The following is a 45,666-nucleotide window of genomic DNA, read 5'->3' as shown; positions in this document are numbered from 1 at the left end:
TCAAGTGCACAATGAAAAAAGCCAGTAGAAAATCTACTGGCCTTTGAAAAACCGTCAACCTATTTCAGGACGACACAGGCACGACTAAGTAACTGCGCCATTGCCTTATTAAATATTTTCATCCATTTGTCACAAAACTGACCTTTTGCGACTTTATTTATTTCTATGACGGCATGCTTTTTAGGACGACTTAGGTGAGTTTGATAGGCTCGTTTATGGGTTAATGCATCAAAGGTGTCAACAATCGCTAATAACTTAGCACCTTCGCAAATTTCTTCACTTTTCAGGCCCATTGGATAGCCGCTACCATCTATGCGTTCATGATGCTGTATAATGATTTTGCGTGCTTCGTTCCAGTGCTCCAGATGTTCAAGCAACTTAGCACTTTTAAACACGTGTGAACGCAACAGATTGAATTGGGATTGATCGAGAGTTTCTTCCTGATGTAATAACGCCAGCGGCATAAATGCCATGCCAAAGTCATGCACATAACAGGCAACAACTAATTGTTTTTCATCAATTGGATTACCCGCTTGTTTATTTAAGAATAACGCCAGTTTAGCTATGCGATCACAACGCCCCTGCCAGTATCTGGAGCGCTTTTCGACTGGAACCATTAACTCACGGAAAAACTGAATTTCATCCTGTTGTTCATCGTCAAATCCGTCGGTCATGTCCAACTCTTTGAGTGCCTGATCCTGTGGTTGATTCTTCACCTTTTTACCTTCAGGCACCACATCCAGCGACGGGTCAAGCAACAAAACAGATTCCGCCAGGAGTTGTTCATGTTGTGCATTATTCTGCGGGGTGATTCTACCTATATGGGTACAAAGTTGATTGTATAAATTTTCATCGTAAACAGCCTGACCATCTTTGATACAGGACTGCACAAACATTTTTACCCGATCCATGGTTAATAACACCAAATCGCTCATAGTACTGGTGTAATGTATTTGTCCTTTACGCAAAAAATCGAGTAAATCCTCCACACGTTGCAACAAAGGCAGCATTGGTGTGAAGTTAACTAACCCTAAATCACCTTTAATGGTATGAATAGAGCGGAAAAGGGCGCGCTGCAATTCGTTGTCTTCGGGTTCGACTTCCAGGTCAATCAGAGTTTGTTCGCTTGCTTCATAGAGTTCATTAATCTCTTCAAGCAACTCGTCCAGTACATCTTCATCCAGTTCATCATGTCGAAATGTTTGCATTTACTTCATTACCCGTTTCAGTCTTGAAAAAATAATCAGCATCCTCAAATCTATTGTAAAAAATACTGTTTGCCATGTTATGACAGATCAGACATGTAATAGATTCAAAAAAACGTATAATCACCCGCGAATTTAATTATAGAGTTTAGTTGTGGTTGCCTTAATAAGAATCCCTGTTATTGCCGTTTATTTTATTTTGATTAACATCTTTTTAATTTTCATGTGCCTGGTCAGACCATTTCATCGCAACAATGTTTGCACTGCTGGTCGCTTATATAGCACAACGGCACGCCTGTTTGGTTTAAAACTTGAATTTCGCATCCCGGATGACGTTAAACAGCAGGGCCCATTTGTATTTATCGGCAACCATCAGAATTCATTCGATATTTTTACTGTTTGTGGTGCGGCACAACCCGGAACGGTAACTATAGGCAAAAAAAGTTTAAAATGGATCCCCATCTTTGGCTGGGTTTACTGGCTATCAGGCAATATTCTGATTGATCGTAAAAACTCAAATAAAGCCCGCGGAACCATTGATATTGCCGCCCAAAAAATCAAACAGAAAAAGCTGTCAGTATGGATGTTTCCCGAAGGTACGCGCAGTTATGGCCGAGGTTTACTGCCATTTAAAACTGGCGCATTTAAATTAGCTAAATTAACTAATGCGCCCGTAGTGAGTATTTGTGCCAGCAATCTTCATAATAAAGTAAAATTAAATCGCTGGGATAATGGTACGCTGATTATTGATATGGCCAAACCCGTCATAATGGATGATTCCAAATCTTTAAAGGAATGGAGTCAGTATTTTCACGATACGATGCAACAGAAAATAGAGCAGCTTGATCGGGAAGTGACCACAAAAAAACAGGCTTAAAAACACATCACGCTTAGGACATCACTATGAGCTCAGAACTGGCCGAATGGCAGGTATTTAATCAGGAAACCATTGATGCATTGCTGGAAGATGGCAGTCAACCAGACGCGATTTATCAAATTGAATATCACTTTGCCTGTGACGATTTTGATCGTTTGGAAAAAGCAGCTGTAGACGCTTTTAAAGCAGGCTACGAAGTGGGTGATGCGGAAGAGCTTATATTAGATGATGGCGGTACAATCTTGTGTTTTGATGCTACTGTTGACCGCCCTCTGGACGTTAACAAAATAAACGAAGATACCGAAAAACTGTTAACCATCGCCACCAAACACAAGGTATTTTACGATGGTTGGGGTACGCATTTTATCGAATAATACTTAATTCGATTAAATAAGAAGGCATGGTATTCCATGCCTTTTTATTATCTAAAGCAAATGCTGTGGCTGACCTCTCAGCTTATATACCACGCCATTTTTCATCACAAAGTCCACCTTAGATAGTTGTTTAATATCATTGAGTGGGTTGCCTTTAACTGCAACTAAATCAGCCAACATCGTTGCCTTAATTTGACCAACTTTATTATCGATTTTAAATGCTTTGGCATTCCCCATAGTTAATGCATGCAACACAGATTTTTCGTTCATTCCATATTCGACCAACAATTGCGGCTCGATTGCATTGTCGCCATGAGTAAATACGCCAACATCACTGCCATTACAGATAATTACACCTGTATTAAGCGCCAGTTTAAAAGATGAATGTTGGTGCTGGATTTCCTCAGGTATGGGATCCTGACCTTTTTTCCAGCCACGATAGGCATTAATTGACTCTGTCGCAGCAAGCGTGGGACATAATGCGATTTGCTGCTTTACCATCATTTTATAAAGTTTTTCATTTCCGCCGTGCAGGCCATGCTCAATTGTATCAACACCCGCCACAATAGCCCGGCGCATACCTTCTGTACTGTGCGCATGAGCGGCGACAATTCGGCCACTGGTATGTGCGGTTTCCACCAACATATTTAACTCCTGTTGAGTAAAGGTTGGTTGCAAGCTGTGCTCTGGCCCCCAACTCGCATCGACATACACTTTAATTACGTCAGCACCATGTTTAATTTGATCGCGTACCACGTGAATAATATTATCGCCATCCGCTTCCTGCGCCCCCAGTGGCACATCAAAATTGGGATCAAAGCCTTTAGGTCCGTAACTGCCGGTTGCCACAATTGCCCGTCCGGCAACCTGCAATCCGGGGCCCACAATAATGCCTTGGTCAACAGCCTGTTTAATCCCTGCATCAGCATAAGCTGCTCCCTCACTTCCCAAATCCCGCATAAAAGTAAAACCAGCTAACAGCGTTCTGCGCAGATTTACGGTGGCTCTGGCAACACGTAAAGAACGAGCTTCATTTAACACTTGCTGATTCCAGTCTGCCTCATCATAAGGATGCAGAAAAATATGTGAATGACCTTCTATCATGCCAGGCATAAGTGTGTGCTCGGGCAAATCAATGCGCGTAGCATCTTTTGGAATTGACACTTTTTTCACATTACCTGCACTTATAATCTTGTTGTCGTTAACCACAACCCGCCAGTTTTGGTGCATCTCATAGCCATCAAACAAGTATTTAGGCGTTAAAACAAACTGTTCTGCTCTTAGGTGCAGACTGACTGCCAAAAGCGTGAAAACAGACCACATAGTCCGTTTAAAAACGTGATTATTCATATGATTCCTTTGTTATTATTTTTCGATAATTTTCAATCTAAAGGTTTGTTGTATATTGTTTTTTTACAGGACAGGATGCAAGCCGGGTTACAAAATATTCAGTACGGAGAAGTTTACATGTACCAACTTATTGAAGAGTGCGTTGATGTCGATACCTTCTTATTTTTGCGCCAGGTATCAGGGTTATCCCCCAGACCTCGCGCTGGAGCAGAGATCGGGTTGGCAAATTCGCTCTACGCTGTGCATATTTGTTACGAAGGCACACCCGTTGGTATGGGGCGTATCGTTGGGGATGGTGGTTTGAATTTTGACATTGTCGATATTGCAGTGCATCCCGACCATCAGGGAAAAGGCCTTGGGCGTAAAATAATGCAGGCCATTATGGATTATCTTGAGAAAAATACGTTAAAAGGGGCCTATATTACCTTAATGGCTGACGTTCCGGCGTTATATGAAAAATTCGGTTTCACTTATACTCGACCTGAAAGTGAGGGCATGGTGTTGGTCCGTTAATTCGCCTCACCAGAAATAACGGTTAAACCCGTTTTAATTCAAAACTAAAACAAGTGCCTTCGCCTAACTCACTTTGCACTTTTAAATCTGAATCCAGCAACAACATTAATTTACGACTAATCGCTAAACCCAGGCCCGCATGTAAGTTTTTATCTGTTTTAGATGTGGATGCCTGATAACGTGCGTCAAAAATAAATGCTAACTCAGATTCACTGATGCCAACGCCCGTGTCTCTTAAATCGATCCGTAATTTCTGCTCGTCGGTTTCCGACACCCGGATATCAATCGCCCCACCTTCTGGTGTATGGCGAATAGCGTTATCAATCAGATTACTGAGTACACGTTCAAGCTTGCCGATATCAGCAAATACCAGATATTCAAACTGGCTTGGATTAAGACTCAATGTAATAGACTTATCATCGGCTTTTAACGCAAATTTAGCCAAAACGTCATGCAATAACTCACCTAATGGGAACGATTCCTGGTTTAACGTGACTTGTCCCCCTTCCAGATAAGCCAACTCAAAAATCTGGTCAATTAAGTGTTTGAGATTTTGTGCATTTTTCAGTGAAATCTGGGTAAAGCGTTGTCTATCCTGTTCACTCAAAGAGTCAGGGTTAAGCGCTAATGTTTCAATATACCCCTGTAAACTGGCTAACGGTGTACGCAAATCGTGAGATAAGTCGGCTAACAATACTCGACGCTGCTGATCAATTTGTTGCAACTGTTCATATTGTTGCTGCAAACGCATTAACATTTGTGAAAAGGCACTTGAAAGCTGCTCAATTTCGTTTGAACTATCTGAGTTTGCCGTCGATAACACACCCAATGAGCCCTGATATCCGGCCTGCTGAATACTCTTAATCCCCGAGGTTAACTTATAGAGTGGCGCGGTAAAATACCGGAACAGAATCAGCAAACAGATCATCAGAAATAACATACTGGCTGTAACCAGCAAAGCCATGTTTTTAATCGTTTGATTCTGCTGAATGTTAGCCAGAATATTATCGTAAATTTGACTGCCAATTATCATGTACAAGTAACCCTGTAACTCTTGTTCTTTATAAACAGGGGCGACAGAGAATATTTTTTGTAATCCTAAATTACGCGGGTCATCACCAACCACTGGCAAATCCAGGTCAGATTGCAGCAAATGTTTTACCGGTGTTAAATCAATACGTGTTCTTTTTACTTCGCCAGGCTTTGCTGAATAAGACAGGATATTGCCATTTGGATCGATATAGTAAAATTCAAAGCTTGGACCCAGTAGCATGAGGGTATGGAACAGATTTTCCAGTGCATCGTGATCATAGCTACCTTCTGCTAATAAAGGGTTGTCTTGCACTAAATGCTCAGCTAAACCAAGATGTAAACGTTGCTCCGCAGCCAATCGAGTCGTTCGATGCAAGTATTCACTGCCCCATAACATCAGACTCAGTAAGATTAGAAAGACCAGTACCAGACTGATTGCTAAACGTTGATATAAACTCATCGCCATAACAACCTCCTTACAATACGCCTGATGGATTAAATTTGTATCCAACACCCCAAACGGTTTGCACAATCTGCGGTTCCGTAACATTTTTCTCTATTTTGGCGCGTAAGCGATTAATATGAGAATTGACTGTGTGCTCATACCCACTGTGATGATATCCCCAAACGGATTCAAGCAACTGGGCACGTGAAAACACCTGATTGGGATGGCGAGCAAGAAAGTGAAGTAAATCAAACTCAGTTGATGTTAAGTCCAAAGGCTTTAACCGCAAACTTGCCTGATGAGTCGAACCATCAATGATGAGCTGATTTACTTCTGTGCGGTTGTGTTGTTCAACGGTTGCTTCATGAGTGAGTTGTTTCATCATACGTGCACGACGTAAATGAGAACGCACTCTGGCTTGCAACTCTCTAACACTAAAGGGTTTGGTCATATAATCATCAGCGCCTAATTCCAACCCCAACACACGGTCAGTCTCAGAATTTTTGGCAGTGAGCATTAATATTGCCTGCTCAGGCTTGGTTTCCCGCACCTTGCGGCAGATGTCCAGCCCACTCATACCCGGTAACATCACGTCAAGCAGTAACAAATCCCATGGCTGAGTGAGTGCTTGTTCACACGCTTTATCACCACGAGCAAGATGGGTAATGGCTAATCCCAGTTCAGCTAAATTAACCCGGATCAAATCAGCAATATCTGCATCATCTTCAACCACCATTACCTTTTCTTGCATGTGATTTTTCCTAAATTACATCTGTTTATTGCATTCTGGTGACTATAATTTTAGCCACTGGGTTATCGAAACGATGATGAGAAGTCAGTACTGATTCCATTAATCCATCATCTTTAGTCACAACCCCGGGATGCATAGCAACAAAGTCAACATCATCGCGCGCAGCATCAAAACCGTTACCACCCGCGGCCGGCCCAGGTATGGTCGACTGAAGTTCGCTATTTGCTTCGGTACCCGCATCATAAGCCATTGACATGGTCGACCAGCTTGCGCCTACTTCAAGCTCAGCCAAATCCACACTATCCAGACCGGTGAACGCATCATTTGTATTCACTAACATAGTAGCAACAGATAAATTAGCGTCAGCAACATCCTCAATTGATACTGTGATAGTATCCGAATGTCCCGGCCCCACTGGCGCTTCTCCCGAAGCAGACGCCATCACATTTTCCATTGCCAGTATTTCGCTGTTATCACCACCTTCGGCCATAAGCTCCAGAGCTTCAGACGCAGACTCACCAACAGTCCATAGATGACCTTCCTGATGTAATACCACAGCAACTGGAGACAGTGGCTGCCCGTTGGTTAAATTCACCACTGTAACTTCATAACTATAAGTTACAGGGGCTGGCGGCGGGGGCGGTTGTACTACAGGAGTGTGATCATTATTACTGCTTCCCCCACAGGCTGCTAAAACAAACGCAGCTAGAGCAGGTAAAACAAATCGACAGGATTTATGCATAACCATAATCATTGTCCCCTTAGTTTACTGTTACAGTCACTTTAGCTACCGGATTTAACCAGCGATGCACGCGGCTATCGACATCAGATTTACCACCATCAATCATGTCATCACCGATATTACCTGGATGAATGTGAATCACTTCAGAGCCATTCATATCTGTTACACCAGTACCATTGGTGCCACCATTACCACCGGGAGCGGCTGGAATGCCAGGTACGCCAGGTGCACCACCGCCGGTAATTAATTCGTCATTTGCTTCAGTACCTGCGTCATAACCATTTAAATAAATCGTGTAGGTACCGGCTTCGCTTGGAATGTGCCAACTATCCAATCCAACAAATCCATCGTTAGTAGGCAACAACATACCGACAATTGATAGTCGTGTATTATCAGCAGAGGTTGACAACATCGTCATGGTTGATGCGCCGGGAGCTAACAAACCACCAGCGGGATTAGCACTACTATTTGCGGAAACACCATCAGCAATCGACTCCAGACCTGAAATATCAGCGCCTTCAGCCATTGCCTGTAATTCACCAGAGGCAGCTTCACCCACGTGGAACAATGCCGCTTCATCTGAATGAGCTGTAACTAATAACGGGGTAAAGTAGATTCCCTGAGTCAGGTTTTGAATATGGATGTCGATATCAGCAGCCTGAGTTGACATCGTCGTTGTTGCAAGTGCACTTAGAATTAATGCAGAAGTTTTTTTCATTTTCCTTGTCCTATTAAAGTATTCGGGTCAGGAAAATGATGGAAGGGATTTATCGCAAAAGTATCACAGACAAATCACAAATTTATATCAATTTAACACTAAAAAAATGCCACCGACAGGTGGCATTTATAATACTGAGTATGGTGTTAAGTTAGTACAATAATGAGTATATTTTGCGACGATACGCACCTGCCAGAGGGTCACCTGCCGGTAAACCATTAATAATATCCAGGGCAAATTTCCTGGCCTCACCAAAATTAAGATCTTGCTTTAAAACATCAAATAACAAACTTAACGCTTCTTCATTGCGTTTGGCTTGCTGCAACTGAACCGCCAGTTGTATTTTAATTTCATTGTTATCCGGCGAAGACTGTAATTGCTGTTGTAATGCCTGAATTTCAGGTGTATCAGCCGCTTGCTCGGCCAACTCGATGAGTCCCAGCAACCGTTGATAATTATGGTCCTGATCGACCATTGTAATGGTACTCAATAAAGCTTTAGCCGGTTCGATATGACCCAACTGAATATAAATATCAGCTAATAACAGTTTAATCGGTGCATGCTCACTATTAATATCATAGGCCTGTTTCGCTAACTGAGCAGCTTGTTCCAAATCTCCCTGTTCCATCGTTGCTGAAGCCTGTTCTAATAAAAGCTCTTCGGGTTTAGGCAGATGTTTACACAATAATTCGCGCAAATCGGCTTCTGACTGCGGACCAACCGCACCATCAATCGGCTGACCATTTTTAACCAACATCACTGTCGGTAAACTGCGTACACCAAATTGCATCACAACTTGCTGTTGCTCATCACAATTGACTCTGGCCAGAATCACACTTTGTGCATATTCAGCAGCAAGATTTGCTAACAGCGGAGCCATTTGCTCACAAGGCTCAACGCCTGCCTGCCAGAACTCAACCAGAATCAGTTTATGTTGTGAATCTTCCAGCATAACTTGCTGAAAGTTATCTAAGGTAATATCAACAATATTGTTTTGCATAAGTTTTCTAAGTATGAAATTTTCCAAATAACTGGGGGCATAATATCGAAATACAAGCTTTAGTTGTTAAATTGCACAGGAATCAAGCAACAGCTAAAAAATTTATCATTTTTTTTAACTTAGGGCTTTTCAATTCTTATTGAAGCATATATTATCGCGCCCTCTTGCAGATGTGGTGGAATTGGTAGACACGCTAGCTTCAGGTGCTAGTGGCCTCACGGCCGTGGGAGTTCAAGTCTCCCCATCTGCACCAATTTCTTGGTTCCTTATTTTCCCCAGCTTTCTTTTATTACTTTGGTAACGGTCTTCGCCATATCCAAATCGCTACTATCAACATTAATAACACTAATAGCACTTTTTTATAGGTCTCATGATCAGTTAAGGCAAAAATAACCGCACTAACGCTCATCATGCCGGATGATAAATATTTGGCTTTTAACGGAATGGCTCCCTGCTCACGCCATTGACGAATAGTAGAGCCATACTTAGGGTGATTTATCAGAAAAGACTCCAACCTGGGCCAACCTTTACTCGCCGCCCAGGCCGACAATAATAAAAAAGGAACGGTTGGCAAACCTGGCAATGGAATACCGATAAATCCCAGTATCAGTGCGATTATCGCTATCCCTCGCCAAAACCAGATTACAACAAATTTCATTCAATCCTGATCGTTAATACACAACATTTGTTTCAGATATGGTGTAGTAGATATCAGTCACTGCGGCAGGTGTCACCGTACCAATAGTTTCAACATATTCAGCTTTTATAAATCCCAACCCCGGATATAACCAGAAAGTTCCTATTTGGGAGTCTGTCTGAGAATTGGGATCACTTTCTGAATATTCATATTGCATTCGAAAGGCTTCAAAATTACCAAAAGGCGTTTTGATTACTTCAATTCGATCAATATTCATTATCTGATGAACGCTAAAGGTCGCCGAGTTATCACCTGCTTGATCGGGGTCGTCATACAAGTGATTTTCAAAATTCACGTCACTATTAAACCCAACGGCAGGCTCTCCAGGGATAAGCAACATTCCTTTGCTACTGTTGTTTTGGAAGTTTAAGCCAAAAATATCACCGGTACGACGTTCTAAAAACCCAATCTCACTAGTTGAAGTATTAGAACTTTCAGAAAACTGAATAACCTCCTGATTAAGCGACGAAATAACTTTGTTTGCAACTATGACCTGATACGTTTTTTTTAAGGTTTTATTACCGTCGGAAAAGGTAACTGGGTCATCAGAAGTGACATAACTTACATTGTATTGTCCACGCTGATGGCTGGCAGGTGCATTTGAATTGCCCCGGAAATCGAGATCCAGTTTGTAATTCAAATAGTCTCCGTCAGCAAAGCGCACTAAAGTTGGATCATTTGTATCAATAAAATAGTCGGCAACAAGCAATGCAAGACTGACATTAACTTCATCAGTAGCTGTCGCACCTTCCAGATCGGTTACCGTCACTTTAAAGGTTAAGGTTTCTGTCGTTTCAATATTCGGTGCAGTGAACTCCAGCTTAGCCTGATCTGTTGTATACAATCTTACAGACGTACCTGAGATCTGTTCCCACTGATAGGACGCAATAGAACCATCCGAATCCTCAGCCACTGCCGTTAACGTTATGTCACTTTGTTCTTCTACATTAATATCATCGCCAGCTGATACGGTAGGTAAGACATTTGGGAATCTTTTCAGTGAAATAGTCACCGAATCGCTTGTTTCGGCACCTTTATCATCTTGCACCGTTAAACTAAAAACCAGTATTTCATCCTGAATTATGTCTGGTGCAGTAAATGTTGCAATTGCCGAGGTTGCGTCATTTAGCGTAACCGGAATGCCTGATGTTTGAGTCCACTGGTAACTGACAATTTGACCATCTGAATCCTCAGCGCTGCCTGTCAACGTGACAACAGATTGCTCATCAAGGGTTTGGTCATCACCTGCATCCACGGTAGGAGCTATATTAGGATCAAGGATCTGAACGGTAACATTAACACTCGCTCTGGCGCTGGCACCATCGTTATCTGTGACGGTTATGGTAAACGAATAGGTTGTTTCAACGTCAACCTCAGGCGCAGTGAAACTTAAACTTACGCTATCAGCTCCATTCAATGAAATAGCAGCACCAGTAGTTTGAGTCCAGCTATAGGAAGAAATAGACCCATCCGGATCGGATGCACTTGCGGTAAGTGTGACAACATCGCCTTCTGTCACAATTTGATTAGTACCTGCAATGACAATAGGAGCTTTATTGGCAGGAGGAGGATTTCCACCTCCAGAAGAACCACCTCCTCCGGATGAACCGCCCCCACAAGCAGCCAAACCTAGAAGAAATAGCTGAATTAATGCTAAACGAAAAAAAGGCATTAGAAACTCTCCATGTTAAGACACGTTATGAAGGCTTGGTGTCTTCATAAATTGAGTTTCCATTATGCGCGTTTTGTATTAAAAGTCTTCAAACTTAGCAGGCCGATTACAAATAATAACAAGATGGAAGATTCTGGAACCGGATTAGGGTTAGGTTCAGTATTAATATCACCATCAATTCTCACACCTGGCAAAAATGCATTATTGTAGGGCACTAAACTAGGCGACCAACCGTCTTCATAACCAACAATATATTCATCCATGGTACCGCGTGCCGAGGTTGGTAACAGGCCGTGCACAGACTGGTTTGCACCAGCGTCCATCAACTTAGGTACAAAAGATACCCAGTAGTCGCCGGCAGTTAACAACCAATCTAACCCAGTAATGCCATACCACCCCATCGATGCATTAGCAGCCAATGACACTACGCCGGAAAACAAGGTTTCCCCGGGATAGAAAAAATCATCACTTAAAATCGATACAACAACATCACCAGTAAAACCGGAATTATTTGAGAAAAAACCCTCAATTGAATTCAGTAAATAATCTTCTTCAATGCCAAACATACCGGCAAAGTACTGGCCATAATAAAAGTTGTAAGAGTCATTGTTATAGGTAGGTTGCGACGCACCAACGTCATCAGGCACTGGTTCGCCTGTATCTACAATTAAGGTCGCATTGGCATTTATTGCCAAAAACAGGCACACAACTGGCAATAACTTCTTTAACATCTTTATTCATCCTGTTAAAAATTTAAAAGCTAGCAGCCAAGTACAACCATAAATGGCAAAAATATTTTTACAACAACAGGTTATACTGCATCGCTTGGTACTTCGCATCTAACAATGAGATGCACTTATGTATGTTATTTTACACCCAGTTATATCAGTTGATAAGTATTTCTGATTATTTTTTAACTAGTTTAATCTTTGGTAGGCATGTTTATGGACAATCTTGACAAACAAATTCTGCAAACGCTGCAAACCGACGCAAGTCTGTCGGTAGCTGAAGTCGCTGAGAAAGTAGGCTTGTCCAAAACGGCTTGCTGGCGTCGTATGCAAAAACTGGAAGAAGATGGTTATGTGCTTGGTACCGTTACATTACTCAATAAAGATAAACTCAATTTAGGTTTACCGGTTTTTATCTCAATTAAAACAAATCAACACAATAATGACTGGTATGAGAAATTTTGTTCCATTGTCACCGACATTGCTGAAGTGATCGGTGTGTACCGAATGAGTGGCGAGCTGGATTACTTATTACATGCTGTTGTGCCTGATATGCAGGGTTATGATGCGCTTTATAAAAAACTGATCGAAGCTGATTTAAATGATGTAAGCGCCAGCTTCGTCATGGAAACCATTAAGTCAACCACCCAACTTCCTCTAACTCATATGTAGCATAAAAACACAAAAATCAGGAATTTAATTCCACAACAATATACATATTAGAAATATTATTTTATCATATCGCCGTTTTAATGAACGAGGCGGCGTTATGAGTATATATGAGTATTTTTTACCTTTCAGACAACACATAGTAGGCGATCAACTTACACATAAGCTTCAAACTCATAAGCAAAAAATTATTTATGCGGACTGGACCGCCAGTGGTCGCCTGTATCAACCAATAGAAGAATTCATCAGTCAGCAGCTCGGGCCTTATGTTGCCAATACACATACAGAAACCAACCTGACCGGCACCACCATGACTCAGGCGTATCATGATGCGCAAAAAATAATTAAGCAGCATGTAAATGCGAATGCCAATGATGTATTGATTTGTGCGGGATCAGGCATGACAACCGTTATCAATAAGCTGCAACGCATGTTGGGATTACGCTCCAGTGAAAAATGGCAGGATAGAATTCAACTGAACGAACAGGAAAAGCCGGTTGTTTTTATTACCCATATGGAGCATCACTCCAATCAGACAACCTGGAATACCTGTGATGTGACGGTTGAGGTGGTCCGCCCAAACGAACAAGGATTGCCTTGCACCCATCACTTGCAGTCGTTATTAAAACAATACGAACAGCGCCCGTTAAAAATTGGATCTTTTACTGCTTGTAGTAACGTTACCGGAATAAAAACCGATTACCATCAACTTGCTGCGATTATGCATCAGCATAACGGCTTATGTTTTGTCGATTTTGCCTGTTCCGCGCCTTATGTTGACATCGATATGCATCCACAGGATCCACTTCAACACCTGGACGCCATATTCTTCTCACCACACAAGTTTTTAGGTGGGCCAGGTAGCAGTGGTGTGATGTTGTTTAACCGCAACCTGTATACCAATAAAATTCCGGATCAACCGGGTGGCGGCACAGTTAGCTGGACTAACCCATGGGGTGGCCAGGGATTTATTGATGATATTGAGGTACGAGAAGACGGCGGCACGCCGCCGTTTTTACAAACCATTAAGGCCGCGTTAGCTATCAAGCTAAAAGAGCAGATGGGAACTGAGAAAATTGCTGCGCGTGAACAACAGTTAGTGAAAATACTGATGTCGGGTCTGGATACAATCCCCCAGGTGGTTATGCTTGAACCAACTAAACGTGAGCGCCTGTGTGTAGTGTCATTTTATATCCCCAACGTACACTACAATCTGATTGTGCGTTTACTGAACGACAAATTTGGCATTCAAAGTCGTGGCGGCTGTTCCTGTGCCGGCACCTATGGTCATATTCTGCTGAATGTGGATCAAAATAAATCCCAATCCATAACCAGTAAAATCGACTCTGGTGATTTAACAGAAAAACCCGGCTGGGTAAGATTATCTCTCCACCCCACCAGCAGTGATGAAGAGGCGCATTACATAGTCAATGCGGTACGCCAGATTGCCGGTAATATTGGGCAGTGGCAGCAGGATTATCGTTTTGATCCCTGTTGTGGAGACTTTGTATCCGAGATTTGCCAAACAGATCTCACAACCTTAAGCCAGTTTAATCCGTTGCCAGTGAAAAAACGCAAAGGATTGAGTGCTTTATTTGCTAGCATCAGGCGATGAACTTTGCTTGAATACTCCCCTGTTTGACGCATTTTGCATTGCAGGGGAATTGTCATCATGCAAAAAACCATTGCGCTGGTCGCACATGATCATAAAAAACAAGAACTAATCGACTGGGCAACCACACATAAAGCCTTACTTGAACCGCATAAACTGGTTGCTACGGGCACAACAGGTGGTTTAGTGGAGAATGCGCTAAACCAACCCGTGCATAAATTTAAAAGTGGTCCGCTAGGTGGTGATCAGCAAATCGGTGCGCTGATTTCTGAAGGCAAATTAGATGCGCTGGTATTTTTCTGGGATCCGCTTAATCCAGCCCCACATGATCCCGACGTCAAAGCTTTATTGCGATTATGCTCGGTATGGAATATTCCGGTAGCCTGTAATCGTGCCAGTGCCGATTTAATGTTTGGCATTCAGTCTCTTGAGCATATGCATTACAAACGGGAAATACCTACTTATTAAGCAGGTATTTCCATTACCTCGCTACAGCGCTTTATTATACTGCTGCTTACCTGCGACCCAGGTTTGCAATACTTGTACTTTCCATAAATCCTGTTCAGGAATGGCAAAAATATCACGATCAATTACCACAAAATCAGCCCACTGATTTTTGGACAATCCGCCGATGACTTTTTCCTGATAGCCCGCATAAGCCGCGTCAATGGTAAAAGCGCGTAGTGCTTGTTCCAACGTCATCTTTTCTTGCGGTCGCCAGCCCCCTGGCGGCTGATTATCACGATCCTGGCGGGTTACCGCAGCGTGAATGCCATAAAACGGATTAGCTAACTCAACTGGAAAATCCGACCCTGCAGCTATCAAAGTGCCTTGCTTTAACAAGGTCTGCCACGCATACGCGCCAGCTAAACGTTGTTCGCCAATACGATCACCTGCCATGTTTTTATCGCTGGTGGCGTGGGTGGGTTGCATAGACGCTATGATATCCAGTGATTTAAAACGCGGAATATCCTCCAGTGCAATAATTTGCGCATGCTCAATACGATGCCGTAAGTGCCTGGCTTTTGATACGTCGCGCACCGCAGCAAACTGATTTAACGCCACATGGTTAGCCTTGTCACCAATCGCATGAATATTGACCTGGTAGTCACGTTTAACCAATTCAGGTAACAATTCACTTAGTTGCTTTTCACTGGTAACCATTAATCCATTATTGTGTGGATCATCGTCATAGGGTTTAAGCAATGCTGCGCCACGACTACCCAACGCGCCATCCGCAACCAGTTTGACACTACGAATAGATAACATATCTTCGGGATCAGTAATAAACCCCTTGTCCAGCATACTTTTAAACTGAGCATCCCAGCCTGCCAGCATGGCATAAATTCGCATTTTAAATTTGCGCTGCTCAAGTGCATCAAGATAGAAGTCATAGGCTGCCTTTTCAGTACCCGCATCATGCATTGAGGTAATGCCCAACTCAAGAAGGTGTTGCTGTGCAGCGTCAAACTGCTGCTGCAACTGTTGCGGCGTGTCGGCCGGCATATGCTCGCGTAATATATCCATGGCATTATCGATGAGTACCCCGGTGGGCTCACCACTGGCATCACGCAGTAATTGCCCACCGGGAGGGTCGAGCGTATCTTTGCTGATTCCTGCCTTTTTCAAGGCCAGACTATTTGCCCAAACTGCATGCCCGTCGATACGCTCCAGTACCACAGGACGGTTACTAATAAACTCATCCAGACTGGTTTTGCTGGGAAACTGTTTATCCGGCCACAGAACCTGATTCCAGCCCCGGCCTGTCACCCATTCCAATTCAGGATGTACCTCTGCAAATTGAAGGGTTTTGGCCACTGTTTGTTGTTCTGATCTAATATCCCGCACATCAACCGCCAGTAAACTTTGCCCCAGCCCCATAAAATGGCCATGAGCATCAATTAATCCCGGCAGAATTGTTTTACCCTGCATGTCTTGACGGCTGGCATCCGGATATTTTTTGAGTAAGTCTGCGTTGCCCCGGTCCAGCACTTTGCCGTTTTCCACCAGCATAGTGTTAAACGAAACCAGCGAACGGTCAGGTTCAAATCCATAGCCTTTAAAGTTATATATTAAGTCTGCGGCCATTGCTTGAGGCGCTGCCGACAGTAACGCCGCCCCAATCGCCAAAACAGTGTTAAATTTTTTCATTATTAGTCCTAGTGTTTTGCAGATTTCATGTAATCAAGGGTTAAGTTTGTCAGTAATTCCACACCTAACTGCATACCCGACTCATCGATAACAAAATAAGGCGTGTGGTGATCAGGCGCTTTTTCTCGTGGCATATCCAAGGCTTTACCGCCCACAAATAAATATAAGCCTGGAACTTGTTGTTGGAAAAAAGAAAAGTCTTCAGCACCGGTTACAGCCTGCGTATACAAAGTATGTTCCTCACCAGCTGTGCGTTTTAATGTAGGTAACATTTTTGACATCAAAGCAGGATCGTTATACGTGATGGGATAGCTCTGCTCTAACGGCAAAGTTACTTCAGCCTCAGCGCCCATACTGGCAGCAATATGCTCAACTTTATTTGGCAGGCTTTGATAAACCTTGTTACGTGCTACAGGATTTAAAGTACGAATGGTACCCAGCATTTCGACCTTATCCGGAATAATGTTGCTGCGTACGCCACCATGGATGGAACCGACAGTTACAACCGCGGCGTTGTCTAACAACTTGATTTCGCGACTAACAATAGTTTGCAACCCCATAATCACCTGCGCAGACGTCACGATAGGGTCGACACTTTGCCAGGGATAAGCACCGTGTGATTGTTTGCCTTTAATCACAATTTTAAAAGGGTCAACACCGGCCATAATGCCGCCATCTCGGTATTCAACCGACCCTACATCTAAATCAGAGCTAATGTGCAAACCAAACACCACATCTACCCCCTGCATCACGCCCTGCTCCACCATCAATTCGGCACCGCCACGTTCACCGGCTGGCACGCCCTCTTCGGCGGGTTGGAACACAAATTTAACCTTACCCTGCAAACTGCTTTTGTTTTCACTCAATATAGTGGCCGCGCCCATTAACATTGCGATATGCGTATCGTGACCACAAGCGTGCATCACAGGCACGCTTTTTCCGTTGTATCCACCCATAGCTTGCGAACGAAATGGCAGCTCGTTCATTTCTTTAACTGGCAGTGCATCCATATCGGCACGCAACGCCACAGTGGGCCCAGGATTTCCAGAATCCAGCACAGCGACCACACCTGTATGGGCGACACCGGTTTTGACCTCTAAACCAAGCTTTTTAAGATAATTCGCCACGTATTTAGCTGTGGCAAATTCACGATTGGATAATTCGGGGTGTTGATGAAAATGACGTCGCCATTTCACCACTTGATCTTGCAATTTTGCTGCTGCATCACGAACGTCTTGCGCACTTGCAGTCATGCAGCAAAGCAATAAAGGGTAAGCCAGCCACTTTTTCATTTATCAGTCCTTTTGTTTTTATTGGGCAACTTCATTCGTTTATACAATAGCTTAGGGCAATACAACAGGGTAAGCTCTAATAATCTTTTCTATCACAGCAGGATTTTAGTGTGAAAAAACTAACCTTAACTCTTACCACCAGTTGTTTGCTGACTCTGGCTAGCTTGTCTCAGGCGTTTGCCACCACTCACATTACCATGACCACCAATATGGGGGCGGTTGAACTGAACCTATATGAAGATAAAGCCCCTAAAACCGTGGCAAATTTTATTAAATATATTGAAGCCGGGGCATTTAATCAGGGACAAATATATCGTGTTGTACGTAAAGATAATGACAATGGCTCCCCGAAAATAGAAGTGATCCAAGGTGGCGCCAACCCTGAATTTAAAGACTTTGAACCGGTAGAACTGGAAACCACGCAACAAACAGGCCTTAGACACTTAGACGGCACCATTTCTATGGCACGCGATACCCCCAACACCGCAACCTCTGCATTTTTTATCTGTATAGGTAATCAACCATCGTTAGATTTCGCGGGGCAACGTAACAAAGACGGTCAGGGATTTGCAGCCTTTGGCCAGGTAACAAAAGGCATGAGCGTGATTAAAAAGATTCATCAAATTACTGCAACTGAAAAAAGTGAAGACGCCTATACGGCGGGTCAGATTTTAGCTGAGCCAGTAGTAATTGAGTCCATCACTATCAGTCAGTAAAGCACCTGCTTTACTAAATTAAAAAGCCGGAACTGAGTCCGGCTTTTTAAGTTCTGTTTTGATATTAGTCTTTCAATTTACTACCCGAAAATCCGTACCAGGCAATGTAAATATAACAAAGTACCGGCAAAATGAAGCTGAATTGAATACCGTGAAGGTCTGCTATCAACCCCTGAATTGGTGGAATAACCGCACCACCAAAAATTGCCACACATAACAAACCTGACCCCACACTCGCCAACGGACCTAAACGCTCAATCGCCAAACTAAAAATGGTTGGGAACATAATAGAATTAAATAAACCCACAGCCAAAATTGCCCACATAGCAGTAGAACCAGATGTATTCATCGCGGTTAGTACTAAAACTACAACTGCCAATGCATTGAAGGTTAAAACTGCGCGGGGAGATACTTTGGTCATTACTGCCGCGCCAACAAAACGGCCAACCATAGCGCCGCCCCAGTAATAACTTACCAATGCAGATGCCTCTTTTTCCGCTAATCCGGCAATGCTTGGCTCAGCAAAGAAATTTACTAATAGACTCCCAATGGTAACTTCACCACCAACATAAACAAAAATACCAATCACCCCAAATAATAAATGTGAGTGTTTAAGTGCGGCTTTAAAGCCACCTTTCGCTAATTCAGGATCATGTTGTTCTTCTTCAATAACGGGCAAATTTAAACGTGAAAATATAATCGCCAGCACAAATAAAGCCGTCGCTAAAATAATGTAAGGTAATTGCACAGATGCTGCTTGTGACGCTTTATAAGCTTCCACACTTTCTGCCGACATCGTTGCTAACTCAGCGGATGCAACAGTTGCTACTGAAAAAATAAACGCTGCACCAAAAAATGGCGCCAATGTGGTGCCCAAAGAATTAAAAGCCTGGGTTAAGGTTAAACGGCTTGATGCGGTACGCACAGGGCCTAAGCGCGTAACGTATGGGTTAGCCGATACCTGTAAAACAGTGATACCAGCTGCCAAAACAAACAACGATAATAAAAACAATCCAAAGACTTGAGTCGAAGCGGCAGGATAGAACATCAGACAACCAACACCAGCAATGGTTAAGCCTGTTACAATACCGCGCTGATAACCGACCTTTTTAACATAGGCACCTGCAGGGTAAGAGACAATGGCATAGGCACCAAAAAATGCCGTATTTACAGTCATCGCCTGAAAGTAACTAAGTTCAAAAACCGCTTTTAAATGTGGGATCAGAATATCGTTTAAACAGGTAATGAAACCCCACATAAAAAACAAACTGGTTAAAATAGCCAATGGCAGTTGATACTGTTTTTGATCAGTATGAGCTGCGGTGTTAGCGACATTTTCCATAATCAACTCTTCTTGTTGTCATTAAAATAAATGTAACCGCTTACATTGCGGTAGTTATCTTCAGGCCGCGAGTAGCCTGCTAAGCCACCGCGATACAATCTGTTCAGCGGATAGCAATATTTGCTTTGGGGACAGCGCAATATCAATTTGTTTTACATCACCCTCATCATCAGGCTGTTGCAAACTCTGGTACTGACTATCTAATAAAGCGGATGGCATAAAATGCCCGTTACGCTGCTGCATGCGCGGTAAAATAACGTCTGCGGCACCATGTAAAAATAAAAAGATTGTTGCAAAGGGTAATTGCCGGAACGCCTCTCTGTGCGCTTTACGTAAACCTGAATAAGCCAGAACACAATGCTGACGTTGCGCAGCTTTTTCCCGCAAAAAGTCACACATATGATCTATCCAGGGCTGGCGGTCAGCATCTGTTAACGCAATACCTGCTGCCATTTTTTGCTTATTTTGCTCCGAATGAAAATCATCCGCTTCCACAAAACTAAGTTCGTAATGATCAGCGAGTTGTTGCGCCAGAGTCGATTTACCACATCCGGACACACCCATTACGATAATTAACACAGGCCTGTCCAACCGGCGCAACGACGATAGCAAATTCATGCACGAGTTCCAATGTTAAATTTGTTAAAAAAGTGTCACCACATTATAACTATGCTAACCTCGCTGCAACCGTTTACAGCCTTGCTGTGCTTGATTTTTAGTGGAATTAACTAAGCGCTGACGATTAATTTATAAAAGTTAAGGAAAATATAATGAAAGGCCTCTCCCCTGTTGTTTGTTCAGTATTTATGCTGTTGTTAAGTGTTAATAGCCAACCAATATTTGCACAAGAACAAGCTGCCACTACTATCGAACAAAAAGTCGAATTATTGCTGGCAAAAATGACCTTGCAGGAAAAAATTGGTCAAACCAACCTGCGTGGTCGTTCCAGTCGCGCCAAAGGGCCTTTACCAGACAATCTGAAAGCCACAGTGCGTGACGGTAATGTTGGCGCTTTTTTAAATGTCATGAAACCCGAAGAACGTGATGAGTTACAACGTATCGCGGTGGAGGAATCTCGCTTAGGTATTCCGCTGTTATTCGGACGCGATGTCATCCACGGCTTTAAAACCATATTCCCGATTCCCCTTGGTTTAGCGGCCAGCTGGGATCCCGAGCAGGCAAAAACCGCAGCACGCGTATCGGCCGTGGAAGCCAGCGAATACGGTGTAAACTGGACCTTTGCCCCTATGATGGATATCGCCCGCGATCCTCGTTGGGGTCGTATTGCAGAATCCTTTGGTGAAGATACCCTGATGGCAGAACGCTTTGCAGTTGCTATGGTAAAGGGTTTTCAGACCGACGATTTATCCGCACCAACAGCTATGGCAGCAACCGCCAAGCATTTGGTAGGGTATGGCGCAGCCGAAGGTGGACGTGATTACAACACAACCCTTATTCCACAAAACGAATTGCGCGATGTGTATTTGCCGCCATTTAAGGCAGCGGCTGATGCAGGTGTAGCTTCAATGATGACCTCATTTAACGATATCAATGGTGTACCGGCTACAGGTAACCGCTTTATTTTAAAAGATATTTTACGGGATGAATGGCATTACACTGGCATGGTAGTCAGTGACTGGAATTCAGTAACAGAGATGATTGCACACGGTTATGCTGCCGATAAAAAACAGGCTGCACAGAGAGCCGCCAATGCCGGACTGGATATGGAAATGACCAGCGATGCCTACGAACAACACTTAGCGGAATTAATCGAACAAGGGCAAGTCGACCAACAGCAACTGGACGATATGGTACGTCATATTTTGACCATGAAATTTCGCCTGAATTTATTTGAACATCCGGGGCGTTATCAAAATATTCGCAGCAGCATATTATCGGCAGAACATAAACAGCAAGCCAGACAAGCAGCTATCGACTCCGCTATTTTACTTAAAAATCAACAAGCTTTGCCCTTTGATACCAATACCTCAATCGCCCTAATAGGTCCGTTAGCCGATGCAGGACACGAACAAATGGGTACCTGGGTATTTGATGGTCGTGGTGAGAACAGCATTACGGTTAAACAAGCCATGCAAGCCACATTGGGTGCTGATAAGGTACATTTTGCCTCTGGGTTAACATACAGCCGCATGAAAACCACCGAAGGGTTTACCGCCGCCATCAACGCTGCTAAACAGGCAGATAAAATCGTTTTTGTAGGTGGTGAAGAATCGATTTTGTCGGGTGAAGCCCACAGTCGCGCCAGTCTGCGTTTGCCCGGAGCACAGGAACAACTTATCACTGAACTGGCAAAATTAGATAAACCGCTCATTTTAGTGGTTATGGCCGGACGCCCGATTAATCTATTACCCATTATTGATAAGGTGGATGCCGTATTATTTAACTTCCATCCCGGTACCATGGGCGGCCCTGCAATTACCGATTTGCTTACCGGCGTGGTATCGCCATCTGGTCGATTACCCGTTACCTGGCCAAAAGCCGGCGCGCAAGCTCCGATTTATTACAATCACCGCAATACCGGCCGTCCGGCCAGCGATGAAAATTTTGTCGCAATTGATGATATTCCAGTACAGGCCTGGCAGAGCTCCCTGGGTAACAACTCTCATTATTTAGATTTAGGATTCCGTCCAGCTTTCCCATTTGGTTATGGCTTAACCTATAGCCGCTTTAGTTACAGCAATATTCAACTAAGTTCACCTACAATGACTCGCGATGGCAGTATTGCAGTCAGTGCTGATATCCAAAATATTGGTAGTCGACAAGCGGCCGAAGTGGTGCAACTTTATGTTCGGGATAAAGTCGCGGATGTCGTGCGTCCGATTCGGGAGCTTAAAGACTGGCAAAAAATCACCTTAAAACCCGGTGAGTCACAACGTGTCAGCTTCACTCTAACGCCTGCACAGTTGGCTTTTTACAATCAGCAAATGCAACAGGTTACCGAAGCGGGTGAATTTGATGTGTGGATTGCGCCAGACGCGGCTGGTGGATTACATGCCAGTTTTTCACTAACAGAACAGCATTAAGACATGTTCATCACTGGCAGAATACCAGCTGTCAGTGATGACAATCTCCTCACATCTGTCAAACCCAATAAAAAGAAAAATATCCCAAATTGAGTTCAACGAGAGTGTGTTGTTTTTGCCATTTTAAAATGACCAGTTAGTGGTCACCCACTGCAGTCTTGCTACTGTTTTTTACTGATTTATTTAACGTCAGTAACTCTTGTTCAGTGACGTTACGCCACTGCCCCGGCTTCAGTGGCCCTAATTCAAAATGCATAATGCGAATGCGTTTTAATTTAGTCACCTCATACCCTAAAAATTCACACATACGACGAATTTGACGGTTTAAGCCCTGAGTCAGGATAATAGTAAACTGATACTTACCACGTGCTTTGACTTTGCAGGGTTTGGTGACAGTCCCAAGAATCGGTACACCTTTGGCCATTTTTTGCAAAAAACGTTCGCTGATTGGCTGATTCACCGTGACCTGATATTCCTTGTCGTGTGCATTCTCAGCACGAAGGATCTTGTTCACAATGTCGCCATCACTGGTTAAAAGGATCAGACCTTCCGATGGTTTATCTAAGCGACCAATGGGGAAGATACGTTGTTTGTGGCCAATCGCATCAATGATATTGCCTTTTACATGACGCTCAGTGGTACAAGTGATACCAACCGGTTTGTTGTACACCAGATACACGCGATCGGACTTATCGTCAGCCACAGGTTTTACAGGTTTACCATCTAAGGTCACCACGTCTCCTTCTGTCACTTTGGTGCCTAATTCAGGTAATTTTCCGTTAATTTTTATACGCTGTTGCTCAATGAATTTATCGGCTTCACGTCTGGAACACAGCCCGGTATCGCTAAGATATTTATTCAGGCGTTTGCTCAATTCTGTGCTCATAAATGCGACCTTAAATTATTGTGACTGGACGGCGGTGGATAAGGGTCGCTATTTTAAAGAAAGTTAGCGCAATAAGCCAAATCAACTAAATTTCGTTTTAAGTTATTGAGATTTTTTTGCCAGTTGCTCACGTTTACGCTGCTTGTAAACCTGTAAAACGCAGTAACAGGCAACGAATAAATGGGTAAAAAAGCTAAGATAAAATAGAGTCGGTTGATCTTTTTGTGACAAGTCAGCGCCGCGCGCACCATTTATTTCACCCACATACAAAGCGTAAATAGCGGCCGACAAAAAAATCACAGCCATCAGGCTCAAAAAGATCTGCGCACCTAAACCTAATTCCTTGCTTTTGGGTTTTGTGACTGGTGGAGTGCGAGTCTCAACAGGTGTATTCGCTGCGCGTTGTTGTATTTCAGATTTAATGTTTTCGGTTCTTTGCGGATAAGCATGTTGATCAATAGAGCCCAAGGCTTCGTATAACTCATCAACCGTGTATTTGCTGTAATCAGGTTGCATATATTGGCATCTGCTAAACGAGGGTATTCACTTGATATTGTTAAATATTCTATAGTTTTACCTTGGCATTTAAAATAAAAAAGGGGAGCTTGTGCCCCCTTTGACTCTCCAGTTTTTACTTCAGATTGAGATTAACAATCTTTATCTTTGGCATCCACGCCTTCTTTTACTTCTTCACAGGCATCTTCAACGGCATTGCCAGCATCGGTTACCATCTCATCCACTTTTTCACCTGCTTTTTCTGCTTCACCATCACCACAAGCGGTTAACGCCGTAGCAGAAACTGTAATAAACATCATAGCAATAAATTTTTTAAACATAGTCATATCCATTCTCCTGTTTGTTGATTTTTAAGTCGGTTTGGTTATCAAATGACGCTTAAGCACGAGGCGGACGACCACGCAGAGCGTTTGCCAGTAATGAAATCAATAATAAAACAGCAAATACCACAAAAATAATTTTAGCAATTCCGGCAGCTGCACCGGCAATACCACCGAAACCTAATACAGCAGCAACTAGCGCAATAATTAAAAAAGTCAGTGCCCAACCTAACATAGTTATCTCCTTGTCTTTTTTTACCCAGTTAAAGGAATTTCAGTTTGAAACTGTTAAAAGCATCAATGTGAAATTCTGTTTTGTTTCAGTTTCACTAATGCTCAATGTGTGCCAACTACGGATAATATTTTTAACTATTTGTTTTTAAACAATTAAAATAATGTGTGATGCAAATCGGAGACAGTAATCAATTTGTTAGGATGTGCAATTTTTACAGGAAAAAAACGGCCTAAATGTAAAAGCTACCCATAAAACTGACCATGATTTTATTTAAAAATATCGCTTAAGATCAAAATGAGTGGGTTGATTAAAAAATTGACAAACTGACAAGTATCACTATAAAAAAGGAGCCTGTTTTTGTTTTGGCTGTATACGGCCAGGGATCGTCAAAATGCAAGTAGATCAAATAGTTGAACTGATCTTTAGTTACCAGTTCGCCATCATAATTCTCGCCATTGTTTTACTTAAAACTTCGGTTAAGTTTGTGTCGCAAAACCGCGCACTAATTATTGAGCGGTTTGGCAAGTACAATCGCACTTTGGAAGCCGGTTTAAATTTTATTATGCCGATTATCGATCAGGTTGCTTATGACCGTTCGTTAAAAGAACAGGCAATTGATGTTCCTAGTCAGGGAGCCATTACCAAAGACAATATTTCACTGACAGTTGATGGCGTACTCTACTTAAAAGTGCTGGATCCCTATAAAGCGTCTTACGGCGTTGACGATTATCGTTTTGCCGTAACCCAATTGGCACAAACCACCATGCGTAGCGAAATAGGTAAAATGGAGCTGGATAAAACCTTTGAAGAACGCGACAGCCTCAACGTAAATATTGTAAACGCAATTAATGAAGCTGCTATGCCCTGGGGTGTACAGGTTTTGCGTTACGAAATTAAAGATATAGTGCCGCCCCAATCTGTGATGGAAGCCATGGAACGTCAAATGAAGGCGGAACGTGAAAAGCGGGCGAAAATTCTGGAATCAGAAGGTGACCGTCAGGCTGCAGTGAACGTCGCTGAAGGACAAAAACAAGCAATCGTGTTAGCAGCCCAGGCTGATAAAGAACAACAGATTTTAAATGCCGAAGGTGAGGCTTCAGCCATTATTCGGGTTGCAGAAGCCAAGGCCAACGCGCTGGAGCAAGTCGGCCAGGTGGCGCGCACTGCACACGGGCAAAAAGCAATAGAGCTGGATTTAGCAACACTGGCCATTCAGGCTAAACAAGCCATCGCAAAAGAATCTTCTGTGGTGTTACTGCCCGATTCTGCCACAGACGTAAGTTCGGTGGTGGCGCAGGCCACCACCATTTTACAAGCGCTCAAAAGCAAAGAACAATTATAAAGGCATATCTATGGATTTCTTTAGCCAGCATCTGCCCGAAAGCTTAATTGCATTGGGCATCATTTTAGTTGCAATAGAGGTGGGTATTCTTGGGTTTGCCACTTTGTTTTTAATTTTTATTGGCGGAGCCAGTTTATTAACAGGCCTGGCAATGAAAGCTGAGTGGATAGAAGTTACGATTAATAATGCACTCATTTTTACCGGATTATTATCAGTGATGCTGGCGATAATAGCCTGGCAACCCATGAAAAAACTTCAGAGCCAGAGCAGCAAACAGGGTCAGACATCTGATTTTGTTGGTATGTGTTTTGAGTTAACCAGCGAATTATCTTCGACACAGCTTTCCAGCTATCGTTTTAGCGGCATTCTATGGACGGTAAAACCCGGTGAAAAACTTGACGGACCACTCGCTCCCGGAACACAAGTTACGGTAACCGCTGTAGAAGTGGGTACATTATATGTTGCTCCGGTTCAGGATAACCCCAGTTAACTGATCCGATCTGCCACTATAATTAGAAAAATCTGTGATTTTCAGCAAGATAGTGCTGCCAGTCGATATAGAAACTGGCAGAATAGCGCTTGTGCCACTTTATGAACTTCTGTGCCCTACAGCACCTGCAAAAACGGATCAATCTAATGACAGACAAACAGACCAAGCGCCCTCTTTATATTCATCATGCTGGTCCTGCCCTACTCGAAACTCCCCTGCTGAACAAAGGTACTGCTTTTAGCAAGCAGGAACGTTCGTCTTTTAACCTGACCGGGTTAATTCCGCCACGTTACGAAAATATCGACGAGCAGGTTGAACGTGCTTATATGCAATATTCCAGTTTCCGCGCCCCCATTAATAAACATATTTATCTGCGCAATATCCAGGACAGCAACGAAACCCTGTTCCATCGTTTAGTACAGGAAAATCTCGAAGAAATGATGCCAATCATCTACACCCCAACAGTAGGTGATGCCTGTGAGCAATTCTCTGATATTTACCGCAGCAACCGTGGTTTATTTATTTCCTGGTCTGACCGCGACCAAATCGATGACATATTGCACAATGCCACCAAACAAAAAGTAAAAGTCATCGTAGTAACTGATGGTGAACGTATTTTGGGCTTAGGTGACCAGGGTATTGGTGGCATGGGTATTCCCATCGGAAAACTAAGCCTGTACACCGCTTGTGGAGGCATTAGCCCGGCTTACACCATGCCAATTATGTTGGATGTGGGTACCAACAATGAAAAACTGCTCAATGACCCAATGTATATGGGGGCACGTCACAAACGTATTGGTCAGCAGGATTATGATGAATTTATCGAAAAGTTCATTAATGCAGTAAAACGCCGCTGGCCACAAGCCATGCTGCAATTTGAAGATTTTGCCCAACCGAACGCAATGCCGATTCTGGAAAAATACCGCGATCAAATTTGCTGCTTTAATGATGATATTCAGGGCACCGCGTCAGTAACGGTTGGAACATTATTAGCGGCATGTTTGCATAAAAAACAAAAATTATCCGAGCAAAACGTGGTATTTGTTGGAGCAGGTTCGGCGGGCTGTGGTATTGCTGAACAAATTATTTGTCAGATGATGGCCGAAGGTTTAAGCGAAAACGAAGCGCGTTCACGTTTGTTTATGATCGACCGCTACGGATTGTTATCGGAAGATATGGAAGGTTTACGCGACTTCCAGCAAAAATTAACCCAACCAAACAGTGTGACCAGCAACTGGCAGTTTTCAGGTGATTACCCAAGCTTGCTGGATGTAATGCATAACGCGAAGCCCGGTATTCTGATTGGTGTTTCCGGACAGTATGGTTTATTTACTGAAGACGCCATCAAAGCCATGCATCAGCACTGCGCTCAGCCGATTATTTTTCCACTGAGTAACCCGATTAAACAAATCGAAGCTCACCCGGAAGATGTGATTAACTGGACTGATGGTGAAGCCATTGTGGCTACCGGCAGTCCATTTAAACCGATTGAGTATAAAGGTAAAACTTACCCTATTGCTCAGTGCAACAACGCTTATATATTCCCGGGTATTGGATTAGGCGTTCTAGCAGGTGGCATCCGCCGTATTACCAATGAAATGCTAATGGTAGCCAGCGAGACATTGGCAGAATCATCCCCCATTTCAACATCTGGCGAATTACTGCCTCCGTTGACGCAGGTTGCAGAATTGAGCAAGAAAATTGCGTTTGCGATTAACAAGGTGGCCCAGGCTCAAAATCTGGCGTTGGAAATTACCGACGAGGTATTACTTAGCAAAATCGAGAAGAACTTCTGGAAACCAGCTTATCGTGAATACCGTCGCGTAAGCTGGTAATTAACAGGTAGTCCCGGACACGTTAGGCCGTTTTGTTTTTAGCAAAGCGGCCTAATAATGCGGGTAACAGAGTTAAATCAGTTACCAACGCCACCACCATTGCCAGCCCCGTCAATAATCCAAACATCACACTGGGTATAAAATCTGAAAAGCCCAACATGCCAAAGCCTAAGGCGATAATCAGCGATGTAAACAACATGGCAAAACCAACACTCTGATAGGCTTTATGCAATGCTTTTTGATGATCCTGTTGTTGGTTATCCGACAAATAGTGATGCACAAAGTGAATGGTATCGTCCACTGCAATCCCCATAGCTATCGCCGCTATGGTAATGGTCATTAAATCCAGTGAAATACCAGCCAGCCCCATAACACCCAATATTACCAGTGTGGATAATATGTTGGGGAGCACCGCAATCATTGCGACTTTAACTGAACGGAATATTGCAAATAGCACTAATGTTAACGCAACATAAACCAAGCCCAGTGTGCTGATTTGAGAGTCAAACAATCGCTGTAAAATATCCTGATACAACACAAATAAATTGGTCAGCTGAATATCTTGTTTAGCCACTCCTTGTTGTTGCAAATCTGATTGCAGCTGCTGAATAAATTCAGCACGATTAAAACCATCGGTCGCATCTTTGATTCTGGTATTAATACGTAACTCATGATGCTCCTTGTCAAAATACGCCCCCAGTAAACGCTCTGTCAGGTTTTTATCCAGCATATGATAAACCGCGGTTAGCTCATATTCGGTTAACGGTTTATTGTTATTAATTTTGCTGGCCAATTCAGTGAAGTTAACCACCGACATTTCTTTACCCACAACCGGGTATTGTCTTAACACCTGCTGTAATTTTTGTAATGTTTGTACTGTTTGCGCGCTTAATACCAGATCCTGCAGTTTTTGTGTGTCCGGCACTTTAAACACCACATCCAGCGCAGTGGTACCACCAAACTTCTGGTCAATAAATTCAAGTTCAGTACGAACTTTGGTATCTTCACTAAAATAGTGAATAAAACTGTTTTCAACATTTAAACGCAGAATACCCAAGACACTGACCATCAAGACCAGTAAACCAGCAACAAAAACTTTGCCTTTATTCGCCAGCACAGTATTTGCCAGCGCTTCCATCGTAGCTTCAACCCGACGGCTAACATGAGACTGTGGCTTTTTAGATAACAGGCTAAGCACTGCCGGGAATAGTAGTAGTGCAACAAGGGTAGACACCAGCATAGCTACAATCATCATCCAGCCAAAACTGATGACCGGTTGAATGTTGCTGAATATCAGCGATGCAAAACCAACCGAGGTGGTTAACGCAGCATAAAAACAAGGTTTTGCTTTGGCTTTGATGGTATCGGTCACCAACTGATACTGAGAATGTTCAGGATTGGCTTGTGCACTTTGCCGAAACTGCACGATAAGGTGTATCACGATCGCCAGGGTTAAAATAAGTTGCAACGCAATAAAGTTGGATGAAATCACAGTAGTGCGTAAATCCAGCATACCAAATAATCCCACTGTCATTATCACGCTTACACCACAACATAATAACGGCAGTACCACCCAACGCAGCTGACGGAACAATATAAATAGCAGGATACAAATCACAGCTGCAATTGCACTTCCAAACAACATTAAATCGCTCTGGATAATTTTAATTAGCTGGTACGCCAAAACGTGACCGCCACCTAAATAAACATGTGCATGGTCTTTAACCTCTTTGGCTATTGCGTAAATTTGGTCAATTTCTTTACGACGCTGTTTATCCAGCTGTTGTTTAATCGGGTCAATTAATTGATTCAGCTGCTCTATACGCTGCTGTTGTTGCTCAGATAGCTCACCATTAAGCAGAGTTTGCTGAATATCTGTTTTTTCATCTTCAAATTTTTTTAACTGAGGATCAGGTTTGAAAACAATTTGAATAGCGGTTGCTGTTTGCTGTTTATTAACCAATAAGTCGGAATAAATAGGGTGATCAGTAAACACCTTCTGCATTTGAGCAGAACTGTAGTGCTGTTTTTCCCATGTCCAACTATCCGCATCTACATCAGTATTCAAACCCTGCATAAACGACAACAAAGGTACGTTTAACATTGAGGTAACCGACTGTACCCGGGGCATGGCGCTAAATTTTTTACTTAGCGCCTGAATATCATCAAATGTTTGCTGACTAAAAAGCTCACCTTTTGTTGGCTGATAGGCTACTAAAATAAACTCTTGTGGCGAAAAACGTTTATTCATCACCTGGGTTTGAATAAACAATTTATTGTCTTTTACCAGCAAAGTGTCGGCCGATGCATCAATACGAAATTGCTGGGTAAAATATCCCAGCACCACAACCATAACGGCAAATACCAGTAAAATAATTTTATTAAGTTTCACTAGTTTACTGCTCATCTAATTGCTCCGGCTTATCCATCGCTGCATCAGGCACGGGATTTGGCGTGTCCTGATATTGTTGGTCGCGGAGTAACCCTTCTAAATACAGGTTACGGAAAAATAGATAATCGTCTTCAGCCTTTTCCGACAACTTTTCATAGGTCTCAGCACGAGGTGTAAAGCTATGGAATCCGCTATATACCTTAAAATAGGTTGTCTGGGGGTCGTCGGTTACGTAATTGATTGGATGAACAAAGCTTTCCACAATACTGGAAAAACCACTGCGCGTATCAGTTGGTCCAAGCACTGGCATCACCAAAAACGCACCATAATCGACACCATAAAAGCGTAACGTGTCACCCAGGGTTGATTTGTGTTTTTCAATATCAAACCAGGCTTTGGCAGGATCAAATAGTCCCAAAATCCCAATGGTTGAGTTAATTAAAAAGCGTAAAATACTTGAGCCCATTTTATTGCCTTCGCCTTGTGCTAAATGGTTGATCGCATTTAGCGGTTCACGAAGGTTAGAAAAAAAACGGCTCACTGCCTCTTCCGCGGGATCAGGCATAATGGCTTTATAGCCTTTAGCAGCCGGGATCAGTGCATAGGTATAGAGAAAATCATTAAAGGCAAAAACAGGACGGTTAAAAGACTCCAGCGGATCATCAAATTGTTTTGGCTGATAACCGACAACGGTGGGCTGGATAACCTCGGTACCTTTGGAGCTTTCTACAACAAGAGGTTTGGCCTGGGGAGATTGAAATTGTTGTTGGTCTGCCTGTTGTGTCGCGCTATTTTTGCTCGCACAAGCGGATAAAGCGAAAGTCAGAAAGATGAAAATTAAACGACTCCATGTGGAAATAACACTCTGGCTGACGTCTGGCATAATATTCCTTTTAAAGCGGGATCGCAGTCATCCTAACATAGTCCGATTCGGTTTAAAGCTAAAGACATAAAGTTCAACAAATCGTAACCCACTGTCTTAACTAAATTTTTCATAAAAAAAGGGGCTCAAAGCCCCTTTCGTAGAAATGCAATCACTCGTTTTACAATACGTCTTCCGACACTGGCTCAGCATCATCTTTAACAGTTTTTGCTAATAGCAGTTTCTCACGCAGTTTTTTCTCAATATCCTGCGCCATCTCCACATTTTCCTGCAGGTATTTAACAGAGTTTGCTTTACCTTGTCCAATACGCTCACCATTGCAGCTGTACCAGGCTCCGGCTTTTTCAACAAATTTGTGTGCCACACCCAAATCAATCAATTCGGCTTCTTTACAAATACCACTGCCATACATAATCTGGAATTCAGCTTGTTTAAACGGCGGTGCGACTTTGTTTTTAACCACCTTCACCCGGGTTTCGTTGCCCACAACTTCATCGCCTTCTTTAACGGCACCAATGCGGCGGATATCCAAACGTACAGATGCGTAGAATTTAAGTGCGTTACCACCGGTTGTGGTTTCAGGTGAACCAAACATCACACCAATCTTCATACGAATTTGGTTGATGAAAATACACAAAGTATTAGAGCGTTTAATATTGGCAGTTAGCTTACGTAGTGCTTGTGACATCAAACGCGCCTGTAAGCCAACGTGAGAATCCCCCATGTCGCCTTCGATTTCCGCTTTAGGCGTTAAGGCTGCCACCGAGTCAACAATCACCACATCGACCGCACCTGAACGAACTAACATGTCGCAAATTTCCAGTGCTTGTTCACCAGTATCAGGTTGTGATACCAGCAAGTCGTCAACATTCACCCCTAATTTTTCCGCGTATACGGGGTCAAGTGCGTGTTCGGCATCGATGAAAGCGCAGGTTTTGCCTTTTTTCTGAGCTTCTGCAATAACTTGCAATGTTAGCGTGGTTTTACCAGAAGATTCCGGACCATAAATTTCAACAATACGGCCACAAGGTAAACCACCTATACCTAAAGCAATATCAATACTTAACGAGCCAGTAGAGACAGATTCAATATCCAACGCCTGGCTGTCACCAAGGCGCATAATTGTGCCTTTACCAAATTGTTTTTCGATTTGACCTAATGCAGCAGACAGTGCGCGGTTTTTATTCTCATCCATTTTACTGCTCCTTAAAGTTGAGCGTTATACAGTAGTTATAGGCAAGTATACTGTACAACCATACAGTTACAACCCTCACCTACAATTTATTTTATATCCACTTGTTTTTAATAAAATTTTTATTATTTAACCGTTCTTTTAGCAAAAATTTAAGATTGTTTAATTTATAGACTGCAACATTTTTATACAGTAGTTTAGGGCAAAATGAACAGCCTGTTCACGCACCTGATGCCGATTCCCCTGAAACAATTGTTTTTCACTTTGAGTATGTGAGTTTAATGTCAAACCAAACCATACTGTGCCAACCGGTTTTTCTTCACTTCCGCCATCAGGCCCAGCAATACCACTGATCGAAATCGCTAACTCAGCGTTGGCTTGTTTGGCGGCGCCTTGTGCCATTTGTTCGACAACTTGCTGGGAAACCGCACCATATTGTTTAAGTGTGGCAGGATCCACCCCTACTAAGTCGGTTTTAGCCTGATTGGAATAGGTGATAAATCCACGTTCAAACCATTGTGAACTGCCCGCAATACTGGTTATTGCCACAGCTACGCCACCACCAGTACAGGATTCTGCGCAAGTAATGGTCCAGTCATTAGCGACTAATAATTTCGCCAGTTCTTCTGCCAGAATGACACTCAATTCCGGTAAGATCATCATCCGTCTCCATGAAAAAAGTCACTTAAGGATAGCCACCTCATATGACAGTGCTGCGCTTTTTTATCATAAAATCCAGAAGACTTTGTAAGTAAATTGGTCTAATGCTCAATTGCTATGGTGAATGGCAATTTGATACTCTTACCCCTTCATAAATTGGCCGAAAGTATTTGTCGGTAAAATTCCCCGTTTAACCATCACAAAAAGAATTATTAATGAGCTCAGCAACGTCACAACATACCCCAATGATGCAGCAATATCTTGGCATTAAGGCAGAACATCCGGATATTTTATTGTTCTACCGCATGGGTGATTTTTACGAACTGTTTTATGACGATGCCAAACGCGCTGCTGAGTTGTTAGATATATCCTTAACTGCACGCGGAAAATCCGGCGGTAATGCGATTCCGATGGCTGGCGTGCCTTATCACGCCGTAGATAACTATTTAGCTAAATTAGTAAAACTGGGGCAGTCGGTTGCGATTTGCGAACAAATTGGCGATCCGGCGACCAGCAAAGGCCCGGTAGAACGTAAAGTCGTGCGCATAGTCACCCCCGGCACCATTACCGAAGAATCCTTATTAGACGATAAACAAGATAACGTACTGGCCGCAGTGGTGAGTCACAAAGGCCAGTTTGGATTTGCCACGCTGGATATCAGCAGTGGCCGGTTTGCCATAAGTGAACCAAAAGACAGCGAAGCACTACAGGCAGAAATTCAGCGCACCCAACCGGCTGAATTACTTTACCCCGATGATTTTGATGCCTTGCATTTAATTGATAACCGCAACGGCCTGCGCCGCCGTCCAGAATGGGAATTTGAACAAGACACTGCCATTAGCCAGTTAAATCAGCAATTTGGCACACTGGAATTAAACGGTTTTGGTGTGGAAAAAGCTGTGCTCGGCTTACGTGCCGCTGGCTGCATTATTCAGTACGTAAAAGATACCCAGCGCGCGGCGCTACCTCATATCAAACGGATCCAGCTGGAAAACATTAACGACAGTGTATTAATGGATGCAGCCACCCGTCGTAACTTAGAGCTCACCCAAAACCTCAGCGGTGGCACCGACAACACCTTATTATCGGTATTAGATAAAACGGCCACGCCTATGGGTAGCCGTTTATTGCAACGCTGGTTACATCGCCCACTGACCAATACCGATATATTAACCACGCGCCAGCAGGCAATTGGCGCCTTACAGGACAGCGACTTTACCGAACTTGCGCAATACCTAAAACCCATTGGTGATATGGAGCGCATTTTAGGCCGTTTGGCGCTGCGCTCTGCCCGGCCGCGTGATTTTGCGCGTCTGCGTCAGGCCTTTGGCCAGCTATCCAGCATTCAGGCATTTTTAGCCACTATCGATGCCGGTTTGTTATCGTCTTTGGCGGGCGAAGTGTCGGAATTCCCGGAATTTCTTGAATTGCTCGAGCGCGCGATTATCGACAACCCTCCAGTGCTTATTCGTGACGGTGGTGTGATTGCCGAAGGTTATAGTGCGGAACTGGATGAACTGCGTGACTTAGCCCAGGGCGCAACCCAGTATGTTGAACAACTGGAAGCGCGCGAGCGTGAACGTACCGGCATTCCAACCCTTAAAGTGGGTTACAACAAGGTGCACGGCTTTTTTATCGATATTAGTCGCAGCTATTCTGATCAGGTTCCGGCTGAATACATCCGCCGCCAAACCCTTAAAAATAACGAGCGTTACATCATTGCTGAATTAAAAGAGCATGAAGATAAAGTGCTTACCAGTCAAAGCCGTGCACTGGCATTGGAAAAACGTTTATACGAAGGTTTGTTTGATACTTTGCTGCAAAAGCTGGCGGAACTTTTCAGCAGTGCCAATGCACTGGCCGAACTGGATGTGCTGTGCAATCTGGCCGAGCGTGCCGAAACGCTCAATTATCACAAACCGGAATTTAACCAGCAAAGCGGTATCCGTTACGACAGAGGTCGCCATCCGGTAGTTGAGCAGGTGATGCAATCGCCCTTTATTGCCAATCCACTTAATATCGATACCAGCACCCGCATGCTGATCATTACCGGACCCAATATGGGCGGTAAATCGACTTATATGCGCCAGACGGCGCTGATTGTATTGCTGGCTTATATTGGCAGTTATGTACCGGCGGAAAATACTCAGGTCGGGCAGATTGATCGCATCTTCACCCGTATTGGTGCGTCCGATGATCTGGCCTCTGGCCGCTCAACCTTTATGGTGGAAATGACTGAAACTGCCAATATTTTAAATAACGCCACCGCCAACAGTCTGGTATTAATGGACGAAATTGGCCGCGGCACCAGTACTTACGATGGTCTGTCACTGGCCTGGTCATGCGCAGAATATCTGGCACGCAATATCAGCGCTTATACCTTATTTGCCACTCACTATTTTGAGCTGACTCAGCTAGCCGATAATATGAACGAGCTGGCCAATGTGCATTTAGATGCAGTGGAACACGGCGATACCATCAGCTTTATGCATGCAGTACAAAGCGGCGCGGCAAACCGCAGTTTTGGTTTACAGGTTGCGCAATTAGCCGGGGTGCCCAAAGCGGTAATCCAGGCCGCCAAAGTTAAATTACACGAACTGGAAAGCGGTGAAACCAGCGCGGTCCCTGTCAGTGAGCGCACTGAAACGCAACTGGATTTACTGGGTATGCCAAACCCTGTGACTGATGCATTGCATAATATTGATCCCGATAACCTCACGCCCAAACAAGCGCTGGAAGCCTTGTATCAGCTAAAAAAACTGGCGGATAAATAGGGTAGTTACATGGCAAAAGGTAAAAAACTCAATAAAGGCTCAGCGGGTCAAAACCGTAAAGCCAGTGAGGCGTATCTGGAAAAATACCAGCGTAAAGAAGGTGTAATGACTACCGACAGCGGCCTGATGTATCGGGTGATTGAACAAACCGATGGCATGCTACCGACCATTGATGGCACTGTGGTAGTCAACCAACGCATTTTAAATGTGGATGGCAGCGTAATTGCTGATACTTACAAAACCGGATTTGCCTGAGAGAAGCCCTGCCCGGTTTACGCGAAGGTTTGTTGATGATGCCTGTAGGCTCACGCTTTGAGTTTGTGATCCCACCGGAACTAGCATGGGGCAAAAAGGGTGTCGGCAATAAAATTGGGCCCAATGCCGTGTTGTTTTTTGATGTAAGGTTGATTGAAGTAGAGTTTTAGATATCAATTAACTCTCTAATTTAAATGGAATTAAATTAATGAGATGCAACATTCTGCGTAACCTTTACATCAAATCAAATGGCGATATCAGATGTGATGACGACTACGGCGAACGAGTATTACTTGGTCGGCTAAATGAAGACTCCACCTTTTCTCCTTCCTTGTTTTTCAACAATGGTAAGTTTCAGAAAATCCGCCATGACTTTGAAAACAACCAATTGCCATGGGGAAATACCTGTCAAAACTGTGCTTTCTTAACTAACGGAGAAATAGAAGATAGTTTTGCACAAAAAAATATTAACAAAATCCAGTTAGAAACCAGCTTACTGTGTGCCTTAAAATGTCCAGCTTGCTCCAGAGAAAAACAAATTAAGCTTGGTCGCAAACCACTCATTCTGTCATTAACTAAATTGGAGAATTTACTCAAAGGTTTGGTGAGTGAAAAATTTAGTGTGAAGCAGTTCGAATTTTGTGGGCAGGGAGAGCCACTTAATCATCCAGAATTTTCAACACTGTTTCATCTCATAAAAAAATACTATCCCAATGCAAACACATCTCTGGTCACCAATGGCAATTTTGACTATCTACAAAAACTATCCGGGTGTTCATTGACTGAAATTATTGTTTCGGTAGATGGCTCTAACCAAAGCAATTACCAGACATATCGGGTTGGCGGTACTTTTGAAAAATGCGTTCAATTTATGCGGGATATTAAAAAGTTTGCTCCTGCATGTAGCCTAGTTTGGAAGTATATCCTGTTTAATCACAATGACAGTGATAACGATATTTTAGCTGCACAGGCGATTGCCAACGAATTAGAAGTTGATGAGCTGAGGTTTGTTGGCACCAACTATGGCCCTGCATCAAATCGTTTATCAACTAACTTATCATTCCCTATCACATACCAAGCTACCAGCATTGCATTTCATCCCTACATCAAAGGAACGTTAGCCACCTTAAAACTCGAACAGACTAAATTAGCTACGCTCAAAAAATTTATTCCTTGGCGCTCAGAAAATATCATGCACCACTTGGATAGAGCGGTATTAGCACAACAAAATGGTGAGCTTTTACTTTTTATCGATGGCTGGTTAGTGGCAAATGACCAATCAAATAATGCTTATCTTTGCCTAGGGAAAAGCAAGAAAAAGATCGTACCTATCTTCGCAAGACCAGATGTAGCAAAAATACATCAATGCAAAAAAACAACGGGCTTTAGAGTCGCGTTACAAGTTACTCGGGATCACATTGGCCAGGAAATAGAACTGCGTTTTATTGCGCAAGGTTATCTACAACAATATGTACAAGCTTATCAAATCAAAGTGCCATCATTAGAAACTTTGAATGTCCTGCCTGACTCTGCTTAACTGATTTCGCCACCACGATGGACAAATAGAAAACTCCGGTGACAATTCATTATCACTAATTATCTCCCCTCTCACTAAGGCGAGACCCAGCTTTCCCGTTCGCACAAGTTTCACCTGCACAAGGCAAATTGGAGTCGCAGTTAGCCAGACGAAGCAGGGATGCTGAGTCAGTAGCGACAGATGGGATCTGGACTTGCAACGTTGGCAGTTTGCTTGAAAGCTGTTATTAATAAGGTTAGGAATGAAGTTTACACTGACCCCAGTTATTGAAAAACAGCGCGGGTTCTATATCGCCTCCCGCCATTAGGTCGCTGTCTGAGGTACAAAAAAATCACGCACATGATCAAGCGCCATATTAACATTAGCAAGCCCGTGGATAATATCGATAGAGTCCAGTCGGTAAGCGCGTAAGTCTTTGGCGTTTTGTCCTGCAGCATCCATGTTTGCATCCCTTTTAATTAGGTCGTCAACACTACAGAGACGAATTGAGTATATTTTTCGTACAACCAATCTACCGAATTACTTCTCCTATGTCTCTAAAAAATTAATGTAAAGCACGAACGCTTCTCATACTCTCAATACACCAGCACTTTGCCCATGGCCACAGATTTTGTGCTTTTCATTAAACATGAAAATCACCGGCACTAAAGCCATAGGACGTTGATTGAGTAACCAATAAGGATAGATTAACTGACGTTATCTCTGTATTTATCAGTTTGATTCAACAATAACCAAGCATAAATCGTTCTATTCCTGAAAAAACCAATAGATAACAAAAATATCAGATATAAAACTGAAAGAGCTCCACCTGAAGATGAGCTTTCTGTTTTACCACTCACAATGACGCGCAATGTAGCTGGAATTTTATAATTTTTTGCTACGTCACCTTCACGTTTGCTCGTATAAAGCGACGTATTTGGATGGTCTACCACAATTAACTTTATGTCAGCAGTTTTATCTAAGGTCCCCTTAATATAATTCCCCTCCAACACTAACGAATCTGGCATTTTATCTACAATATATGTTAATACTGCATCTTCAGGATCATAAAAGAAATCATTCAAGTCTATCGAAACACTTTCGCCTTCAGTGATATTTATACTAGTAGATTTACCCTCTTTAACCGAAGGTGGATCATCCACATCTTCAACATTGATATCTATTTTACTAATACTAAACTTGAAAAAATCATTTTCTGCCAAGTAATAATTTAATGGTATTGGAAATTCATCTTTTGTGTATTCATTTTTAATCAAAATATCTAACGTGCCTTCTTCGTTTATTTTAAATTCTTTAAAATAAGGGCGATGATATTCACGTGGCGAATCTGAGTATTTTTCAATCCCGCCAAAAAGAGATTTAAATTCAAAATGAAAATTATCGCCCTGCCATACATCATTGACTTTTGTGAAATTTCCATCTTTGGCATAAGGATAAATTACATCTTCATTTTCTGAATACAATAGATAACTTCCATTATCTAAACCCTCTCTCACTAAATAATCTGTTCCAGCAACATTAAACCCACTTATGGAAACTATAGACGGCGGGGATTTTGGCTCCACATATAAAGCATTTTTCCCATTAAATGAATAGCAACTCTCAAAATCCATATTGCAAACCATATTTCCATGATCAAGAGTAAATCCTTGCTTTCCTATAGAATAAAAACCAGGTGAATTAACTACATTAAAAACATCAAATCCAATTACATCACCATCATTTTCAATATTTAATATTCCTGTTTTTTTGTATCCATGAGCAACTTATTTTCTAATCTAGTTAGAACAGCATAAATGTATTCTTTAGGAACAGTGTATGTCCAAGGTCTCCAAATATTTTTGCTATCAAAAAATAGGCCTATAGTACTGTGTGAATAATTGCTAAATAAGGCATAAAGATAATTATTAAAAGAAGTGAATGTGAAGTAATCGCTTGCGCCTTCTGGCACTGGCGGTGTATTATCATAGCAAGCTGTTAAATCAATATCACATAGCCAAACACTTTGTCCCCCATAAACCAACACCATATCTCGAAATTTTTCAATATGACTTTGTTCTAAATGCGGATAGCTTATTAAGTTTTGAGATTCGAGATGACCATTAATATTAAATTTTTTAATAGTCCCATCTTCTTGTAGAAGATATATATCACTATCAATTTTAGTTCCTGTAACAATTCCTTTATTATCTAATTGCATTTGCGCAACCACATTCCATGCATAATTATCAACGTCTGATAATTTAAGTAACTCGATAGATTGATTTATCCTAACTGCATACAAATCACCTTTAAACGTCTCATCACCATTTGATAAAAATATAAATTGTTGATCAAATCCTAGTCCCAAGTAATTAATAGATTTAATTCTCCATGCATCATCAACCAATTCGAAACTATCATATAGATCAATTATATTACCATTAGTTGTGACTCTATAAACGTTACCCCAGCTTTTGTCACCAATTATTTCTTTAATTAACACTTCACCATCAACCAATGTTAACTTAAAAACATTAATTATTCCGCCATCGCCAGTAAGCTCCAGAATCCCATCATCATATATCCGATAAGAGTTACTATTATTTATCCCTAGGGATTCTGGCTTAACAGAATCTAGAATTTCAAATGAGAATGAATCATCTAATGAAGAAAATTTATTTAAAATTGAATTACCACTATAGTCCTTTGTTATAAAAGTATCATTAGACAAAAAAACAGGCTCGATGGAATTCAGATCTCCAAAATCATTCCAAATAAATTCCGCCTGATCATTTGCAACAATGCCACCGATTTCATACATGCCTGCACCGGGAGTACTATATAAAAATAGGAATTTTGCATCTGGGGATAATGCTGCTTCAAATTTTGCTGATGGAAATGTAATAGATTTAGTAATATTGAAATTTTTATTTTCATCTAACTCAACAAGTTTACCCTCCTCCTCTGGCTTACCCAGAATCACATAAATCTTTGAATTGAATATTCCAATTACATTATTTACTTTATCCTTGCCAAAGGCAGGACTACTCTTTAAATGCAAAATTTTTCCGTCTATTAATTTGTATTTATCAAACGTCCTAAAAGTGTCATTTTCTTGATAATCAATATTAACAATCCATATTTCATCGGTGCTTCTATCATAGAAAACATCAATATCATCAACTCCATCATGTTGAACCAATGAAGCAACAATCTCATTCTGCATACCGAACTCATCATATGTCCGAATAGCCACTTGGGATTTGTTATACTCAACGTATTGACCTAGTAAATTTGTTTTTAGCGAAGGTCTAGTTTGGAAGCTTTTAAGAGTATATTCATTTCTGTATTTAATAATGTCGCCACCATACGAGACATTAATTACGATAAAGAATAGAAAAAAAGAGAATATTAACTTTTTCACAATCACACCTTCCTTGGTTATGCCAATAGATATAAAAAATACAGCCCAACAAATGAATTATAGGAAAATATAATAAAATAAAAAGATATTTTATATGTTAGTTTAAGTCTGATCTATGCCCAAGATAAATTAGGTAAATCAGTAAGATATTAAAAAGAAGGCAACATTCATAGCATTTGGTGATTAGATCTATCACCAAACAAATCAAAGCAAGAAACGCCATAAATGCCCGCAATTGACGGCACTGTGGTAGTCAATCAACGCATTTTAAATGTGGATGGCAGCGTAATTACTGATACTTACAAAACCGGATTTGCTGATCGTTTTAGTATGAGAGAAGCCCTGCCCGGTTTACGCGAAGGTTTGTTGATGATGCCTGTAGACTCACGCTTTGAGTTTGTGATCCCACCGGAACTAGCATGGGGCAAAAAGGGTGTCGGCAATAAAATGGGTCCCAATGCCTTGTTGTTTTTTGATGTAAGGTTGATTGAAGTAGAGTTTTGAATATCACAAAGCGGTGATGCGCTTATTTAGCTATCCATGGCTCTATTCTCCCCGCATCCTTGTGGGGCGAGCGCCTTAATATAATGAGAGACTGCTACATGGTGCAAAGTACATTATTTTACGCAGAGTCTGAGAAATAGTTTTCACACCCCTGCGGGGCGCGAGCCTATTTGGACAGACCCAAATAGGCGAAAGGTCTTTCACTCCGCCGACTTTCTTTACGCCAAAACCAAACTGCCTTTATTTCGAATCGACCAAAGGCAGCAATCCCTGCAAAGCGTTGGCCTCGGCTAAACTTCCTGTTTAGCCATTCGAAAGCCAGCTTGGTTTTGTCTAAAAGTCAGAGTCGCAGTTAGCCAAACTCCGTTTGGCCGCTGTCGCGGTGAAGTCTGATATTTTGGTTTTACCTAGTCAGCCAGCGGCTGACTTATTTCCCCATTTACTGTGGCCAATTTTCAATTCAGATTAGCGCACTGCCAGACGAAGCATGGATACTGAGGCATGAGTATATAATTATCCTCGACAAAGATTTATACCAATGTTAGCCGTGAAAAGCTCATCAAGGTATACCAACAGTCGCACCCATCTTCTTTTTCAGGAAGCAGCTTATTTATCCAGAAATAACAGTACCCTACTTTTTTGAGTATTTTCCAGAAAATCATGTATTTCGAATATTTTGTTTGTTTCGATTATTTCGATTACTATACTTAACAAGTCATCAATGTGACCTTTTTAGAAGGGTCACCTTAGTGATTCTATTTATTAAGGAGAAAACCATGGTTGCCACAGCACGTTATGACAGTATTTATAGTCCATCGGAGCACGATGTCGACTTAGCTCGTACAAGTGCGCCAGTTTTATCACAAATTTTAGGTCGCCATAGAAAAGAAGCTTCTTTTGATGAGCGAGTTCAATTTCTGGATGAGAAAGGTGAGCAAGTTGTTTTACCGGCTGCTGCTCTGGAATTGTTAAAAAACATCTTAGTACAGATGGCACAAGGTAATGCTATTACTTTAGTGCCTGTACATGCAGAGCTTACAACACAACAAGCAGCAGAAATGCTTAATATGTCTCGCCCATTTTTCGTTAAGCTGCTTGAAAGTGGTGAAATACCTTTCAGCAAAAAAGGGACACATAGACGAGTATTATTCAGTGATGTTCAAACATATAAACAACGCATTGATGAAGAACGGATGAAAGCATTGGATGCTTTAGCAGCCCAAGCTCAAGAGTTAGATATGGGGTACTAATGAGATTTATAGCTGTATTGGATGCCAACGTACTATATCCAGCCCCTCTCAGAGACTTGTTAATGCGTTTGGCTGTCGCGGATGTGTTTGCTGCTCGTTGGAGTGAGCGCATCCACGACGAATGGATTCGAAATGTTTTGAAGAAAAGAGAAGATTTAACTCTGGAGCAACTAACTAAAACTAAAAAGCTAATGGATAGCCATGTTCGTGACTGCTTAGTGTATGGCTATGAGCAGTTAGAACAAGGGATTGAGCTACCTGATGAAGATGATAGACATGTACTAGCCGCAGCAATTAAGTCTAATGCTCAGGCTATCGTTACTTTTAACTTAAAAGACTTTCCTGAAAAAGAGTTAGATAAATATGGTGTTGAAGCCATACATCCAGATCTATTCATTCAACATCAAATTGACTTAAATCCAGGTTTGGTTTGCCATGTTGTCAAATTACACCGAGCTGCGCTCAAAAATCCACCGAAAACAATAGCAGATTATTTAAGCACATTAGAGTCATGTGGTTTGGTCGTCACCGCTGACATTCTAAGAGGATTTGCTGAAAATTTATAACGGTAACGAATCGTCAGAGACATAATGACTACATTACTTTTAATCAGGCAATTATTGAAATTTAGACCTTCATAAAATAAGTTTTTTTCAGAGTGAAGCAGGCTTTCCCTGCTGTTTGATTCATTGATTATCTGCCCAAAAAGGAATTTTCTATATGGCTGATGTAATGCCAAAAATAAGTGATATTAAAAATTTAAAAGATCTTAGTAAGGTTATTGTATTACCACTACTTTGTGCTTGTTATCTTTTGCAGTCAGATTTCAATATTCATGTTGGTGATTTTTTGTTTATGGTGTCTAAAAATGCAACTCTAAATATTCAAATCACTCAGGTAGTAATTGTTTTTACATGCAAAGCATTGTGGGCAGCAATCATTAGTATATCAGCTTACCTTGCTGTTATTTATGCCAACATTTTCATTCATCGTTTAATTTTGCCAACAATTGTATTGTTGTTATTAACATTAGGATTTTCTGGTATTTTTTCACCGGAGAAAATACCTTTATTATTAAATTTAGGCTCTGTTTGGTTTTACGCTTCCTTTGTAGTTGCTTTTTTCCTTCTAGCGATGCAGGACGAAATAGATAATGTGGGCTTAATATAAGACTCTTCAGGTTGATATTATCCAACAGTTTTATAGAAAAGGAACTTTTGTGAATACTCCCGTTGTTATTCAATTACAAGAATTAGCATCAGATAGTCAAAATCATCTTCCTGATGTATTACGGAAAGCGTTGCTTATTGCATCAAAACTTGGGCTAAATGATTTTAAAGCATGGGTTCTTTCTGAATTGAATGGCTACAATACTGAAGTTGAACTCCCAGAATATCGGATTATTAGCTCCGAGCTAAAGGTTTTTAATCCTTACCGCGGTTACCAACCACTCATAATTGAAGATGGTGACATGGCAAGGATGGTTAGCGAGGTGAAAATTTGTGAATCAATAGAATCTCTTCAACATTTGTTATCTAAATCAAATAGCAAAGAGAGATTAACGTTTCCTTTCCCTGCTGAGCAGAAAGCTTTCTTGATGAGAATGATAAGAGGATCTGCTCAGTTAGAACCAACTCGTTTTATTGGAAGTAATCAAGTTAAGAGTGTAATGGAACAAGTTAGGACTCGATTGCTTAATTGGGCGTTAGATTTGGAGTCTCAAGGCGTTCTTGGAGATGGATTATCTTTTTCGCAGAAAGAAAAATCTATTGCTAACGAAAATAAGTCAGCTATTAACATTCAACATTTCCAGGGTGTAATGGGGAATGTTTCTGGGGGAAATGTTAGCCAAACTATGTCAATGACAATAACGCCAGGTAACTTTGAGTCGTTAGCTAATTATTTTAAGCAGCAAGATATAAATGACGAGGATATAGGTTCACTTCAAAAAGCGATATCTAGTGACCCTGAAGCCAGCGAAAAGGGAACATTTGGACCTAAGGTTAGTAGTTGGATTGGAAAAATGACTGAGAAAGCTGCTGAAGGAAGCTGGGGGATTGGCATAGGCGCAGCAGGTAATCTTTTAGCTACAGCAATAGCTAAATTTTACGGTTTGTAAAGTTAGTTAAAGTCGTTGTCTAAGTTACCGATACTGGACACTAAATAACAACCGTTTACTCCCTAATGCCGATCAGTTAAGAAGTTGACATTCGGCATAAGAGGATCAAAATCCGATGATCGTAAGGTCATCGGATTTTT

Annotated in this window: 45 protein-coding genes and 1 tRNA gene; 21 read left to right on the top strand and 25 right to left on the bottom strand. The window is 42.2% G+C overall.

Translation table 11 applies throughout. The annotated features are described in order from the left end of the window. Positions 1-59: 59 nt before the first annotated feature. Positions 60-1,208 (bottom strand): HD-GYP domain-containing protein, encoded by a 1,149-nt coding sequence (locus H8B19_RS17715; protein WP_186508355.1) that lies wholly within the window; start codon positions 1,206-1,208, stop codon positions 60-62. 151 nt (positions 1,209-1,359) lie between these two features. Between H8B19_RS17715 and H8B19_RS17710 the strand changes: the two genes are divergently transcribed. Both H8B19_RS17710 and rraB read left to right on the top strand, forming a co-directional pair. After that, positions 1,360-2,082, top strand: coding sequence for a 1-acylglycerol-3-phosphate O-acyltransferase (locus H8B19_RS17710; protein ID WP_186508354.1), 723 nt, complete (start codon positions 1,360-1,362; stop codon positions 2,080-2,082). Positions 2,083-2,108: 26 nt separating this feature from the next. Continuing rightward, positions 2,109-2,456: a ribonuclease E inhibitor RraB gene (gene rraB, locus H8B19_RS17705; protein ID WP_186508353.1), complete on the top strand. Its 348-nt coding sequence runs from the start codon at positions 2,109-2,111 to the stop codon at positions 2,454-2,456. A 51-nt stretch (positions 2,457-2,507) separates the two neighbouring features. Here the strand turns inward: rraB and H8B19_RS17700 are convergent, their stop codons facing one another. Then, positions 2,508-3,806 (bottom strand): metal-dependent hydrolase family protein, encoded by a 1,299-nt coding sequence (locus tag H8B19_RS17700; protein ID WP_206683209.1) that lies wholly within the window; start codon positions 3,804-3,806, stop codon positions 2,508-2,510. Positions 3,807-3,923: 117 nt separating this feature from the next. Here H8B19_RS17700 and H8B19_RS17695 point away from each other — a divergent pair, with 117 nt between their 5' ends. After that, entirely contained in the window at positions 3,924-4,319 is a 396-nt protein-coding gene (locus H8B19_RS17695) for a GNAT family N-acetyltransferase (RefSeq protein ID WP_186508352.1), read from the top strand. Positions 4,320-4,341: 22 nt separating this feature from the next. Here the strand turns inward: H8B19_RS17695 and H8B19_RS17690 are convergent, their stop codons facing one another. From H8B19_RS17690 to H8B19_RS17670, 5 genes are all read right to left on the bottom strand, one after another. Then, entirely contained in the window at positions 4,342-5,817 is a 1,476-nt protein-coding gene (locus tag H8B19_RS17690; RefSeq protein ID WP_186508351.1) for a sensor histidine kinase, read from the bottom strand. Between the two features lie 10 nt (positions 5,818-5,827). Further along, positions 5,828-6,547 carry a response regulator transcription factor gene (locus H8B19_RS17685; protein ID WP_186508350.1) on the bottom strand — a complete coding sequence of 240 codons (720 nt, stop codon included), beginning with the start codon at positions 6,545-6,547 and terminating at the stop codon, positions 5,828-5,830. A gap of 25 nt (positions 6,548-6,572) precedes the next feature. Then, the gene (locus H8B19_RS17680; RefSeq protein ID WP_186508349.1) at positions 6,573-7,289 is read right to left on the bottom strand and encodes a spondin domain-containing protein; all 717 of its coding nucleotides are present in this window, start codon (positions 7,287-7,289) and stop codon (positions 6,573-6,575) included. A 19-nt stretch (positions 7,290-7,308) separates the two neighbouring features. Continuing rightward, entirely contained in the window at positions 7,309-8,007 is a 699-nt protein-coding gene (locus H8B19_RS17675) for a spondin domain-containing protein (RefSeq protein ID WP_186508348.1), read from the bottom strand. A 151-nt stretch (positions 8,008-8,158) separates the two neighbouring features. Further along, entirely contained in the window at positions 8,159-9,007 is an 849-nt protein-coding gene (locus H8B19_RS17670) for a thioredoxin family protein (protein WP_186508347.1), read from the bottom strand. A gap of 166 nt (positions 9,008-9,173) precedes the next feature. Between H8B19_RS17670 and H8B19_RS17665 the strand changes: the two genes are divergently transcribed. Beyond that, a tRNA-Leu gene (locus tag H8B19_RS17665) sits at positions 9,174-9,260 on the top strand. Positions 9,261-9,296: 36 nt separating this feature from the next. On the opposite strand, the gene H8B19_RS17660 is transcribed toward H8B19_RS17665, so the two are convergent. The 3 genes from H8B19_RS17660 to H8B19_RS17650 form a co-directional block, all read right to left on the bottom strand. After that, the gene (locus H8B19_RS17660; RefSeq protein ID WP_186508346.1) at positions 9,297-9,665 is read right to left on the bottom strand and encodes a YbaN family protein; all 369 of its coding nucleotides are present in this window, start codon (positions 9,663-9,665) and stop codon (positions 9,297-9,299) included. 13 nt (positions 9,666-9,678) lie between these two features. After that, complete coding sequence (locus H8B19_RS17655; RefSeq protein WP_186508345.1) at positions 9,679-11,376, bottom strand: PKD domain-containing protein; 1,698 nt, start codon at positions 11,374-11,376, stop codon at positions 9,679-9,681. Between the two features lie 62 nt (positions 11,377-11,438). Further along, the gene (locus H8B19_RS17650; protein ID WP_186508344.1) at positions 11,439-12,107 is read right to left on the bottom strand and encodes a hypothetical protein; all 669 of its coding nucleotides are present in this window, start codon (positions 12,105-12,107) and stop codon (positions 11,439-11,441) included. Positions 12,108-12,320: 213 nt separating this feature from the next. On the opposite strand from H8B19_RS17650, the gene H8B19_RS17645 reads away from it, so the two are divergent. From H8B19_RS17645 to H8B19_RS17635, 3 genes are all read left to right on the top strand, one after another. Then, the gene (locus H8B19_RS17645; RefSeq protein WP_186508343.1) at positions 12,321-12,776 is read left to right on the top strand and encodes an Lrp/AsnC family transcriptional regulator; all 456 of its coding nucleotides are present in this window, start codon (positions 12,321-12,323) and stop codon (positions 12,774-12,776) included. Positions 12,777-12,873: 97 nt separating this feature from the next. After that, on the top strand, positions 12,874-14,388 hold the full coding sequence (locus tag H8B19_RS17640) for an aminotransferase class V-fold PLP-dependent enzyme (protein ID WP_186508342.1): 1,515 nt from the start codon (positions 12,874-12,876) through the stop codon (positions 14,386-14,388). 57 nt (positions 14,389-14,445) lie between these two features. Next, a complete protein-coding gene (locus H8B19_RS17635) occupies positions 14,446-14,853 on the top strand; it encodes a methylglyoxal synthase (RefSeq protein WP_186508341.1) in 408 nt (135 codons plus the stop codon). Positions 14,854-14,874: 21 nt separating this feature from the next. On the opposite strand, the gene H8B19_RS17630 is transcribed toward H8B19_RS17635, so the two are convergent. Next, a complete protein-coding gene (locus H8B19_RS17630) occupies positions 14,875-16,536 on the bottom strand; it encodes an amidohydrolase (protein WP_186508340.1) in 1,662 nt (553 codons plus the stop codon). A gap of 8 nt (positions 16,537-16,544) precedes the next feature. After that, positions 16,545-17,789, bottom strand: a complete 1,245-nt coding sequence (locus tag H8B19_RS17625; RefSeq protein ID WP_241737668.1) for an amidohydrolase — start codon at positions 17,787-17,789, stop codon at positions 16,545-16,547. Between the two features lie 149 nt (positions 17,790-17,938). Here H8B19_RS17625 and H8B19_RS17620 point away from each other — a divergent pair, with 149 nt between their 5' ends. Further along, complete coding sequence (locus H8B19_RS17620) at positions 17,939-18,544, top strand: peptidylprolyl isomerase (protein ID WP_338401547.1); 606 nt, start codon at positions 17,939-17,941, stop codon at positions 18,542-18,544. A gap of 64 nt (positions 18,545-18,608) precedes the next feature. On the opposite strand, the gene fucP is transcribed toward H8B19_RS17620, so the two are convergent. Both fucP and H8B19_RS17610 read right to left on the bottom strand, forming a co-directional pair. After that, a complete protein-coding gene (fucP, locus tag H8B19_RS17615; protein ID WP_186508338.1) occupies positions 18,609-19,886 on the bottom strand; it encodes an L-fucose:H+ symporter permease in 1,278 nt (425 codons plus the stop codon). A gap of 60 nt (positions 19,887-19,946) precedes the next feature. Beyond that, positions 19,947-20,465 carry a gluconokinase gene (locus H8B19_RS17610; protein ID WP_186508337.1) on the bottom strand — a complete coding sequence of 173 codons (519 nt, stop codon included), beginning with the start codon at positions 20,463-20,465 and terminating at the stop codon, positions 19,947-19,949. Between the two features lie 191 nt (positions 20,466-20,656). Here H8B19_RS17610 and bglX point away from each other — a divergent pair, with 191 nt between their 5' ends. Continuing rightward, positions 20,657-22,930: a beta-glucosidase BglX gene (gene bglX / locus H8B19_RS17605; RefSeq protein WP_186508336.1), complete on the top strand. Its 2,274-nt coding sequence runs from the start codon at positions 20,657-20,659 to the stop codon at positions 22,928-22,930. A 136-nt stretch (positions 22,931-23,066) separates the two neighbouring features. Here the strand turns inward: bglX and rluF are convergent, their stop codons facing one another. The 4 genes from rluF to H8B19_RS17585 form a co-directional block, all read right to left on the bottom strand. Beyond that, complete coding sequence (gene rluF / locus H8B19_RS17600) at positions 23,067-23,816, bottom strand: 23S rRNA pseudouridine(2604) synthase RluF (protein WP_186508335.1); 750 nt, start codon at positions 23,814-23,816, stop codon at positions 23,067-23,069. Positions 23,817-23,918: 102 nt separating this feature from the next. Next, positions 23,919-24,332: a hypothetical protein gene (locus H8B19_RS17595; protein WP_186508334.1), complete on the bottom strand. Its 414-nt coding sequence runs from the start codon at positions 24,330-24,332 to the stop codon at positions 23,919-23,921. Between the two features lie 131 nt (positions 24,333-24,463). Further along, complete coding sequence (locus H8B19_RS17590) at positions 24,464-24,652, bottom strand: hypothetical protein (protein ID WP_422121170.1); 189 nt, start codon at positions 24,650-24,652, stop codon at positions 24,464-24,466. A gap of 58 nt (positions 24,653-24,710) precedes the next feature. Continuing rightward, positions 24,711-24,887 (bottom strand): DUF1328 family protein, encoded by a 177-nt coding sequence (locus tag H8B19_RS17585; protein WP_186508332.1) that lies wholly within the window; start codon positions 24,885-24,887, stop codon positions 24,711-24,713. 391 nt (positions 24,888-25,278) lie between these two features. Between H8B19_RS17585 and H8B19_RS17580 the strand changes: the two genes are divergently transcribed. The 3 genes from H8B19_RS17580 (at position 25,279) to H8B19_RS17570 (ending at position 28,554) form a co-directional block, all read left to right on the top strand. Continuing rightward, the gene (locus tag H8B19_RS17580) at positions 25,279-26,229 is read left to right on the top strand and encodes an SPFH domain-containing protein (protein WP_186508331.1); all 951 of its coding nucleotides are present in this window, start codon (positions 25,279-25,281) and stop codon (positions 26,227-26,229) included. 10 nt (positions 26,230-26,239) lie between these two features. Further along, positions 26,240-26,719: an NfeD family protein gene (locus tag H8B19_RS17575; RefSeq protein ID WP_186508330.1), complete on the top strand. Its 480-nt coding sequence runs from the start codon at positions 26,240-26,242 to the stop codon at positions 26,717-26,719. Between the two features lie 146 nt (positions 26,720-26,865). Continuing rightward, complete coding sequence (locus tag H8B19_RS17570; RefSeq protein WP_186508329.1) at positions 26,866-28,554, top strand: NAD-dependent malic enzyme; 1,689 nt, start codon at positions 26,866-26,868, stop codon at positions 28,552-28,554. A 22-nt stretch (positions 28,555-28,576) separates the two neighbouring features. Here H8B19_RS17570 and H8B19_RS17565 read toward each other — a convergent pair whose 3' ends face one another. The 4 genes from H8B19_RS17565 to pncC form a co-directional block, all read right to left on the bottom strand. Continuing rightward, entirely contained in the window at positions 28,577-30,961 is a 2,385-nt protein-coding gene (locus H8B19_RS17565; protein WP_186508328.1) for an efflux RND transporter permease subunit, read from the bottom strand. After that, entirely contained in the window at positions 30,951-31,829 is an 879-nt protein-coding gene (locus tag H8B19_RS17560; protein ID WP_186508327.1) for an MlaA family lipoprotein, read from the bottom strand. Before H8B19_RS17560 ends, H8B19_RS17565 begins: the two co-directional genes overlap by 11 nt. 160 nt (positions 31,830-31,989) lie before the next feature. Continuing rightward, positions 31,990-33,024 (bottom strand): recombinase RecA, encoded by a 1,035-nt coding sequence (gene recA / locus H8B19_RS17555; RefSeq protein ID WP_186508326.1) that lies wholly within the window; start codon positions 33,022-33,024, stop codon positions 31,990-31,992. 159 nt (positions 33,025-33,183) lie between these two features. Beyond that, complete coding sequence (gene pncC / locus H8B19_RS17550) at positions 33,184-33,684, bottom strand: nicotinamide-nucleotide amidase (RefSeq protein ID WP_241737665.1); 501 nt, start codon at positions 33,682-33,684, stop codon at positions 33,184-33,186. A gap of 212 nt (positions 33,685-33,896) precedes the next feature. Here pncC and mutS point away from each other — a divergent pair, with 212 nt between their 5' ends. From mutS to H8B19_RS17535, 4 genes are read left to right on the top strand one after another with little or no spacing between them, the layout of a single operon-like run. Beyond that, on the top strand, positions 33,897-36,455 hold the full coding sequence (gene mutS / locus H8B19_RS17545; protein ID WP_186508325.1) for a DNA mismatch repair protein MutS: 2,559 nt from the start codon (positions 33,897-33,899) through the stop codon (positions 36,453-36,455). A gap of 9 nt (positions 36,456-36,464) precedes the next feature. Then, positions 36,465-36,710, top strand: a complete 246-nt coding sequence (locus H8B19_RS19275) for an FKBP-type peptidyl-prolyl cis-trans isomerase N-terminal domain-containing protein (RefSeq protein WP_338401546.1) — start codon at positions 36,465-36,467, stop codon at positions 36,708-36,710. A gap of 35 nt (positions 36,711-36,745) precedes the next feature. Then, positions 36,746-36,880 (top strand): FKBP-type peptidyl-prolyl cis-trans isomerase, encoded by a 135-nt coding sequence (locus H8B19_RS19270; protein WP_338401545.1) that lies wholly within the window; start codon positions 36,746-36,748, stop codon positions 36,878-36,880. Positions 36,881-36,918: 38 nt separating this feature from the next. Next, the gene (locus tag H8B19_RS17535) at positions 36,919-38,247 is read left to right on the top strand and encodes a radical SAM protein (RefSeq protein WP_186508324.1); all 1,329 of its coding nucleotides are present in this window, start codon (positions 36,919-36,921) and stop codon (positions 38,245-38,247) included. A gap of 303 nt (positions 38,248-38,550) precedes the next feature. Here H8B19_RS17535 and H8B19_RS17530 read toward each other — a convergent pair whose 3' ends face one another. From H8B19_RS17530 to H8B19_RS17520, 3 genes are all read right to left on the bottom strand, one after another. Continuing rightward, a complete protein-coding gene (locus H8B19_RS17530; RefSeq protein WP_186508323.1) occupies positions 38,551-38,688 on the bottom strand; it encodes a hypothetical protein in 138 nt (45 codons plus the stop codon). A 245-nt stretch (positions 38,689-38,933) separates the two neighbouring features. Further along, positions 38,934-39,860 carry a hypothetical protein gene (locus H8B19_RS17525; protein ID WP_186508322.1) on the bottom strand — a complete coding sequence of 309 codons (927 nt, stop codon included), beginning with the start codon at positions 39,858-39,860 and terminating at the stop codon, positions 38,934-38,936. A 119-nt stretch (positions 39,861-39,979) separates the two neighbouring features. Next, positions 39,980-41,653 (bottom strand): hypothetical protein, encoded by a 1,674-nt coding sequence (locus H8B19_RS17520; protein ID WP_186508321.1) that lies wholly within the window; start codon positions 41,651-41,653, stop codon positions 39,980-39,982. A 225-nt stretch (positions 41,654-41,878) separates the two neighbouring features. On the opposite strand from H8B19_RS17520, the gene H8B19_RS17515 reads away from it, so the two are divergent. The 5 genes from H8B19_RS17515 (at position 41,879) to H8B19_RS17495 (ending at position 45,526) form a co-directional block, all read left to right on the top strand. After that, on the top strand, positions 41,879-42,157 hold the full coding sequence (locus tag H8B19_RS17515; protein WP_186508320.1) for an FKBP-type peptidyl-prolyl cis-trans isomerase: 279 nt from the start codon (positions 41,879-41,881) through the stop codon (positions 42,155-42,157). A gap of 776 nt (positions 42,158-42,933) precedes the next feature. Beyond that, positions 42,934-43,407 (top strand): helix-turn-helix domain-containing protein, encoded by a 474-nt coding sequence (locus H8B19_RS17510; protein ID WP_186508319.1) that lies wholly within the window; start codon positions 42,934-42,936, stop codon positions 43,405-43,407. Continuing rightward, the gene (locus H8B19_RS17505; RefSeq protein WP_186508318.1) at positions 43,407-43,973 is read left to right on the top strand and encodes a PIN domain-containing protein; all 567 of its coding nucleotides are present in this window, start codon (positions 43,407-43,409) and stop codon (positions 43,971-43,973) included. The genes H8B19_RS17510 and H8B19_RS17505 overlap by 1 nt, the downstream gene beginning before the upstream one ends. A 154-nt stretch (positions 43,974-44,127) precedes the next feature. Further along, a complete protein-coding gene (locus tag H8B19_RS17500; RefSeq protein ID WP_186508317.1) occupies positions 44,128-44,577 on the top strand; it encodes a hypothetical protein in 450 nt (149 codons plus the stop codon). Positions 44,578-44,626: 49 nt separating this feature from the next. After that, entirely contained in the window at positions 44,627-45,526 is a 900-nt protein-coding gene (locus H8B19_RS17495) for an AbiTii domain-containing protein (protein ID WP_186508316.1), read from the top strand. Positions 45,527-45,666 lie beyond the last annotated feature (140 nt).

The organism is Neptunicella marina, from assembly GCF_014270035.1.
GTDB lineage: Bacteria > Pseudomonadota > Gammaproteobacteria > Enterobacterales > Alteromonadaceae > Neptunicella > Neptunicella marina.
The sequence above is the reverse complement of the archived record's forward strand: the minus strand, read 5'-3'. Positions and strand labels throughout refer to the sequence as shown.

What these genes read in the sequence shown, in the direction of transcription:
- H8B19_RS17700 (WP_206683209.1), bottom strand. Translation starts at nt 3,806, where the DNA reads ATGAATAATCACGTTTTTAAACGGACTATGTGGTCTGTTTTCACGCTT.
- rraB (WP_186508353.1), top strand. Translation starts at nt 2,109, where the DNA reads ATGAGCTCAGAACTGGCCGAATGGCAGGTATTTAATCAGGAAACCATT.
- H8B19_RS17645 (WP_186508343.1), top strand. Translation starts at nt 12,321, where the DNA reads ATGGACAATCTTGACAAACAAATTCTGCAAACGCTGCAAACCGACGCA.
- H8B19_RS19270 (WP_338401545.1), top strand. Translation starts at nt 36,746, where the DNA reads ATGATGCCTGTAGGCTCACGCTTTGAGTTTGTGATCCCACCGGAACTA.
- H8B19_RS17695 (WP_186508352.1), top strand. Translation starts at nt 3,924, where the DNA reads ATGTACCAACTTATTGAAGAGTGCGTTGATGTCGATACCTTCTTATTT.
- H8B19_RS17505 (WP_186508318.1), top strand. Translation starts at nt 43,407, where the DNA reads ATGAGATTTATAGCTGTATTGGATGCCAACGTACTATATCCAGCCCCT.
- H8B19_RS17655 (WP_186508345.1), bottom strand. Translation starts at nt 11,376, where the DNA reads ATGCCTTTTTTTCGTTTAGCATTAATTCAGCTATTTCTTCTAGGTTTG.
- mutS (WP_186508325.1), top strand. Translation starts at nt 33,897, where the DNA reads ATGAGCTCAGCAACGTCACAACATACCCCAATGATGCAGCAATATCTT.
- H8B19_RS17525 (WP_186508322.1), bottom strand. Translation starts at nt 39,860, where the DNA reads ATGGATTTTGAGAGTTGCTATTCATTTAATGGGAAAAATGCTTTATAT.
- H8B19_RS17500 (WP_186508317.1), top strand. Translation starts at nt 44,128, where the DNA reads ATGGCTGATGTAATGCCAAAAATAAGTGATATTAAAAATTTAAAAGAT.
- bglX (WP_186508336.1), top strand. Translation starts at nt 20,657, where the DNA reads ATGAAAGGCCTCTCCCCTGTTGTTTGTTCAGTATTTATGCTGTTGTTA.
- H8B19_RS17515 (WP_186508320.1), top strand. Translation starts at nt 41,879, where the DNA reads ATGCCCGCAATTGACGGCACTGTGGTAGTCAATCAACGCATTTTAAAT.
- H8B19_RS17585 (WP_186508332.1), bottom strand. Translation starts at nt 24,887, where the DNA reads ATGTTAGGTTGGGCACTGACTTTTTTAATTATTGCGCTAGTTGCTGCT.
- H8B19_RS17565 (WP_186508328.1), bottom strand. Translation starts at nt 30,961, where the DNA reads ATGAGCAGTAAACTAGTGAAACTTAATAAAATTATTTTACTGGTATTT.
- H8B19_RS17625 (WP_241737668.1), bottom strand. Translation starts at nt 17,789, where the DNA reads ATGACTGCAAGTGCGCAAGACGTTCGTGATGCAGCAGCAAAATTGCAA.
- H8B19_RS17680 (WP_186508349.1), bottom strand. Translation starts at nt 7,289, where the DNA reads ATGCATAAATCCTGTCGATTTGTTTTACCTGCTCTAGCTGCGTTTGTT.
- H8B19_RS17530 (WP_186508323.1), bottom strand. Translation starts at nt 38,688, where the DNA reads ATGGATGCTGCAGGACAAAACGCCAAAGACTTACGCGCTTACCGACTG.
- H8B19_RS17595 (WP_186508334.1), bottom strand. Translation starts at nt 24,332, where the DNA reads ATGCAACCTGATTACAGCAAATACACGGTTGATGAGTTATACGAAGCC.
- H8B19_RS17580 (WP_186508331.1), top strand. Translation starts at nt 25,279, where the DNA reads ATGCAAGTAGATCAAATAGTTGAACTGATCTTTAGTTACCAGTTCGCC.
- rluF (WP_186508335.1), bottom strand. Translation starts at nt 23,816, where the DNA reads ATGAGCACAGAATTGAGCAAACGCCTGAATAAATATCTTAGCGATACC.
- H8B19_RS19275 (WP_338401546.1), top strand. Translation starts at nt 36,465, where the DNA reads ATGGCAAAAGGTAAAAAACTCAATAAAGGCTCAGCGGGTCAAAACCGT.
- H8B19_RS17635 (WP_186508341.1), top strand. Translation starts at nt 14,446, where the DNA reads ATGCAAAAAACCATTGCGCTGGTCGCACATGATCATAAAAAACAAGAA.
- H8B19_RS17685 (WP_186508350.1), bottom strand. Translation starts at nt 6,547, where the DNA reads ATGCAAGAAAAGGTAATGGTGGTTGAAGATGATGCAGATATTGCTGAT.
- H8B19_RS17640 (WP_186508342.1), top strand. Translation starts at nt 12,874, where the DNA reads ATGAGTATATATGAGTATTTTTTACCTTTCAGACAACACATAGTAGGC.
- H8B19_RS17535 (WP_186508324.1), top strand. Translation starts at nt 36,919, where the DNA reads ATGAGATGCAACATTCTGCGTAACCTTTACATCAAATCAAATGGCGAT.
- H8B19_RS17690 (WP_186508351.1), bottom strand. Translation starts at nt 5,817, where the DNA reads ATGGCGATGAGTTTATATCAACGTTTAGCAATCAGTCTGGTACTGGTC.
- H8B19_RS17510 (WP_186508319.1), top strand. Translation starts at nt 42,934, where the DNA reads ATGGTTGCCACAGCACGTTATGACAGTATTTATAGTCCATCGGAGCAC.
- H8B19_RS17715 (WP_186508355.1), bottom strand. Translation starts at nt 1,208, where the DNA reads ATGCAAACATTTCGACATGATGAACTGGATGAAGATGTACTGGACGAG.
- recA (WP_186508326.1), bottom strand. Translation starts at nt 33,024, where the DNA reads ATGGATGAGAATAAAAACCGCGCACTGTCTGCTGCATTAGGTCAAATC.
- H8B19_RS17660 (WP_186508346.1), bottom strand. Translation starts at nt 9,665, where the DNA reads ATGAAATTTGTTGTAATCTGGTTTTGGCGAGGGATAGCGATAATCGCA.
- H8B19_RS17560 (WP_186508327.1), bottom strand. Translation starts at nt 31,829, where the DNA reads ATGCCAGACGTCAGCCAGAGTGTTATTTCCACATGGAGTCGTTTAATT.
- H8B19_RS17650 (WP_186508344.1), bottom strand. Translation starts at nt 12,107, where the DNA reads ATGTTAAAGAAGTTATTGCCAGTTGTGTGCCTGTTTTTGGCAATAAAT.
- H8B19_RS17590 (WP_422121170.1), bottom strand. Translation starts at nt 24,652, where the DNA reads ATGTTTAAAAAATTTATTGCTATGATGTTTATTACAGTTTCTGCTACG.
- H8B19_RS17675 (WP_186508348.1), bottom strand. Translation starts at nt 8,007, where the DNA reads ATGAAAAAAACTTCTGCATTAATTCTAAGTGCACTTGCAACAACGACG.
- H8B19_RS17670 (WP_186508347.1), bottom strand. Translation starts at nt 9,007, where the DNA reads ATGCAAAACAATATTGTTGATATTACCTTAGATAACTTTCAGCAAGTT.
- H8B19_RS17630 (WP_186508340.1), bottom strand. Translation starts at nt 16,536, where the DNA reads ATGAAAAAATTTAACACTGTTTTGGCGATTGGGGCGGCGTTACTGTCG.
- H8B19_RS17570 (WP_186508329.1), top strand. Translation starts at nt 26,866, where the DNA reads ATGACAGACAAACAGACCAAGCGCCCTCTTTATATTCATCATGCTGGT.
- pncC (WP_241737665.1), bottom strand. Translation starts at nt 33,684, where the DNA reads ATGATGATCTTACCGGAATTGAGTGTCATTCTGGCAGAAGAACTGGCG.
- fucP (WP_186508338.1), bottom strand. Translation starts at nt 19,886, where the DNA reads ATGGAAAATGTCGCTAACACCGCAGCTCATACTGATCAAAAACAGTAT.
- H8B19_RS17575 (WP_186508330.1), top strand. Translation starts at nt 26,240, where the DNA reads ATGGATTTCTTTAGCCAGCATCTGCCCGAAAGCTTAATTGCATTGGGC.